Consider the following 57,671-nt stretch of genomic DNA (forward strand, 5'->3'; position numbering starts at 1 on the left):
CACCATCATGGCCGGCATCAACCAGACGATCATGATGGCGCTCGCCATGGTGGTCATCGCCTCTATGATCGGCGTGCAGGGCCTCGGCCAGCCGGTTCTGAAGGCGATTTCCAACCAGTATTTTACGCTCGGCATCTTCAACGGCCTTGCCATCGTCGGCATCGCGATCATCTTCGACCGCGTCAGCCAGGCCTTTGGCGCACGCCTTCAAAAGCACCGGGAGGTGGTCCATGGGTAACAAGAAAATTGGCGGCTTCGGCATCGAAATCAAAAAGCTCTACAAAATCTTCGGCCCCAATGGCGCCGACTGCGTTAAGCTCGTTGAGCAGGGTGTCACGAAGACGGAACTAAACGCAAAACATGGCCATGTCCTTGGCCTGAGAGACATCAACATCTCCATGCCTGCTGGCGGCATTCAGGTGATCATGGGTCTTTCTGGATCGGGAAAGTCCACGCTCATTCGTCACATCAATCGCCTTATCGATCCGACGTCGGGTGAAGTCGTCATCGGTGACGAGGATGTGGTCAAGATGAATGCCATGCAGTTGCGCGAGTTCCGCCGGCATCAGACGGCCATGGTGTTCCAGAAATTTGCGCTCCTTCCGCACCGCACCGTTCTCGAAAACACTCTCTATGGCCTGGAGATACAAGGGGTGCCTCGGAACCGGCAGGTCGACTGCGCCATGCGGTGGATCGAGCGGGTCGGGCTGAAGGGGTTCGAGAGCAAATATCCCAATCAGTTGTCAGGCGGTATGCAACAGCGCGTCGGTCTTGCCCGTGCGCTGGCGAACGATGCGCCAATCCTGCTGATGGACGAGGCGTTTTCCGCGCTGGACCCGCTCATTCGCGTCGACATGCAGACCGTGCTCCTCGATCTGCAGAAGGAGATCAGGAAGACGATCGTCTTCATCACCCATGATCTGGATGAGGCGCTGAGACTGGGGGATCGCATCGCGATCTTGCGGGATGGGGAAGTCGTGCAGCAGGGCACAGGGCAGGACATCGTGATGAACCCTGCCGACGATTATATCGCCAGCTTCGTCCGGGAGGTGAACCGCGCGCGCGTCATCAAAGTCGAGACCGTCGCCACCGCGCCGAAGGGCTCGTCCGGCGAGCTGAAGATTTCGGTGCCGGCCGGCTCGACGCTGGAGGAAGCGGCAAGAGCGATGACATTGGCCGGGACAAGCGAGATTGCCGTCGTCGATGCCGACGGTCAGGCCATAGGTGTGCTGACGCTTCCCGAGGCGGTTCACGCCATGGTCAATGCGCAAGTCGCCTGCTCACCGTCCGACGCCAAGAAAGTTGCGTAGGAAAAAAGGAAATCCAGGAATGGGAGCCTCAGATGTTTGACGCCGTCTTGATTGAAAAGTCCGCCAGCGGGCAGGAAGCCGGTCTTTCCAAGGTCGAGACCGCGCAACTGCCACAAGGCGACGTGCTGGTAGACGTCGCGTGGTCGACCCTTAACTACAAGGATGCCTTAGCGATCACCGGTGCCTCGCCGGTCGTTCGCAGCTTCCCGATGGTGCCGGGGATCGATTTTGCGGGCGTCGTGGCCGAAAGTTCCCATTCCGACTTTAAGCCGGGTGATCGGGTCGTGCTGAACGGCTGGGGCGTTGGAGAGCGGCATTGGGGTGGGCTGGCGGCCAGGGCGCGCGTAAGCGGAGACTGGCTCGTGCCTTTGCCGGAAGGGGTCAGTCTGCGGAACGCCATGGCGATAGGGACGGCCGGCTACACGGCGATGTTGTGCGTCATGGCGCTCGAACGCAACGGTGTGCTGCCGGACAGCGGAGAGGTGGTGGTAACCGGCGCGGCCGGTGGTGTCGGCAGTATTGCAACCATGCTTCTGGCCTCACGCGGCTACAGCGTTGCTGCCGTTACAGGGCGGATGACCGAAGCGGATTATCTCACCGGCCTCGGTGCCACCGCTATCATTGACCGGGCTGAGTTCACACAGGTCGGCCGGCCCTTGGCCAAGGAGCGTTGGGCAGGAGCCATCGACGTGGCAGGCGGAGTGGTGCTGGCCAATGTACTGGCTTCGATGCGCTACCGCGGTGTCGTCGCCGCGTGCGGGTTGGCCAGCGGCATGGAACTACCTACGACTGTCGCGCCGTTCATCCTGCGTGGTGTGACGCTGGTCGGAATCGACAGCGTGATGTGTCCAAAATCCGAGAGGTTGGCTGCCTGGCAACGACTGGCGCAGGAACTCGACACAGCAAAATTGGATGCCATGACGACCGAAGTCCAACTCGCCGACGTTGTCGCGGTGGCACCGCGGTTCCTTAAGGGCGAGGTGCGAGGCCGCATTCTAGTGCCGGTCAACCCGCATCTTAAATGAGTGTCGGGAATGGTGACGCCGGCATGAAGTGGAGTGAATCGCCCCGGCGTTGCCGGCGCCCCAAACTTGTAAGCAGGCGCATGATGGCCAGCCTGACTGTGTCGACGACAGGCTGACTAGATTCGGAAATCGAAGACACTGTAGCGACGGTTCCAGTGTCTGGTGCCGTAATCGCTCGCTCGTTGGCAAGGATCGGTACTTATGCTGCGGTCCGAAAAAGCAAGTTAAGATGGGTGCATGCTCCCGCAACCATCTTTGCTGGCGTCGATTGCAAGTTATGATCGACGCCGGTCCCCGCAACCATCTTCACTTGCTCGGGGAGCAAGTGAAGATTAGATTCTGCCCCTGCAACCAAATCTAAAAAGCCCCCGTCGCTCATATGCGCGGGGGCTTTTTGCATTCCGGGCCGAAAACTCAGATCCCGCCCATGCAAAGGTACTTCATCTCAAGATAGTCCTCCAAGCCGTGACGCGAGCCCTCACGGCCCATCCCATATTGCTTCACACCGCCAAACGGCGCCGCCTCCGAAGACATCCGACCCGTGTCGATCCCCACCATCCCGTATTCCAAAGCCTCCGCAACACGCCACACACGGCTCAGGTTCGACGCGTAGAAATAGGCAGCCAATCCGTAGATCGTGTCGTTCGCCTCTCGAACAACCGCGTCAGAATCATCAAAGCGCTGGGCGAGGGCAGGGCGCCTTCCCTGATCGCCTTGAAGGCGCGTGGCGCGTCAGCCGCGGCGCTCGGTTCCCCGGGCCAGAAGAGTGATCAGATAGGGCCCGCCCAGCAGGGCCGCGAACAACCCGATCGGCAATTGATAGGGAAATACCGCCATGCGCGCCAGCCAGTCGGAGAGCGCCATCAGGGCGGCGCCGATCAGCAGGGCGCCGCATAGCTGTTGCCATGCCTTGGCGAGGCCGATGAGGCGCGCCAGATGCGGCGCGATCAGGCCGATGAAACTGAGGGGGCCGACGAAGAGGGCGGCCAATGCCGTCAGCAGCGCGGCGCAGGCGATCAGGATGAAACGGGCCCGGCCGACCGCCAGCCCGAGCGCTTGCGCGGCGGCGTGGCCGAGCGGGAAGAGGTCAAGCCAGCGTGCGGCAAGGAAGAGCGGCGGTGCGAGGATGCAGAGGCCGGCCAATGCGGTCAGCGCCCCCGGGGTTCCGACCTGGCCGGTCGATCCGCTCAGCCATTGCAGCAGCGTGTAGGACTGCTGGTTGCCGAGCGCGATGATCGCCGTCAGCACGGCGCTGCAAAGCGCATTGGCCGCAATGCCGGCGAACAGCAACCGCTCCGGCCCGAGGCCGCCGCGCGCGCCGAGTGCTAAGATGGAGAGCAGCACGACCAGGGCGCCGAGCGCCGAGCCGCCCATCTGCCAGCCGAGGCCCGCCGTGGCGCTGATGAGCAGCACGGCGGCAAGGCCTGCCCCGGCGCCCATGCCGACGCCGAGGATTTCCGGGCCGGCAAGCGGATTGCTCGTAATGCGTTGTATGACGACGCCGGCGACGCCCAGCATCGCACCCGCGCTCGCCGCCGCGACAAGCCGGGGGATGCGCAGGTCGGCGAGATCGGCCAGCAGCTGCCCGGTGGCCAGCGTCCACCCATCCGGCCCACGCCCAAGCACAGCCGCCATGGCGAAGACGAGGCAGGCGAGCGCGGCCAGTATGGCGAGCAGCAGGATCGGGCGCGCCGCGCGCCGTACCTGTGTGGTTCCGCCTGCAAGGCTCGGCCACTCGAACAGTTTCAGACGGGGCAGCAGCCAGATGAGCAGTGGCCCACCGATGAGCGCGGTCGCCGCCCCGGTCGGCACACGCTCGCCGCCCGATCCCGCCAAGACCTGCACCAGCCCATCGGTGAGCCAGAGCAGGATGGCGCCGTTGAGCGGGGCCAGCACCAGACGCTGCTTCAGGCTGCGTGCGCCCGACAGCGTCGCCAGCGCCGGCGCGGCCAGTCCGATGAACCCGACGATGCCGACCTGCGCGGCCACCGTCGTCGCCATCCACACGGCCACCCCGATCACCAGGAAGCGGCTGGCGTTGACGGCGACGCCAAGGCTCCGCGCCGCCGCATCGTCGAGGCCGAGCAGAGCCAGCGGCCGCAACAGCAGCGCCGCGGCGGCAAGGCCTGCCAGAAAGGCGAAGCCGAGGACCAATGCCGGCCCCCAGCTTTGCTGCGTCAGCGAGCCGCCACCCCAGATGAACAGCGAGAACAGATATTCGCCGTTGGCGAGGATCAGCGCCGCGCTTGCCGCATTGGCGGTCAGCGCCGTCATCATGCCGGCCAGCACCACGGAGACGGGTTCGAGCCCACGCCGCCATGTCAGCGCAAGCACCAGCGTCACGGCCGTCAATCCGCCGGCGAAGGCGACCAGTCCGACCGAGAATGCCATCAGGGCCGGCGCATGGATCGTCGCGACGGCCATGGCGAGCTGCGCGCCTGCCGAGACGCCGAGCGTCGACGGTTCCGCCAGCGGGTTGCGCAGCACGCGCTGCAGCAGAAGGCCGGACAATCCGAGCGTCGCGCCGGCGAGCAGGGCCGTCGCGGCGCGCGGGGCCGTGCCGTAGATCAGGATGATCTGCTGCAAATGCCTTTCGACCCCGCTCCCCTGCGGCCAGCCGGCGATCAGTTGGCGGCAGAACAGGGCCGCGGCGGCAACGGCCGCCAGGCTCCAGAAGAGGACCGGGGAAAGGCGTGTGCTAGCCGGCATCGGCGCGGCTCCCGAAGACACGGTCCAGCGCGCGGGCAAAGCGCAGGGCCGATGGCAATGCCCCGAAATGGTTGATCGGCGCGAGGTCGCCGGCCCGGCCCTCGGCCACCGCCGGCAAGGCGTTCCACAGGGCGTTCTCCGCCAGCGTCCGCCGTGTCTCCGGCGGCGTCGGCCCGATGACGGCTATGGACGCCCCGGGGATGCGCGCCAGCGCCTCCAGCCCGACCGGCGCGGTGGCGCTGTAGCTGGTCGGGTCGGTCCAGGCGTTTTCCAATCCCAGTCGGACAACAACGTCGCCGAACATCGAATCGGCGCCGAAGGCACGGAAATGCCGGGAATCGCCGAGGCTGATCACGAAGACGGGATGCCGCGCCAATTGCCCGAGGCGCTGCCCGATGGCTTCGATCTCGGCGCGTGCGGCGGCCATATAGGCCTGCGCCTGCGCCTCGCGGCCGAGCAACGCGCCGATGGCCGCCATCGATTGCTCCGCCAGCGCATAGGGCGGCTTGCCGCTCTGGTAGACCGGCAGGTTGACGACGGGCGAAATGCGCTCCAGCAGCGGACGCTGGTACTCGTAGAAGTCCGAGATCAGAACCAGGTCCGGCGCAATCATCCGCAGCAATTCGATATTGGGCGCGCCGCGCAGGCCGAGATCGGCAACCTCCCGCGGCGGACTTGGCTCCACCGCGATTTCGCGGAACTGCCTGAGTTCCGTGGCGGCGGCCGGCACGATGCCGAGCGCGAGGCAGGTTTCCAGATGGCCCCAGTCGATGGTTGCGACCGTCCGTCCCGCCGCCCGCGCCACGGACGGGGTCAGCGCGGCGAAGGCCGAGGCGACCAGCAGGTTGCGGCGGGTGAACATGCGCATCATCACGGCACGTAGCTGACCGGCAGGCCGGCGGTCGGAAGGATGCCCATCTCCAGCCCGTAGATGCGTTTCAACACGGCGACATCGAGGATGCCGGCCGGTGCGTCCTCGGCCACCACGCCGCCCTGACGCAGCGCCACGATGCGATCGCAAAAGCGCGCCGCCATGTTGATGTCGTGGATGACGATCACCACGCCGACGCCGCCCTCGCGGCTGAGCTTTCGCACCAGCGTCAGCATCTCGACCTGGTGGGCGATGTCGAGCGCCGAGGTCGGCTCGTCGAGCAGCAGGCAGCGGGCGTCCTGCGCCACCATCATGGCGAGCCAGGCGCGCTGGCGTTCGCCGCCGGAGAGGCTGTCGACCATGCGGCCGGACATGCCGGCAAGGTCGGTCCGTTCGAGCGCGGCCTCGACCCTGGCCGCATCCTCGGCGCCGAAGCGGCCGAGCGCGCCGTGCCAAGGGAAGCGCCCTAGCCCGACCAGTTCGCGCACCGTCATGCCCTCGGCCGGCGGCGTGAACTGCGGCATATAGGCGACCTGTCGTGCAAATTCGCGATCGCTCATTCCCGCAATGGGGGCTCCCAGCAGTTCTGCCGCGCCGCCGGAAGGGCGCAGCTGCCGCGCCATCATCTTCAGGAGCGTGCTCTTGCCCGATCCATTCGGCCCGACCAGCGCCAGCACCTGCCGCGGCGGGACGACAAGGTCGACCGGGTGGACGATGACGCGATCGCCGGCGCGAAAGGTGAGTCCGCTCAGCCGATAGAGCGGGGGCGCCGCAATGCCGGATGCGGAGGCGGGTTTGCCGCCTCCGTGCTGCGATGATGCTTGATCCGTCGTTCCGGTCACCAGGTCACATTCGCCTTGAGTGTCACGGTGCGGCCCGCGCCGTAGCCGCAGGACGAGAGGCCCTGGCAGCTCGACACATAGGCCTTGTCGAACAGGTTGGCCACATTGAGCGCCACGCTCCAATTGTCACGCCGGTAGCGGACGGCGGCGTCGAAAATCGTCGCATCGTCGACCTTGAGCGTGTTGGCGCGATCGGCCCAGCTTTCGCCAATATAGCGCACGCCGGTGCCAACGCTCAGGCCCTCGAGTTGCTCGCTCTGGAAGGCATAGTCGAGCCACAGCGAGGCGGTCAGGTCGGGAATCTGGATCGGCGTGGTGCCGGCCTGCGCGAAATCGTAGCTCGGACCATAGGCGCTGGTGACCTCCGCGTCGAGATAGGTCACGGCGCCGATGACTTTCAGGCCGTTGACGAGATTGGCCTGGGCGGACAGTTCGATACCCTGCACGCGCACTTCGCCGATGGTTTCGGTCAGCGCCGGCGCCGTCGAAACCTGCGTGGGAACATCCTGGCGGGTCATGTCGAAATAGGCCAGCGTGAAGAGGCCGTCGAAGGACGTCGGCGCGTATTTGACGCCGGCTTCCCACTGTTTGGCGGATTCGGGCATCAACAGCGCCCCCTGGCCATTGTCGGTGAGCGCCGGGCTGAAGGATGTCGAATAGCTCGCATAGGGCGTCAGGCCGTTGGCGAACTCGTAGGCCAGCGCCGCCCTGCCGGTGAATTTGCTGTCGTCGCGCTCGAGGCCCGCCGTGTCGAGCGTCGTGGAAACGAAATCGTAGCGGCCGTTCAGTGTCGCCAGCCAGCCGTCGCCGAAGCGGATCTGATCCTGGGCGTAGAGACCGAGCTGGTTGAGGGTGGTCTTGCTTTCCGGGCCGAGCGCGGGAGGCCCGTAAGCGCCGCCATAGACCGGATTGAGAATATCGATGGACGGCGTGGTGCCGGGGAAGAACGCCGCATCCGCCGACGCGTCGAAGAAGGTCGACGCCCCGTGACGATACCAGCGATAGTCCGCGCCGAGCAGCACGGTGTGCTCGAGGGCACCGGTATCGACCTTGCCTTCAAGCTGGTTGTCGACGGTGAAGGTGTTCACCTTCGTATCGTGCGCCCAGCGGTAGCGGCCCAGCGTCGTGCCGGTGAAGACGCCGTTGCCGTAAAGGCCATCCTCCTGCAGGGAAACCGTGCCGTAGCGAAGGTTCTGGCGCACGGTCCAGTCATTGTCGAATGTGTGCGAGAACTCGTAGCCGATCATCGCCTGCGTGCGGTCGTATTGCTCGACGTCCTTGTCGCCGTAGAAGAAATCGCGCGGGATCGTATAGCCGGCGGCGTTGGGAACCACCGTGCCATGATAAGGCAGGAAGCCGCTGCTGGTATGGACCAGATCCGTGCGCGACAGCGAGGCGAGCACCGTGAGGCTGGTCGCCTCGTCCGGCTGCCACTTGAAGCTCGGTGCAATGGCGCCGCGAAGGTCCTTCGCGTGGTCCGTCTCCCAGCCGCCGCCCGACAGCTTGCCGTTCACGCGATAGGACAGCACATCGCTCAGCGTGTCGCCGATATCGGCGGCGACATAGCCGTTGCCGAAGCTGTTGACGCCCGTTTCGACAAGGCGTTGGCGCTCGCCTGGGCGCTTGCTGACATAATTGATGAAGCCGCCCGGATTGCCGCCACCGTAAAGCGCCGATGACGGACCTTTCACCACCTCGATGCGCTCGAGGAAGAACGGGTCCATCAGGAAGGTGCCGAACCCCGTCTGGTAGAAGGGCAGGCCATCGAGGAAGATGCCGGTCTGGTCGGCCTGGAAGCCGCGCACGAAAATCCAGTCGGTATCGGCGTCGGTCCCGTAGGTCGAGGGATTGACGCCCGGCACGTAGCGCAGCGCCTCATCGATCTTCTGCGGGCTCTGCATGTCCATCTGTTCCCGGCCGACGACCGACACGGATTGCGGGATGTCCTTCACCTCGGTCGCTGTCTTGGAGCCGGTGCGCGACGACTTGGCGACGACGCCCTTGACCTTGCCGACGCCGCTATCGTCCTCGCCGCCGCCCGCCTGACCACCCTCGACGACGATCGCCGTCAGCTCGGTTTCGGCGCCCTCTTGGGCGAAGGCCGGCTGGATCATCGCCAGGGCAAGGCCGGACACCGTGCCGGCCAGCAGAAGATGGTGTGCTTTCAAACGCAGCATTGGTCGCTTCCCGTTCCGCAGCGGACCTTGCGCCGCCGTTAATTCTTGACCTCCTATATCAAGTTCAGAATGTCGCCTTGCACGATCCTGCCGACAATTGTCTCATCTTGGCTTCCCGGCGTGGCGGATAGGCTCTGATGCGGATTTGTCACACTTCTTGGTCACCTGTGCGCGCGCGGCGTGCTGCGCCGCCATTGCGAGGGCGTAACGCCGACCACCTTCTTGAAGGAGCGCGTCAGGTGTGCCTGGTCGGCAAAGCCGGTCAGTGCCGAAATGTCGGTCAGGGTCAGATCGTCTCGAAGCAGCAAATCCTTGATCTTGCCGACGCGCGTTTCCATCTGCCAGCGCAGTGGCGGCACGCCGGTCGAGGCCTTGAACGCGTGGCTGAAATAGCTTTCGGAGAGGCCCAGCAGGCTGGCGAGGCTGTGCAGCCTGATCGGCTCGAAGCAGCGCCGCTCGATATAGTCCAGGCTCAAGTCGAGCTGGGTGCGCGAGAGCGTCGGCCTCGCCTTGGGGGTGCGGCTGCCCACCGAAAACAGGATGGCGATGAGCGCGTCGATCAGGCCGGCGCCGTAACGATCGTTCAGCGGCTGCCGGCTCTCGCACTCGTCGGCCAGCATGCCGGCGAGCGCCGCGAGCCGCGCGTCATGAAAATTGAGGCGCGCCTCGGCAAGCTTCTCCTGCGCGATCATGCCGCCGAACTTGCGCATCAGCGCCGTGCCCGGCAAGTGGAGATCGAGGTGACGCAGGCCGGTTACGCCGACGGCGTGGCTTTCAAGCGGCATCTGCGCCGGAATGTAGGACATGGAGAAGGGCCGCTCATGGCGGCCGACGACGTTGATGCTGGGCGCCGTCAACTCCAGCCGGCCACCCTCGTTGATGGCGAGCAGCACGAACAGGCGTGGATAGGGCGCAACATAGATCCCGCCGGCCGAAGGTTGGCATTCGACATCCCACACATCGGCCACAACCCCGTCCCAGGCGCGCCATACAGGTCCACCCTTGACGATGAAACCATGGACATCACTTTGAATGGAGGGCGGCGAAACGGTCTGGTTCATGTGGGACTTGGCGAACGGGGAAAGCTGGTGGCGCTTGAGAAGACCCCGCGGGCTGACGGCCGCGGACATCTCATGCTGACAGTCTAATTATAAAAAGATGACTTAATTAGTCAAGAAATTTGGTGCGGCGGAAACCGATGTGTTGACGCTTGACAGGTCGCTGTGGTCCTGGGGCGCAGTCTATGCAAGGCGAGGGGCTCAGGCGGCGGGGCAGGATCACCCACCGCCGTCCTCAAACGAATGATCGGCGCCAGGGAGCTCAGCCTGCCTCCCCCTGGGCCAGGGGCGTTTTTTGCCGTGAATCCGGGTCGCATGTCCTTTCCGGCGGATCGCCCGGGGCGCTTCCCGCGATGAACGCGCCATAGACCGCATTGCTCGCGAGCATGTCGCCGTGAATGCCGCAATAGGCCGTGCTCGAATCGTGCAGATAGAGAACGCGGGATCTCGGCCCCAGAAGGGAGACATCATGCGTTATGAACACGCTGGAGCTGGTGTCCTGCAGCGCTTCGATCTCCGTCATCACACGCTTGCGATTGGTCTCGTCAAGCGCCGCCGTCGCTTCGTCCAGCAGAAGCAGACGCGGTTTGCGCAGGAGCGCGCGTGCCAGAGAGACGCGTTGTTTTTCACCGCCAGACAACCTGTTGCCGCGCTCTCCCACCGTCGGCTCGCCCTGTGCTTCGTGCCGGCTGATGACCTCGCCAAGTCCGAGGGAGGCGACGACGCGGTCGATTTCCTCTTCTCCCCCGGAATATCCAAAGGCGATGTTCTCCCGGATCGTCCAGTCGAACAGCAGGCAATCCTGCTGCACCACTGCAATATCGCCCCGCATCGAAGTCGCGTTGCTGTCTGAAATCGGCGCATCATCAATCAGGTATTGGCCGCTGCTCGCCGTTGTCAGGCAAGACAGCAATTTGAGAAGCGATGATTTCCCGACACCCGAAGGACCGACGACGAACAAGGGCTCCTTCGGACGAACGGTGAAGCTGAGGCCGGACAGGATCGTATGGCCGGCAACATCGATCGACACGTCGCGGAGTTCGAGGGTGGGCGGGCTGCTGCCGGGGGATGGCGCTGCCTGCGCAAGGGCCGGCGCTTCGATTGCGAGGAGATCGGCAAGCAGATGCGCCTCTCCGAGAGCCGCATGCACGTCCCGATAGACGCGCGCGAATGTTTCAACGGGCTGCAGCAGACGGATGATATAGGTATTCAGCAGGACGAGTTCGCCGATACTCATCACGCCGCTGCCGGCACTCATGCTGCCTTTCCACAGCACGCCCAAAACCACCAGACCGAAGATGAGAGCCTGCAATGCGCCGTAATATGCTCTCTGCCGGAATGTGACTGCCCACGCGCGATCGTTGACCTTCAGCTTTTCGTTCAGTTCCCGAGTGAAGTCATGGCCGAGATTCGACTGCTGGACCAGTTCGGCGTTCGCCACGCCGTCAAGCCCGAAATTCCAGGCGTCGATGCCGCTCTGCATTGCGTCTTCGGTGGAGGTGCGGATGCGCTCGGCGGACACGTTCGCGATGAAACCGTAGAGCAGCAACGCGCCAACGAGGAGCCCGGCGATCCAGATGTCGATCATGAAGGCGATGACGGACGCGGCGATGACGAGTTCTATGATCGTCGGGATGAGAAAGAAGGTCAGGTTCGAGGTGATGTCCCGAACGGCATCCAGCCCCTTTTCGACCGTGCGGCCGATTTCATAGGTCGTGTAGGTCTTCAGTCGGTAATAGGGCAGGGATATAGCATGTTTGAAAACGTGCGTGGTCAGGTGCCGTTGAAGCCTGAGGTTCATCGGCCCAAATGTAAGCCACTGTATCTGCTCAAGAATGCCGACGACCGTAAACCCTATGCCGAATGCGAGGATGTAGGTAACGGCTGTTCCCAGCTCTCCCTGTCCGCTGGTCAGGGCGTCAATACCCAGAGAAAAGAAGACCGGGAAAATCGCTGAACCAACGGCTGTCGCGGCAATGGTCGCAATGACCAGCGCAAGCAGCGCTCGCTGCTGCCTGCTCTGCGTCATTACCATGAAGACGACATGGAATATTTTCGAGAATTCAGACATAACAAGTCTATTCCTTACTTATACATAAATACATCAAGGTATTCCAAATAATAACAAAGAATATCTTGATTTATTGGAACTATAAAATCTAATTGCTCCGTTGACAAATGTTGATTTGATTTTATCAATACATTGCCGCCGTGAAGCGCGGTGCACTTCAACAAAGGAGAGTCTTATGATTCAGAATCTGAACCCGCCGCAGTTTGGTACTCAGATCGAGTTTCTCGACGAGGAAACCGTGCCGGGCGTTTCCTCCGCCGCCGCATGCGGACGTTGCGACAGCTCCAGCCGTTGCGGCGCTTCGGGCAAGTCGTCCAGCTCGTCGCGTTGCGGCGTGACGGCCTGAGGTTGAGCCAGGCCGCCCCGGCGTTCTTCGGAGCGCCGGGGCAGTCGAGTGTTCGACGCAGTAGAGCATGCAGCCTGTGCCGGAAGCCCTCTCACTCTGGATCGGAAGTCATGTATTCAATATCGCCGTTCATCCTTGATGCCGCCGACGCCGACGGTGCGTGCAGGCTGTTCACCCCGACGGGGGCGACCTCGATCACCGATGCCAATCTTGCATCCGCGTTGCGGGAATTCTCGTCCATGCGGCCCCATGCTGGCCGGGCAGAGGTCGCGGAGGTCCTTCAGCGTCACGCCTTGCCGATCGATGCGGCGGGCCGATTCCTCAGCCGGATCAATGTTCTCCGTGAAATGAAGTCCGACGACGGCGTCGTCATCTTCTGCCCATCGGACGATCTTGGAAACGCCCTGGCCGGCTGCGTCAGAAACAACGATGCGATTGCCTGCCACCCGGTCGCGGACATAGCGGAGATCGGCAATCCGACATTCCTTGTTGCGATTCAGGCCGCCTATTCACCCGCAGCCGTCCGCCAGATCTATGCCGCCTGCGCGCGCAATCCGAATTGCATCGTGCTCCATGCCTATTTCGTGTTCCGGCATTTTGTCATCGACGGGTTTTATTCCCCGTCGATGGGGCTGCCCGATCATTTCAGCGGCCTTCACAATCTTGCCGGCCTCGACAGAAATCCCGGCTTCAAGCCGACGAGCTGGGCGGATTTCTTCCTTTCGGATCCCTATGCCGTCGAAACGATCGCGGTTCCGACATTCGCCGCGTCCGAGATCGAGGCGGCCGCAGCGCTGCACCTGCTCTACATGCGGCTGCGGCCCCTCCTGACCCAGGGCGTTGCGCCCCTGTTCCCCGACGACCTCAGCACGGTCATCGAGATGAATCTGGATACCGGTCGCATCGAGCGTCACCGAGGCGCACATTCCACATTCAGCGCCGCTCCGCGGTCCATCTGAGGAGCGCTATCGCGATGACAAACATCGATATTTCAGCCCTCAATCAAATCGGCTATGCGAGCCAGTTCGTCGACCGTGACGTGGAGCATGTCGTTCGCACGTTCCATCATCACTGCTTCAGCTGCGCTGGTTCATCCCTGGATCAACGCGTCAGCACGCCCTATCTTTCGCCAGCCGATCTTCTGCGGACAGAGACCAGGGAGTCGCGGTTCTCCCATATCAGCGACATCATAGCCGGGCGCCCCACGAGCACGCAGACGGCCGTTTCCCGCTGGCCGTCCGCCAAGGAGGGACGACCCGGCATCGTTGAATTTGCGACCGTTGCCGAGATTGTGGGCAAGGCGATCGGGGCGGACCAGCAGGGGCGCAGGCCCTATGCCTCCGGCGGTGCGCTCTATAGCGCCGAGACCGTCGCCGTTACCGGAGAGATGGTGAGCGGTGTTCCTCCCTTCTCGGTCGCGCACTACCTGCCCGGCAGCAACCGGTTTGAAATTCTACCGTCACGCTTCGATCGCGCCCGCTTCGACGGCGTCACCCCGTTCAAGGGGGCTGCCTTCTACCTCGGCTATTTTGTCAACCTGAAGAGGGCGACGTTCAAGTATCGCTCGCGCGGCTACCGGCTGGCCCTGCTGGAGATCGGTTCGATGTATCATCAGGTGGCGGCCGTCGCGCAGCAGCATGGATTGGCTTCGCGGGTCCTTGCGGGCTTTTCCGAATATGCGTTCACCAAGGATTGCGGGCTGGACAGCCGCTTGCTGCTCCCGGTCGTGGTGCAAGCCTTCGGCTTGCCGGGAGGGGAAGATGTCCAATAACTATCGCGGCTATGAGGCCAGGACGCCAAGATTTCGCGTATCAGCCGCCTATCCCGTTTCGATATACGAGCCCGCCGTTTTCTCTGCGGCCGATCCCCATGCCATCAGCGGACATGGTTTCGGCTTCGACGACGATGTTCACGTCAAGGCGATCGGCGAATATCTGGAGCGCTATACGGCCTTTCGAACCATCCGGCCCACGCATGCCGGCCGGTTCGATGAGATGAACCTCTCGTGCGCCGAGCAGGAGGCTTTGCGCGCTGCGCTATGCCAGACCTGCCAGGGCGGCATATCGAGGGCGGACATGGAAGGTCACGGCTTCCGTCTCGTCGACGTGCGTCGGCTCGACTCCGGCGCTCCCTGCCTCTACCCGGCGGTGTTTCTTTCCCTGCACAGTTTCGATGGTCGCCGGGACGCGGACATTCTACCCGTTCGCGACACATCGGGCAGCGCCATACATCCGGATCGGGTCACCGCCTACAGGTCGGCACTGCTCGAGTTTGTCGAACGGCAATGCACGACGGCGATGTGGGTGTCCCGCCGGTGCAACGACATTGCCCCTTTGAATGAGAGCCTTATCCGTCACGGAAAGGCCAGCGTCGTCTGCCGGCAGATGATGCGCAACGGCACGCTCACCCTCTATGACATCTCGTTCCTGAAAGGCGCTTCAGTGTTTTTTGCCGAATACAGATCGCGTCGGGCGGGTGATCTGGTGAACTTTTCATGCGGGTGCGCCGCGGATGTCAGCAAGGACACGGCCCAACTCAAGGCGCTGACGGAGGTCTGGCAAACCTCTCTCCTGCTGCCTCAGATGGAATTCTTCCAGATGAAGGACTACGGGAGCGACAAGCTGAAGGAAGATTTTCGCGCCGCCAACCGGCCGGACTTCGAGCTGGACGTGCATGTCGATCCGCTTCGCATCGGGCTTGATGACGCGGACGAGGCGGCCATCGAGACGCTGCAGGACAGCCTCCTTTCCGTCTCCCGCAACATTTATGTCTATGAAAAATCCGTCACCGTTTCCGGCGCGAAGATGTGGTTCTGCCGAATTGTCTCCCCCGACTTCTTCGTTCACATGAGCCCCGGGGAATCCAACAACAACGAGAACCGCTGGATCGATCTTTTCTGCGGAGCGGCCGCCCGGCGGCTTGAACCCTTGCCGTTCTCATGAAGAAGGAGGCGACCATAGGGTCGCCTCCCTGTGCTTCCTGCCTTTTGTTTTTTCCGCATTGTCCGACGCCGAAGCGATCCCGCTTCGGCTGGAAATGCTCTAGGTTTTCGGCCGGTACTTGCCGCCGTGCCTGGAGATGGTGACGCCGAGACCGACGCTTCTGGCGATTTCGGAACGCGCCTGGGCATAGGCTGGCGCAACCATCGGATAGTCGGGCGCGAGGTTCCATTTCCGCCTGTAGTCGTCGGGGGTCATGTTATATTTTGTTTGCAAATGACGTTTCAGGGATTTGAACCGCTTACCGTCCTCCAGGCAAACCAGATAGTCCTCCTGTATGGAGCTTTCGGTATTCGCAATTGCGACTGATTGCATGGCGGTTCCTTCCACCAGGCTGGCCTTCTGAATGTCGTGCCCATTGTGAAGGACGCACTGAAGTCGCGCGACGAGCTGCGGGAGGTCGCTCGGGGAAATCTCGTTGCGCTCCAGATATGCGACCACGATGGCTGTTAAGGACGCAATTGTCGCGTCCATGGGGGGAGTCGAGGTCTTATGATCCATGTCATACCTACGTGAAAGCTTTCGCGCGGCAGGCACAGGCCCGCACCGCACGCTTCGCTGACAAATACTGTTATTGTTCAATGCCTCGCTGCATTGTGCCGGCATCGAGATAGCGTAGGTATGGAGCTGACTAGATCAGATTGGATCGCAAAACGGTTTCCTCTTGGCAATGCACCCGCAGCCTAGCACAGCATCGTGTTTATGCCAGTCAAAAGATTGACGTGGAGGCTTGGCCGGGACGTTGCACTGGCAATCCCGCGATAGGAACGGATCGGGTTCGCGACAAAGCGTTTTGCCTTGGGAATGCGTCACGGCGCCGCTTTCGTTGAAAGCCGTCGCTTCCCAAAAGCCGAAGACCGCATCCTCACTCCACCTGGAGGTTTTCCTTGAGCAGGACCTCGATGCGGATGCGTTCCTGGGAGGCGAGGGGTTCGCGGTGGTCGGAGCGGGCGCGCATGATGCGCAGCGCGCTGCGCACGGCGTGGCCGGGATCCTGGGCGATGACGGCGTCGATGCGCTCGTCGATCAGCGCCTGCTCGCTGAAGGGGGTGCGTTCGTGCGCGATGACGGTGAGGGGGCGGGTTTCCTGCGCGTTCCAGACCGCGGTCAGCGGCACGCGCGCTTCCGCGCTCAGAACGTAGACGCCGATGGTATCCGGGTTGTGCTGCAGCGTGCGGCGGATGATGAGATCGGCGCGCTTCTCGTCGGCATAGGTTTCCAGCGACGGCAGGCTTTCGAGATGCGGGAACTGGGCGTTGATGATGCTGTCGAAGCCGAGGCGGCGCTGGATGCTGTCGAGCGCCATCATGGTTTCGGCGACGACCATGATCTTGCCCGGCCGCGTCCCGATGAAGCGCCCGGCGATCTTGCCGGCCGTCGCGCCGGCCGCGAAATTGTCGACGCCGACATAATCTGCGCTCTCCACCCGCTCCTGGCCTGACAGGAACTGCACGACCTTCACGTCGCGCTCGACGAGGCGCACGAGCGCGTCGCGCACCTGCGGCGATTCCGGCGCCATGACCGCGACGCCGTCCAGCGCGTCGCTGTCGATGGCCGACAGATACTTGGCGATGTGGTGCGGGTCGGCCATCGGGATCCGGACGGCCTCGACCTCGATGGAATCGGCCCTCAGCGCCTCCTTCGCCTCGCTGACGCGGGCGATGAGTTCGGTAAGATACTGGTCGCCGGAGGTCGGCAGGACGAAGCGGAAGCGATAGGTCTTGTTGCGCGCCAGCGCCACCGCGGCAGGATTGCGCACGAAGCCGATGCGCTCGATTGCTTCGGCCACCTTCTTCGCTGCCTTCGGGCTGACATTCGGCCGCTCGTTGAGGACGCGATCGACGGTCGCGAGGCTGACGCCCGCGGCTTCTGCCAGATCTTTTGCGGTGGGCCGCATTCTCGCTCTCTTTCCCGACGTCGGGCATTGCGCCGGATCGCTTTGCGATTTCTCCAACAAAAGCAGGTGAAAAGCAAGAATTGACGTGCGCACCTCAAAATTCACTTGCATTGAGGTGCGCACCTCAATATGACTTTCATCGTGGCATCCGAGAGGAACGGCTGACCACATGAGGCGGCGCGGAGGAGAAGAGGCCCGCCGGGAAGTTTTTCCGCGTCAGGTGCCCGCAAAGGGCGTTATCAGCCTTCCGATGGGACGGAAGGCGAGGGAGGAGGTCCCCGCCATGACATCTAGCCATATCAGATCACTCGCCGCATTCGGTGCGCTTCTGGCCGCCGGCGTCGCCAATCCGGGTCAGGCCAGCGCCAAGGACTTGACGCTGTGCTGGGCCGCCTGGGATCCGGCCAATGCGCTCGTCGAGCTCAGCAAGGATTTCGAGGCCAAGAGCGGCATCAAGATGAAGTTCGAATTCGTGCCGTGGCCGAATTTCGCCGACCGCATGCTCAATGAGCTCAACTCCGGCGGCAAGCTCTGCGACCTGATGATCGGCGACAGCCAGTGGATCGGCGGCGCGGCCGAGAACGGCCAGTACGTCAAGCTCAACGATTTCTTCGACAAGGAAGGGATCAAGATGAGCGACTTCATTCCGGCGACCGTCGTCGGCTATGCCGAATGGCCGAAGAACTCGCCCAACTACTGGGCGCTGCCCGCCTTCGGCGACGTCGTCGGCTGGAGCTATCGCAAGGACTGGTTCGCCCGCCCGGAGCTGCAGGCGGAATTCAAGGAGAAGTACGGCCGTGACCTCGCCGTGCCGAAGACCTTCGGCGAACTGAAGGACATCGCGCAGTTCTTCCAGAAGCGCGAGATCGACGGCAAGACGGTCTATGGCGCGGCGATCTACACGGAGCGCGGCTCCGAGGGCATCACCATGGGCGTCATGGACGTGCTCTACAGCTTCGGCTTCAAATACGAGAATCCGGACAAGCCCTACGAACTGGAAGGCTATGTCAATTCGGCGGACGCGGTGAAGGGCCTGGAGTTCTACAAGGAACTCTACGATTGCTGCACGCCGCCCGGCCATTCCGACGCCTACATGTCCGAGGACATCGACGCCTACAAGTCGGGTCAGGTCGCGCTGCACATGAACTTCGCCTTCACCTGGCCGGGCATCAATGCCGACGCCAATGTCGGCGGCGAGAAATCCGGTTACTTCGCCAACCCGGCAGGTCCCGATGGCGCGGCCTATGCGCAGCTCGGCGGCCAGGGCATTTCGGTCGTCTCCTCCTCGGAGAAGCAGGAGGATGCGCTCGCCTACATCAAGTGGTTCGCCCAGCCGGAAATCCAGCAGAAATGGTGGCAGATGGGCGGCTACTCGGCGCTGCTGAAGGTCGTCGAGGATCCGGGCTTTGCGACCAGCCAGCCCTATGCGCAGACCTTCCTCGATTCCATGGCCATCGTGCAGGATTTCTGGGCCGAGCCGAGCTACGCCTCGTTGCTGCAGGCGGCGCAGAAACGCTTCCATGACTATGTCGTCGCCGGCCAGGGTTCGGCGCAGGATGCGCTCGACGGTCTCGTCAAGGACTGGACGCAGGTCTTCGACGACGAAGGCAAGTACTGACGCCATCGGCCGTGCCCGCGCCTCCCAGCGGGCCACGGCGCGGCCGGAGCCGGGGATATGCCCCGGCTCTGCCGCCGCCCACGCTGTCTAGAGCGTTTTCACGTCTCGTTGAATCGCGAACCGCTCTAACTCTTTGTTTCGATGCATTTCCGGAAAATCGCCGTTCGCTTTCCCGGAAATGCGCAAGGGGAACACCAATGCTGAAATCATCCGTGGAGCGGGTCGCCGAGGCGACGCCGCACGCCATCGCAAGACGCATGCATGGCCTGTCCGATCGTGCGCTGGCCTGGCTCTTCGTCGCCCCGTCGATCGTGCTGCTTCTGGCGGTCAACATCTTCCCGCTCATCTGGACGATCCGGCTGAGCTTCACCAATTTCCGGGTCAACAGGCCCAATGCCGAAGTCGCCTTCGTCGGCCTCAAGAATTACCTGAATGTCCTGTCGGACCGGGATATCTGGCTGACCATGCAGGCGACGGCCCATTTCCTGATCTGGACCATCGTGCTTCAGGTCCTTATCGGCTTCACGCTCGCCTATCTCATCAACAAGAAGTTCCGCGGCAACGATCTGTGGACCACGATCATCGTCCTGCCGATGATGCTGAGCCCGGCGGTGGTGGGCAATTTCTGGACCTTCCTCTACCAGCCGCAGATCGGCCTCTTCAACTACGCGGTCGGTTTCCTGACCGGCGCGGACCCTTCCAGCTTCTCGATGATCGGCGACGTCTCGCTCGCCCCCTGGGCCATCATCATCGTCGATACCTGGATGTGGACGCCCTTCGTCATGCTGATCTGCCTTGCGGGCCTGCGCTCCATTCCGCCCAGCATCTACGAGGCGGCCGAATGCGACCGCGCCAGCAAATGGCGGCAGTTCTGGACGATCACCATCCCGCTCGTCCTGCCCTTCCTGATGCTCGCCGTGCTTTTCCGCGGCATCGAGAACTTCAAGATGTTCGACCTCGTCGTGCAACTGACCGGCGGCGGGCCGGGCTCGATCACCGAGCTCACCTCGATCAACCTCAAGCGCGAGGCCTTCGAGAAGTGGCGCACGGGCTATGCCTCCGCCTATGCGGTCATCCTCTTCGTCACGGTCTTCGGCCTCGCCTCGATCTATGTCAAAGCCCTGAACAAGGTGAAACAACGATGAGCAGCTATTCCGTCACCGAGCCGTCGCTACGGCAGAAATGGGTCGCGGGCTCCCTGGTCGTGCTCTACGCGCTGATCACCATCCTGCCGCTCGTCTGGATCATCGCGACGAGCTTCAAGAGCCCGTCCGACGCCATCGCCTATCCGCCGAAGACCTTCTTCACGCCGACGGTGGAAGGCTATGTCAACGTCTTCACCACGCGCACGCGCCTATCCGCCGAGCAGCTTCAGGCGCTGGGCGAGCCCACCACCTGGTACGACAAGCTCGTGCGCAAGGACGGGCTCGTCATTTCCGGCCCCTCGCGTTTTGCCGAGCGCTTCACCAATTCGGTGATCATCGGCTTCGGCTCGACGGTGCTGTGCATCGTGCTCGGCACGGCCGCGGCCTACGCCTTTTCGCGCTTCAAGGTGCCATTGAAGGACGACCTTCTCTTCTTCATCCTGTCGACGCGCATGATGCCGCCGATCGCCGTCGCCATTCCGATCTTCCTGATGTTCCGCTCGCTCGGGCTCAGCGATACCCATGCCGGCATGATCCTGCTCTACACGGCGGTGAACCTGTCGCTCTCCGTCTGGCTGCTCAAGGGGTTCATCGACGAGATCCCGGTCGAATACGAGGAGGCGGCGCTCATCGACGGCTACACGCGCTTCCAGGCCTTCTACAAGGTCGTGCTGCCGCAGGCCGCGACGGGCATCGCCTCCACCGCGATCTTCTGCCTGATCTTCGCCTGGAACGAATATGCCTTCGCCGTGCTGCTGACATCAGGCAATGCCCAGACGGCGCCGCCCTTCATCCCCACCATCATCGGCGTCAGCGGCCAGGACTGGCCGGCCGTCGCGGCGGGCGCAACCCTCTTCCTTGTCCCGGTCATGGTGTTCACCATCCTTCTGCGCAAACATCTCCTGCGCGGCATCACCTTCGGAGCCGTCCGCAAATGACAAGATTTTTCAACGGTCTCATGCATTTCAGGCGCGGCGCCTGGGAAATGCTGGCCTCGGTGCTGATCGCCGCCGGCGTCGTCATGCTCATGCAGCCTTTCGCCCTCGTTCTCTATTCCTGGTCCTTCGTCATAACCCTGCTGGGCACGGTGATGTTCATCGTCGTCAGCCATTTCCCGGAGTAGGCCGATGGCTCAGATCAGAATTGAAAACGTGCGCAAGGAGTTCGGCGCCTTCACCGCCGTCCGCTCCTCCAGCTTCACCATCGAGGACGGCGAGTTCTTCATGCTGCTCGGCCCCTCCGGCTGCGGCAAGACGACGACGCTGCGCATGATGGCCGGCCTCGAACTGCCGACCTCGGGCGAGATCTTCATCGATGGCGAGGAGGTCGGCATGAAGCCGGCCAGCCAGCGCGACATCGCCTTCGTCTTCCAGATGTTCGCGCTCTATCCGCATATGAACGTGCGCAAGAACATCTCCTATCCGCTGGTCAGCCAGGGCATGAAGCGCGAGGAGGTGGCGACCCGCGTCGCCGAGGTCGCCCGTATCCTGAAGATCGAGCATATCCTCGACAAGCCGGTCGGCGGTCTTTCGGGCGGCGACCGCCAGCGCGTGGCGCTCGGCCGGGCCATCGTGCGCCGGCCCAAGGCCTTCTTCATGGACGAGCCGCTCGGCGCGCTCGACGCGGAGTTCCGCGAGCACATGGCGGAAGAACTGCGCGCGCTGCACGACCGCATGGGCGCCACCACCGTCTATGTCACGCACGACCAGCTCGAGGCCATGCAGATGGGCGACAAGATCGTCGTCATGAACCACGGCGTCGTCGAGCAGTTCGGCCGCCCGCAGCAGATCTACGATTGGCCAGCGACGAAATTCGTCGCCCAGTTCATCGGCTCGCCCTCCATGAACTTCCTCGATTTCGAAGGCATGATCGGCATCGGCGGCGACAGCGTCGATCTTGGCGGCGTGCGGATGAAGGTGCCGGCTGCGCGCGAGGGGCGTGCCGGCCGGCTGACGCTCGGCGTGCGGCCGGAACATGTGCGGTTCCGCGACGATGCCGCCTATCGCGGGCGGGTCAGCGCCGTCGAATATCTCGGCACGACGCAGATCGTGACGCTGTCGACCGGCCACGGCGACCTGAAGGCGCGCATATCCTCAAGTCACAAGGTGCGCGAGGAGGAGCTGGTCGGGCTCGATTTCGATGCGCGCACCCTTTCGCTTTTCGATGCGGAAAACGGCAAGGCGCTCGTCTCCGAGGCCAATGCGGGAGTGCTGGGTCATGGCTGAGGTCATTCTGGAAAATGTGACGAAGCGCTTCGGCGGCACCGCCGCGCTCGACAATGTCTCGCTTGAAGTGCCGGACGGCTCCTTCGTCGTGCTGCTCGGCCCGACGGGCGCGGGAAAGACGACGACCCTGCGCATGGTCTCCGGCCTCGATGCCCCCGACAGCGGCGCGGTCTTCATCGGCGGCCGCGCCATGAAGGGGCTGTCGCCGGCCGAGCGCAATGTCGCGATGGTCTTCCAGCAATATTCGCTCTATCCACACCTCACGGTTCGCCAGAACCTGGAATTTCCCCTAAGGTCGCCGCTCCTCAGGACGCCGCAGGCGGCGATCGACAGGAAGGTGAAGGAGGTTGCCGAGGTCTTGCAGATCGCCCACAAGCTGGACAACAAGGCGACTGCGCTTTCCGGCGGCGAAATGCAGCGCGTCTCCATCGGCCGTGCGCTTGTGCGCAACCCGGATGTCTTCCTGATGGACGAGCCGCTGAGCTCGCTCGATGCGAAGCTCCGGGCGGACCTGCGCATCGAACTGAAGCGCATCCAGGCGAAATCCGGCGCGACGCTCATCTATGTCACCCATGACCAGATCGAGGCGATGACCATGGCGACCCATGTCGGCGTGCTGAACGAGGGACGGCTGGTGCAGTTCGGTTCCCCGCGCGCGGTCTATGAAACGCCCGTCAGCGTCTATGCCGCGACGCGCCTCGGCCAGCCGCGCATCAACGTGCTGCCGGCCGATCTCTTCGCCGGCGCGCCGGCCGGTGCCAAGAGCATCGGCCTGCGCCCGGAGCATATCGTGCAGGGCGAGGGGGAGGAGGCCCTCGTCAAGCGGGTCGAACATCTCGGCGACCAGACGCGCCTGCATCTCACCTTCAAGCGGCACGACCTCATCACCGTCACCGACGCCCACACGCCGCTCACGGGCGGCGAGACCATCCGGATCCAACCGTCGCAGCCGCTCTATTTCGACGCGGCGGGCATGCGTTTAGCTTAAGGAGATTTCCATGGCGCAATTCATCAACAAGCGCGAAGACGTCGTCACCGAGGCGATCGACGGCGTGCTGGCTCTGTCGGGCGGCGCGCTCACCCGCCTCGACGGCTATCCGCATATCCGCGTCGTCAAGCGCAGCGACTGGGACAAGTCCAGGGTGGCGGTCGTCTCGGGCGGCGGCTCGGGCCACGAGCCCGCCCATGTCGGCTTCGTCGGCAAGGGCATGCTGACGGCGGCCGTCTGCGGCGACGTCTTCGCCTCGCCGAGCGTCGATGCCGTGCTTGCCGGCATCCTCGCCGTGACGGGACCGGCAGGATGTCTGCTCGTCGTCAAGAACTACACCGGCGATCGGCTGAATTTCGGCCTCGCCGCCGAGCGCGCCCGCGCCTATGGCCTCAATGTCTCGATGGTCATCGTCGGTGACGACATCGCGCTTCCCGACCTGCCGCAGGCCCGCGGCGTCGCCGGCACGCTTTTCGTGCACAAGATCGCCGGGGCGCTCGCCGAACAGGGCGCCGATCTCGACACCGTGACGGAAGCGGCAAGGCGCGTTATCGCCGGAACGCGTTCCATCGGCATGTCGCTCGATACCTGCCGCGTGCCGGGCTCACCGAAAGAGGACCGCATTCCCGAAGGCAAGGCTGAACTCGGCCTCGGCATTCATGGCGAGGCGGGTGTCGAGCAGATCGATTTTGCCGGCGCGCGCGCCTCGGTCGCCACCATGGTCGAGCGGCTTGCCGCCGTCATGGGCGAGGGGCCGCATGTGGCGCTGATCAACAATCTCGGCGGCACCTCGGTGCTCGAAATGTCGGTTCTGGCGCATGATCTCCTTGGCTCGGCCGTCGGCGCGAAGATCACCCATGCCATCGGCCCGGCCGCGCTGATGACCTCGCTCGACATGCAGGGTTTTTCGATCTCCGTCTTCCCGGCCGATGCCGCGGAACTGGAGCTCCTCAAGGCCCCCGTGCCGATCCCCGCCTGGCCGGGCGTTTCGCAGGTGCAGCCGATTGCCGTTGCCGCCCTGCCGGACGGCCTGACGCCGATCATGCCGATGCCGTCCAGCCATGCCGCGACACGCGCCTTCCTCATCGATTGCTGCAATGTGCTGGTCGCCGCCGAACAGGACCTCAACGCGCTCGACGCCAAGTCCGGCGACGGTGATACCGGCTCGACGCTGGCGGGTGCGGCCCGCGCGCTGATCAATGCCATCGACCGCCTGCCGCTGTCGGACCATACGCAGCTGCTGCGCGCCATCGGCCAGGAGCTCAGCCAGACGATGGGCGGCTCTTCCGGCGTGCTGCTCGCCATCTTCTTCGCCGCCGCCGGCGACGGCGCCTCGAGCGGCCTGCCGATGCGCGAGGCGCTGCGTGCCGGCCTTGCCCGCATGCAGGAAATCGGCGGCGCCCGGATCGGCGACCGCACGATGGTCGATGCGCTTGCGCCCGCGCTCGATGCGCTCGGTCAGGGCATCGCCGCCGCGGCCGCCGCCGCGCGGGAGGGCGCGAACGTCACGGCGACCCTCACCCGTGCGAAAGCCGGCCGTGCCGCCTATATCAACGCCAAGCAGCTGGAAGGCCATATCGACCCCGGCGCGGAGGCTGTGGCGCGGCTCTTCGAGCATCTGGCGCGCTGACGGCGGCGCAGCGGAACAAACGCTCCGTTTCCTTCTTTTGGGGAGGTCGCGCCGTGCGCGCGCTTTCCCAAAAGGAGACCATCAATGGCCAAAGAAAAGACGCTGGACGATCTTTTTCACGACACGCTGAAAGACATCTATTTTGCCGAGCGCAAGATCCTCAAGGCGCTTCCGAAGATGAAGCGGGCGGCGCAGGCGGAGGACCTGAAGGCAGCCTTCGAGAAACACCGCGAGGAAACCGAAGGTCATGTCGAGCGCCTCACGCAGGTGTTCGAACTGATCGGCAAGGCCCCTCGCGGCAAGACCTGCGAGGCGATCGAAGGCATCATCGCCGAGGGTGAGGAAATCATCGAGGAATTCAAGGACACGCCGGCGCTCGATGCGGGCCTGATTTCCTCGGCGCAGGCCGTCGAGCATTACGAGATCACCCGCTACGGCACGCTGAAGCGCTGGGCCAGCGAGCTCGGCCTGACCGACGCCGTCGCGCTGCTCGACCAGACCCTGCAGGAAGAGACCAAGACGGACGGCGCCTTGACAAAGCTTGCCGATGCCTCCGCAAATGCGCGGGCGAAAGCGCGCAAGGCCGCCTGATCTTGTCGACGGCATGATCTCCCGGCTCGCCTGACGGGTGAGGGCAGGGTATTTGACGATCCGGGCAAAACGCTGCCCGGATCGTTTGACAGGGATGCCCGGCATGGATGTCCAGCATGGATGAAAGTTTCTTCGCGCGCGATGCCGTGGCGGTCGCTGTCGATCTCCTGGGCGCGCGCCTGCTTGTCGACGGGGTCGGCGGGCGCATCGTCGAAACCGAGGCCTATCGGCCCGACGATGCGGCATCCCACAGTTTTCGCGGTGAGACCGCCGCCAATGCGGCCATGTTCGGTGCGCCGGGCACGGTCTATGTCTACCGCTCCTATGGTCTGCACTGGTGCCTCAATTTTGTCTGCGCACCCGGCAGCGCCGTGCTTCTTCGTGCACTTGAACCGACGCAGGGTCTCGAAACGATGATGGAGCGGCGGGGCGTCACGGTGGTGCGCAAATTGTGCGCCGGGCCGGGCAATCTCTGCAAGGCGCTTGCCGTTACGGGCGGCATGAACGGCGCTCTTCTTTCCAGGGCGCCGTTTTCGCTGGAGCCTCCGCCGGAAGCGCCCGTCGCGGTCAGCGGCGTGCGCATCGGCATCAGCAAGGCGGTCGATCACCCCTGGCGTTTCGCGGTCAAGGGCTCTTCCTTCCTGAGCAAGCCGATCTGAGACCTATGGCTCGATGATATCGAGCTCCGCGGTGAAGGTCGTGCCATCGCTGCCGTCGAACGCATGCGTGCCGTTCAGCTGGCCGACGACGCCCCGGATCAACCGGCTCCCCATGCCCTGCTGCACGGTCTGCGGGTCGAAGCCGATACCGTTGTCCTTGATGGTAAGGCGTGCGCGGCGCCCGCCCGCGCTCTTGAGCGCAATGGAGATCCGGCCCTCGCGCCCGTCAGGGAAGGCATATTTCATGATATTCGTCAGGATTTCGCTCGTCAGCAGCGCGAGGGGCGTCGCATTGTCCGTGGAGACGGCGAGTTCATCGATGTCGTAATCCACGACAACGGGCGCGCCATAGGCCGTCACCAGCTTCTCCACCACCGATTTGATGAGGTCGCGGGCGCACAGCCGGGAAAACTCGTCGTGCCGATAGATCTGCTCGTGCACGGCGACCATGGAGGAAATCCGGTCGGCCAGCGACTGCTGGATTTCCGCCGGAAGGCGCTGCAACTGGATGATGCTCTGCACGGCCTGGAGGTTGTTCTTGACGCGGTGGTGGACCTCGCGAAGCAGAAGCTGGTTGTCGGCGAGCGCGTTTCTCAACAATTGCGATTGCGCCGCATCGCGGTGCAGCAGATGCCGGATCCATTGGCCGGCGGCGAGGAGGCCGACACCGGCAAGGACGAGGACGGAGACCGCGACCGTGACGTCGCGCCAGAACCGCTGGATGCCAACGGCGTAGTCGGCCGAAGCCAGGGCGACGAGGCCGGTGCCGTCGACGGTGCGATAGGCGACGATGCGGTGCGCGCCGTCGACCGGGGAAATGGCCTCGTAGGTGCCGGCGGCGGCCTTGGGCAGATAGTCGGTGAAGAGCACATATTTGCTCATGTCCACCGGCCCGTCGGCAAGCGGATAGCGGGCGACGAGCTGCCCGTCGGCGCGGATGAAGCTGACGGTGGAGTTGGGTCCGAGATCCACCGCCTCCCAGACATCGGCCAGCACCTCCACGTCGAAGGAGACCACCGCGGCCCCGGCGAATTTGCCGTCCCGCTCCAGCCGGCGGCTGAAGGCGAAGATCTGGTGGCCGTTGAGCCGGCTGATCAGCAGGCTGGAAATGTGCTGCCTGGCGCCCTTTGCAAGCTCGGCGAAATAGGGCCGGTCGACGATGCTGATCGGTTTGACCATCGGGTCGGTGGAGTAGAGGGTCAGGCCGTTCTCGTCGACCACATAGGCCTTCACCTGGCCAGGCAGATCGGCGACCGCCTCGTTGATGTTGCGCACGCTGGCCGAAGCCGGCGGAACGATATCGGCACCCAGTGTCACATCGATGCGTTGCAGCGCCTGGCGCGCGAGCGAATCGAGCAGGGAAACATTGGTCGCAACGATCTTCGACGCCGCGATCGCCCGCTCTTCGGTGCGGCGAAGCGCATCCTGGTAGCTGGTGGAAAGCCACAGGCCAAGCAACAGAAGCAGCGAGACGAACATCGCAACGATGATCATCGCAGCCGCCTTCGCCAGCGTGAAGTTGAGGTTCAACCCTCGCAACACAACACATCCCCCAATGCGGTGCCAACTCTTAACCGCCGGCCGGTGCATGTCCAGCCATTCATTGTGCGCCATACCCTCGGTCAGTTTCCGTACGGTTGGCGCAACTGCCGACCATGGCCGGCCATGGCCCGCCCGATGGTGTCCTCCAGTTGCCGTTCGCCGAAGGGTTTCGACAGGCGCAGGAGGTCGGCGCGGGCTTCCGGCGGCAATTCCGAATAGCCGGTGGCGAGGATGATGGGGATATGCGGCCAGCGCTCGCGGACGATATCGGCGAGCTGCGAGCCGGTCATCTGGGGCATGGCCTGGTCGGTCACGATGAGATCGACCTCATGCGCCTCCAGGAAGGCCAGCGCCTTCGCACCCGATCCCGCCTCGTAGACGGTATGCCCCATGTCTTCCAGCATCATGACGGTGTTCATCAGAACGAGCGCATCGTCGTCGACGGCGACGACGGACAACGTCTCCACCTTCTCGGGCGTTTGCGGGGGAGCCTGCTCCGGCTTGGCCGTTTGCTGCGTATCGACGACAGGAAGCCAGAGTTCGGCCGTCGTGCCGGCGCCGGGGGCGGAATGCAGCACCAGCTTGCCGTTCGATTGCGCCATCAGGCCCTGCACCATGGAGAGCCCGAGCCCGGTGCCCTTGCCGATGCCCTTGGTGGTGAAGAAGGGCGAAGGGGCGTTCTTCAGCGTGTCCGGGTCCATGCCGTGGCCCTCGTCCTGCAGGTAGAGACAGAGATAGGCCTTGTTCTGCAAGTCGGGATGGGCCTTGACGGCATCGGTCTCCAGCCGCGCGCCGATCACGAGACGGCCACCCTCCGGCATGGCATCCCGCGCATTGATCGCAAGGTTGAGAAGCGCATTGACCATCTGGTTCGGGTCCGTCCTGACGGGCGGCAGGTCGAGTGGGAACCGGGTTTCGACGGCGACGGTCGGTCCGATGGACCGCTGCAGCATGTCCGTCATGCCGTGGATGAGGGTCGAGAGGTCGACGGGTTCGAAATCGAGGTCCTGCCGGCGGGAGAAGGCCAGCAGGCGCTGGGTGAGGGAGGCGCCGCGCTGGGTCGCCTGCAGGGCGTTGTCGAGCAGCGACTGTGCCTCGTGCGTAAGGGAGACACGTCGCTTCAGAAGATCGAGGCTTGCCTGCACCGCCATCAGGAGATTGTTGAAGTCGTGGGCGACGCCGCCGGTCAACTGCCCGAGCGCTTCCATCTTCTGCGCCTGGAACAGTTCTTCCCGGGCCAGCTCCAGCGCGGCCTGCGCGTCGCGTTTTTCCGTGATGTCGCGGGTGATCTTGGCAAAGCCGATCAGGGCGCCGTCCTCGCCGCGGATGGCGTCGATGATGGCATTGGCCCAGAAACGCGTGCCGTCCTTGCGCAGTCGCCAGCCTTCCGATTCGTAGCGGCCTTCCCGGCGAGCGGTTTCCAGCGCGTTGTCCGGCAGACCGGCGAGCCGGTCCTGCTCGGGAAAGAAGCGGGAGAAATGCTGGCCGATGATCTCGTTCGGCTTGTAGCCCTTGATGCGCTCGGCGCCGGCATTCCAGCTCGAAACGTTGCCGTCCGCGTCCATCATGTAGATGGCGTAGTCCGTGACGCCCTGGACGAGAAGGCGGAACTGTTGCTCGGCCTTGCGAAGCTGTTCTTCCGCGTGTTTCCGTTCTGTGAGGTCCCGGGTGATCTTGGCAAAGCCGATGAGGCGACCGTGGGGATCGCGGATGGGATCGATGACGACATGCGCCCAGAATTGTGCGCCGTCCTTGCGCACCCGCCAGCCTTCGCCCTCGAAACGGCCTTCCTCTGCCGCGTGGCTCAGGGCGCGTTGCGGAAGGCCGCGATCCCGGTCATCGGGACGATAGAAGCGGGAAAAATGCGAGCCGAGGACTTCCTCCGCCTGGTAGCCCTTGAAGCGGCTCGCCCCGGCATTCCAGCTGACGATATGCCCCTCGCGGTCCAGCATGTAGATCGCATAGTCGGTGATCGCATCCACCAGCAGCTTGTAGCGATCCTCGCCGTCAAGCGCCGATGCCTCATGTTCCGTCATGCCCGTCCCCCAATGCTAACCGCTGGAAACGCGCAAACCTGCAAAAGGTTCCATCGCAGGATGCATTTTTTTTAAGGCCGGGGACAAAGCGGGCGCGGCATCGCAATCGCGCGCCAGCGCCCTACATGAATGGCTTCCGAAAAGCGCGGCGAGGAGCCGAGCGATGATCAGACAAAACCGGCTTTTGGCGGCGCTGAATCAGGAGGACCGGGAGGTCCTGTTGCCGCGCATGGTGGAAATGGACCTGCCGCAGGGACTGGAACTGTCCATGCCCGGCATGCGGGTCGACCACTGCTATTTTCCCACCGCCGGCATCATTTCCACCGTCGTCGTCTCGCCGAAGGGCAACCAGGCGGAAATCGGCGTGATCGGGCGCGAGGGCATGTCGCCGTCCTCGGCCATTCTCGGGGCGGATCGCAATCCCTATCGCACGGTCATCCAGGTCAGCGGGCGGGGCTGGCGCATCCCGCGCGACGTGCTTCTCGAAACTCTCGAAGAGCGCCCGGCTCTCAGAGGACTCTTCCTGCACTGGGTGCAGGTCTTTTCCTGTCAGGTTGCTTTCAGCGCGCTTTCCAACGCCGTGCATATCGTCGAAGAGCGGCTCGCCCGCTGGATCCTGATGTGCCACGACCGGCTGGAGAACGACCGGCTGGACCTCACCCACGAGTTTCTGGCGATCATGCTGGCCGTGCGCCGCGCGAGCGTGACCAACGCCCTTCACGTGCTCGAAGGGCATGGTTTCATCTATTCCCACCGGGGAACCATCATCGTGCGCGACCGGGCCGCGCTCGAAGCCTTCGCGGCCGACGCCTATGGCGGCAGCGAGCGGGAATATGCCCGGCTTTTCCCCGCCGCGGCGTGAAGCTGCAGACATCCTTCCGGTCCCCCTCTGTCCGTTACCGTACGGACGCCCGGTGCCGGGTTGTCTCCCTGATTTTATGATCATAGATGGACGGCCATTGATTGTAGGAAAGACCGAAGCCTCTGGCGGATTTGCGGTCGTCGAACCGCTTGGGATTGTTGAATGGCAGACGTTTTGCAGAGCAGGTTTCGGAACAACCTGCTTCGGCGTTTGCCGGAGAGAAGCCTTGCCCGGCTCGCGCCGCAACTGGAGCGGATCGTCCTGCCCCGGTCCTACCAGCTTTCCTCGCCCCACCAGCCGATGGACCATGCCTATTTCTTCGAGAGCGGCATCGCCTCCGTCGTCGTGCGCTCGCCGGAGGGCCAGCACACCGAGATCGGCATCATCGGCCGCGACGGCATGTGCCCCACCGCGGCGATCCTCGACACGGATGTCGATCCCTTCTCGGTCTTCATGCAGATGCAGGGCGAGGCCTGTCGCATCGCCATCCCCGCGCTGAAAGCGGTACTGGAGGACGATCGCGAGGCGCAGGGGCTGTTTTCCCGCTATACCCAGGCGCTCGCCGTCCAGCATGCCTATACGGCGCTCTCCAATGCCGTGCATCATATCGACGAGCGGCTCGCCCGCTGGATCCTGATGTGCCACGACCGGGCCGACGGAGCGGATATCAGCCTGACGCACGAATTCCTGTCGATCATGCTGGCCGTCCGACGCCCGAGCGTCACGACGGCGCTCCACGTGCTGGAGGGCAAGAAGCTGATCTATTCCGAGCGCGGCGTCATCATCGTGCGCGACCGGGCAGGTCTCGAAGCCTTCGCGCGGGACGCCTATGGCGAGTGCGAGAAGGAATATGAACGGCTCATCGGGCCGCTTGCCGACGAGAGCATGTCAGGTTCAGATTGAACCGGACATGCTCTGAATTCTTTTGTTTTCGTTTGTCTTTTCGGGAAAACCGCTTGTCCCTGACAAACTCTAGTCGAGCACGTCGCTGAAGGGAAGGCGGGCGACCGTCCGCCCCCCGACGTCCTCGATCTCGAAAAGGCGTGCCTCGTCCATTCGCCCCTTTCGCAGATCGTCCGCGAGGATTTCGCGCGCCGATAGCCGCGCTTCGGCGAGCGCCGCCTGCAGCGTATCGAAATCGCTTCCCTCCAGATCCTCGATCCGGCCGTGGCGGTTGCGGATATGAAAGAAATAATGGGTCATCTGGGCCTCGTTTTTTCGGTGGCTTGCGCTACGGACCCGCGAAGTGCCGAAGTGTTCCATTCTTTCCTGTTCTTTGCGTACGCTAGCGTACGGCAACTTCCCCGACCGGTCCTCGTTCTTCCCGAAAGGGAGATGCGAATGGACAGATTGCCCGAGACCGCTGCCATGCCGGTACACGGCGCCATAGAGGCGCAGCTTCCCGCGCTGAACCGCTTTGCGCGCCGGCTGACCCGCTCGGCCAGCGACCGCGACGACCTCATCCAGGAAACGGTCATGCGGGCGCTCCGCTCCGCCCACCAGTTCCGCCCGGAAACCCGGCTGCGCTCCTGGCTCTTCACTATCATGCGCAACACGTTCAACACGGAATACCGCCGCCGCTGCCGCGAAACCGTGGGGCTGGGCGAGGATTTCGTCGAGCGCGCCGCCGTTCAGGCCCCGCAGGAATGGGCTGTGCGCCGCGGCGAACTGCGCTCCGCGCTCGGCCGCATTCCGGCGCGCTCGCGCCGCACGCTGCTGCTCGTGGCCATGGGCGTGAGCTATGTCGATACGGCCCGGCTCTGCCACTGCGAAATCGGCACCGTGAAGAGCCGCGTCAACCGCGCGCGCAAGATGCTGGAGGACGAGATCGGTCGCCCCGGCGCGTTTTGACAGGAACATCAGGCGCGCCATCGGGTTTTGAGGTTCAAAACCATCAACATTCAGGCGTGGCCATGTTGAAGAACGCACCCGCACCCGCCTTTCAGGATCATGCCGACGGCCCTCTCGACGCGATGCGCCAGGCGGCAGAGGAATGCCGCCGCTGCGATCTCTACCGCGACGCCACGCAGGTCGTCTTCGGGGAAGGGGCGCGGCACGCGCGGGTTCTCCTCATCGGCGAACAGCCGGGCGACCGTGAAGACCAGCTCGGCCACCCCTTCGTCGGGCCGGCCGGGCGTTTTCTCGACGGCTGCCTGGAGGAGGCCGGCATCGACCGGGCGGACTGTTACCTCACCAATGCGGTCAAGCACTTCAAGTTCAAGCGGCTCGGCAAGCGGCGCATCCATGAAAAACCCAATACCGGCGAGGTGCGGCGGTGCGCCTGGTGGCTCGGGGGCGAGATCGCGCTGGTGAAACCCCGGCTGCTCGTCACGCTCGGCGCCACCGCTGCCTTCGCGGTGCTGGGAAAACGCTATGCCGTCACGGTCGACCGGGGCCGCATCGTCGACACCGAGATTGGCGTGCCGGCACTCATTACCGTGCATCCTTCCGCCCTTCTGCGCAGCCGCGGCCGGCCGGATGCCGAGCAGGAAAGGCAACGTTTCGTTGCCGAACTGGGCAAGATGAAGCCATTCCTCAAGGCGTGAGGCCGCGCGACCCCGGCGCGTCGTCCACCGTTTCCGCGCTGTCCTCGACCTCCGCCTCCGGGCGGTCGCGGCCCGCCGCCACGTCCTGACGCCAGCGCCCGTCTTCCTCTTGATAGGAGATGAAACGGTCCTCACCGGATTGTTCGTGCCGCTCGGCGGCCAGCCGTGCCGCCGCCAGCGCCGCGGCGTGGTTCGGGAAGGTTTCGGAAAAGACGTCGTCCAGACGATAGGCCCATCCGTCTTCATGCGGCACGACATGGTAGGTGATCGGCATCTCTGTCTCCCTGGCGACGGCGCCCATGATGAAAGGAGGCGAACCGATACGGGCGCGAATGGTTCCGCGCAGGCGGGAACAAATGCCGCCCCGGATCGGTTGGCCTGCCGGAACGTTCGATCCCCAAGTCAATCCAGGGAGAAGTCAATGACCGAGCAGAAGAAGACCTCCCGCGAAGAGGATTTTCGCGATTACGAGGAGCGGGACATCCGCGACGGCTGGCCCTATCCGGACGATGACGGTGCCCGTCGGGCAGGGGAGAACCGTCCCTATGGCGCATCCGACGCCAGTCTCGACCAGACGGACAATGAGGGCATCGAAATCGCTGCCGATCCCGTCGCCCGTGACGTCGATGGTGCGCCTCTGCCCTTTGCCGACGACAACGAGGAAACGATCGCCGACGATGACCTCGAAGCGCGCATCGTGCAATTGCTGGAAGACGACGCGCGGATCGATCTCGCCATGCTGGATCTGACGGTCCGCGACGGTATCGTGGATCTCGACGGCGCCGTCGACAGCGACGAGGATCGCCGTCATCTCATCGGTCTGCTGCGCCGGGTGAAGGGCGTTCGCGATGTGCGTGCCGAAGGTCTGCTGGCGCGGGGCGTCGACAGTCATATCCCGCGCGACGTGGATGAATAGGGCGCCTATCTTCGTACGGTTTCGTACCGTGTTCCCGCTTTGAAACGCCGCCATACCAGCCTAGAATCGCCCTCTGATACCGGAGGATGCGGGCGTGGGCAGCTATACTTCCAAGGGGACATTCGAGCCCCAGGAACTGGGCGACTTGAAGCACGTCTTCGATGAGTTGACGTCGCAATCCTGGTTCGATCCTTCGGAGGAGGCACGGGAGAGCTTTGCGCGCTATCTCTTCGAGACCTTCCCCGCCGTCACCTTCGATCCCGTCAGGCATCGCTCGATCATCGAGGCCTCCGCCCGCATGTTCTACACGAGGGACGGCGCCTAGAGTTTGTCAGGGAAAGTGGGAACCGGTTTCTCGAAAAGACAAACGAAAACAAAAGAATTTAGAGCATGTCTGGTTCAATCTGAACCAGACATGCTCTAGGCGTCACGGAACCAAAGCGGCTCCCGCGAATTTCCGGGCAGGATAAGGACCTGACCAGACAAGGCGGCAGACCGTGCGAGACGAAACCGTTCCATTGCCCGTAGCAGACAACCTCACGCAGACCCCCATCATTCGGCCGGGCCGCAATGCCTGGCGCACCGCAATCGCCGATCGCCTGAGCGTTCTCGTCGACGGGCAAGCCTACTTCCGGGCGCTGGAAGGCGTTCTGGAGCAGGCACGCCGCGAAATCTGGATCGTCGGCTGGGACTTCAACCCCGATATTCCGATCCGCCCCGATGCGGCGCAATCGCCGACCCTCGGCGCCTATCTTTTGAAGCTGGTGGAAGAGCGGCCTGACCTGACGATCCGCGTGCTCGTCTGGGGCATGGGGCCGATCTATTCCGGCAAGTCGCTCAAGATGTTTCGCAAGCGTCGCTGGTCCTCCCACCCGCGCATTGTGTTGGCTTTCGACAACCGCCATCCCCTGCGCGGCTCGCACCATCAGAAGTTTGTCGTGGTGGACGACCGCGTCGCCTTTGTCGGCGGTATCGACCTCACCGCCAAGCGCTGGGACACGACGGATCATGCCGTCGACGACCCCCGCCGCAGGCTTCCCTCCGACGAGCGCTACGAGCCGGTGCACGATATGCAGGTGGCGCTGGAGGGGGATGCCGCGCGGCATGCCGGCGATATTGCCCGCCGCCGCTGGCAGTTCGCCACCGATGAGGCGGTGCCGGCATCGGGCATTTCGGCGGATGTTCGTCTCGACGGCCGGGCGACGGACATGACCCATGTGGAGGTCGCCTTCGCGCGCACGGAGCCGGCAATCCGCGGCCGCCCCGCCGCGACGGAGGCCATGGACCTCACCGTCGCCGCCCTCCGCGCGGCCCGTCGCCACATCTATATCGAGAGCCAGTATTTCGCCTCGAAGCGGGTCTGCGACGTGCTCTGCGAAAAGCTCGCCGAGCCCGATGGGCCGGAGGTCGTCATCGTCTCGACGCTGAGTTCGCACGGCACCATCGAGCGCCTCGTGCTCGGCGCCAACCGCGACCGGCTCATCCGTCGCCTCGGTCAGTGCGACCGCCATGGCCGCATGCGCGCCTTCTATCCCGTCGTGCCCAAACCCGACGGCACGGAGCAGGAGATCATCATCCATTCGAAGCTGGTGATCGTCGACGACACTTTCCTGCGCATCGGCTCCTCCAATCTCAACCAGCGCAGCGAAGGGCTGGATACCGAACTCGACCTCGCCATCGAGGCTCACACTGACGCGGAGCGAAGCAGCATTCTGGCGCTGCGAAACCGACTGCTCGCCGAACATCTGAACACGGAACCGGAAATCCTCGGCGCCGCCTTGCAGGCGGACGGAACCTTGGGCAGGACGATCGACGCCTTCAACACCCGGGATCGCGGGTTGCGTCCTTTCCGGGATGCGCGCGGCCGGGGCGCGGTGGCGCCGGTCATGGGCACGGGGATCGTCGATCCCGTCGCGCCCTGGTGGCCGCTTTCCGCATGGGCGAAGGCCTGCCGATCGCTCCTGCGCCGTCAGCGCGCGCTCTTGCGCAGATCCGTTGCGTCCTTCGGGTCGAGCAAGGCTTCGCTGGCAAGCAGCAAGACGAGCCCCAGTGGCAGCGGAATGAAGAAATAGACGACGCGGAAGGCGATCAGCGCGCCGATGGAGGCCGCGCCGCCGAGCAGGAAGCCGATCGTCGCTTCCAGCACGCCGAGCCCACCGGGCACATGGCTGACAAGCGCCGTCAAGTTGCCGACGACATAGGCTGCCGTGGTCTCCATATAGCCGGCCTCGCCGCTGAGGAGCTGGTGCAGGCAGGCTGCGACGAAGGCGAAATTGACCGTCCCGACGGCGATCTGGGCGGCGGCCAGCCGCGGTGCGGGCAGCGCGAAACGCCAGTTCCGTACCTTCACATCTCCGCGCAGGAAGGCTGAAAGCAGCAGATAGAGCGCCGAAAGCGCAAGGCAGGCGATGCCAAGCGCGGCGGACGCCATCGTGCCGAGCCCCGCGACCTTGCCCGCTGTGCCGGGCAGGAGAAGAAGGCAAAGGCCGGCGAGCGTGATCAGCCCGAGGCCGACCGTCACCCCGCAGAAGACGATCAGCTTGGCGATCTCCTCGGTGCCCAGCCCCCAGCGCGTATAGAACCGGTAGCGCACCGCCCCGCTGCTGAGTGCCGCGACGCCGACATTGTGGCCGATGGCAAGGCTGGTGAACGAGGCGAGCGCCGCCCGCGGATAGGAAAGCGGCCTGCCGACATAATGCAACGCCAGGAAGTCGAAGAGCGTCAGGCAGAGATAGGAACAGGCGGCGAAGGCGAGCGCGAGGGCGAAATTCGCCTTGGGAATGGCGGCGACGGAATTGCGGATGTCCTCGAAGGAATATTGGTTCAGCGTCCGGTAGATCAGCCATCCCGCGACCAGAACCGCGAGGGCGACAAGGGCGTGGAGGATATGGGTTCGTTTCATGCGTCGTGCCTTTCGAATTTGCCGGGCGAGATCTGCCGGGGCGGAACGAAAACAGGGCTTTTCGTGTTCCCACCGCGTCCGAAGGAACGAGGAAGGCATCGACAGACGGCAATGGGCAGGCGGCTGAGGATCATGACCTACAATGTGCATAGCTGTTTCGGCACGGACCGGAAGCTCGACCCCGGCCGCATCGCAGAGGTGATCGCCGAATGCGAGGCCGATATCGTCGCCTTGCAGGAGGTGGATGTGGCCCGGGCGCGCAGCGGCGGCATCGACCAGGCGCAGTCCATCGCCAACCATCTGCGCATGGTTTCGCATTTCCATCCGGCGCTGCATCTGGAGGAGGAGCGCTATGGCGACGCGCTGTTGACGGCCTTGCCGACGCGCCTCGTCAAGGCCGATGCGCTGCCCTCGCGCGGCGAGCCGCGCGGCGCGCTCTGGGTGGAGGTGCCGGTGGACGGTGTGGCGCTGCAGGTTTTCGTCACGCATCTCGGCCTGCTCGGCGCCGAGCGCGTACGCCAGACCGAAGCCCTGATCGGTCCCGGCTGGCTCGGCGCGCCGATGCCGGACAATGCCCGCATCGTGCTTGCGGGAGACCTCAATGCCGTCTCGCGCTCTGCGTCCTATCGAATGCTCGTGCGCCGCCTGAGGGATGTCCAGACGACCGCAGGACGCCGCCCCCAGGGAACGTTCCCCTCCCGGCTGCCGCTGCTGCGCATCGACCATATCTTCGTCGGCGAGGGGATTTCCGTTCGCAGAACCGCCGTGCACGACACGCCGCTCGCCCGCAGGGCTTCGGACCACTTGCCACTCTATGCCGACCTGGACATCGAATAGGGCGCAGGCGCCTGGTCCTGGACATCGCCGCGTCATCCGCGGCGATGTCGATTGTTGCAATGCCGGTCAGCGTGCGGGCGGGGCGTACATCAGGCCGCCGTCGTTCCAGAGACGATTGAGACCGCGGTCGATTTTCAGCGGGCTGTCCTTGCCGAGGTGGCGCTCGAAAAGCTCGCCGTAATTGCCGACGGCGGAGATCGCCTGATAGGCCCATTTCGCGTCCAAGCCCATCGCCTTGCCGGCTTCGCTTTCTATGCCGAGGAAGCGCTTCTGGGCGACGGTGCCGCTTTCGAGAAGCGAGGCCGCGTTTTCCTTGGATATGCCCATCTCCTCCGCCTCGATCAGCGCGAAGAGCGTCCAGCGCACGACCTTGAACCACTGGTCGTCGCCCTGGCGCACGGCCGGGCCGAGCGGCTCCTTCGAGATGACCTCCGGCAAGACGATGAAGCGGTCCGGATCATTGAGCGTCAGGCGCTGGGCATAGAGCGCCGAGGCGTCGGTGGAATAGACGTCGCAACGGCCGGTATTGAAGGCCTGCACCGTCTGGTCCGGCTTCTCGAAGGCGATGACCTGATACTCGATCTTGTTGGCGTTGAAGTAGTCGGCCATGTTCTGCTCGGTCGTCGTGCCGGTTTCCGTGCAGACGGAGGCGCCGGAGATGTCCTTGACGCTGGAGACGCCGAGCTCCTTGTTGATCATGAAAGCCTGGCCGTCATAGTAGATCGTGCCGACGAAGCTCATGCCGAGATCGGTGTCGCGCGACAGCGTCCACGTCGTCTGGCGCGACAGCAGGTCCACTTCGCCCGACTGCAGCGCGGTGAAACGGTCCTTCGTGGAGAGCGGCACATAGGCCACCTTGTCCGGGTTGCCGAGCGCCGCGGCCGCGACCGCGCGGCAGAAATCGACGTCGAAGCCGCTCCAGGCGCCGTTCTTGTCCGGCGCGGAAAAGCCGAGGACGCCCTGGCTGACGCCGCAGCGCAGCTCGCCGCGCTGCTTGACGATATCGAGCGTGCCGGCATGGGCGGCGGTGCCGGCGGCAAGTGCGGCGGCGAGGGTCAAGAGTTTCAGTTTCATGGGTTCTCCTCCTTGATTGTTTTCAGGTTGTTCTGGGGTATTCCGGGCATGCGTCGTCCCGGCCGGGAGAGCGGCTCTCCCGGCTGAAAGCGGTTGGAAGCGTATGGTCGTCAGCCTTGGCCGTGTGTCCGGGCGACGTCGGCGAAGGTTTCCTCGAGCACGGCGATGAGATGGTCGGCGTCGCGTTTCGAGAAGATCATGGGCGGGCGCATCTTGAGCACGTTGTCATGCGGTCCTTCCGTGCCCATCAGCACGCCGCGGCGGCGCGCGCCGTTGGAGACGGCGCGGGCGAATTCGGTCGCGGGCGCCCGGCTCTTGCGGTCCGTCACCAGTTCGATGCCGAGGAACAGGCCGAGCCCGCGCACGTCGCCGATGACCGCGTGCCGCGTCTGCATGTCGCGGAAGGCGTCCATCAGGTAGGTGCCGATCGTCAGCGCGTTGCCGCGCAGATCCTGGCTTTCGATGACGTCGAGCACGGCAAGGCCGACGGCGCAGGACACGGGGTTGCCGCCGAAGGTGTTGAAATATTCCATGCCGTTGTCGAAGCTGTCGGTGATCTCGCGTGTCGTCACCACGGCCGCCATCGGATGCCCATCGCCGATCGGCTTGCCCATGGTCACGATGTCGGGAACGACGCCCTGCGTCTCGAAGGCCCACCAGTGGCTGCCGACGCGGCCGAAACCGACCTGCACCTCGTCCGCGATGCAGACGCCGCCCGCGTCGCGGACCAGCCGATAGACCTCCTTGAGATAGCCTTCCGGCAGGAAGACCTGGCCCGCGACGCTGGGGATGGATTCGGCAATGAAGAAGCCGGGCCCTTCGCCCTTCGCCTGCAGGACGGCAATCTGTTCGGCGACGCTTTCGGCAAAGCGCCGGCCATGCTCTTCGAGGGGCCAGTCGGCCGGCGCATGGTAGCTGTCCGGCACCGCCGCCACATGGACATGCGGCTTCGGTCCCTTGCCGCCTTTGCGGCGGAACTTGTAGGGGCTGATGTCGATCAGCTCCTGCGTCGTGCCGTGATAGGACCAGTCCAGCGTGATGGCGTTCTCGCGGCCGGTATGGGCGCGCATCATGCGCAGCGCCAGGCTGTTGGCCTCAGAGCCGCTGTTGACGAAGCCGGCGACTGTCAGTTCATTCGGCAGCGTCGCCGTCAGGCGCTCGGCATAGGCGACGATATTGTCGTGCAGGTAGCGGGTGTTGGTGTTGAGCGTCGTGGCCTGCCTCACCATCGCCTCGACCACGGCCGGATGGGCATGGCCGATGTGGCAGACATTGTTGAAGCAGTCGAGATAGGCCCGCCCGCCATCGTCGATCAGCCAGACGCCGTCGCCGCGCACGAACTTGATCGGCTTGTCATAGGAGATCGAGAGGTTCGGCAGGAGCAGTTCGCGCCGCAAGGCGACGATCTCCTCATGCGAGCGCCCCTGCCGTTCGTAGAATTCCTGCGCGATGCCACCGAAGGTTCGCGCGTCGGGGAAGAGTTCGGCCCAGACGTCGAGATAACGCGGCTCGCCGACGCCGAGGATTTCGGTCGCCGAAAGATTCGCGTCGGTGGAAAGCTGCAGGTGGAGATGCGGCGCCCAGCCGCCGTTTTCCGCCGGTGCGCCCATCTCGCCGACCAGTGCGCCCGCATCCAGCCGGTCGCCGGCCGCAAGGCGCCCCAAAGCTTCATGGGCAAGATGGCCCCACAGCGAGATGAAGGGCGGGCAGCCCTCGGGCTCGTGGCGAAGCGCGATCAGGCAGCCATAGCCGAGCGGATCCGGCTCGATCTCGACGCTGACGACCGTGGCGGCGAGCGGCGTGAAGACCTTGGTGCCCGCGGCCATGAAGATGTCGAGGCCGAGATGTCGGGTGCGGCGCGTCTTCTCGATGAAGCGCGAGACGAACATTTCGCCGGCATAGACGGTGCGCTCTTCGCCCCAGGGGCCGATGCCGAGTTCGATGCCGTTCTCGCGGCAATGGGCTTCCCAGATCGCCTGCGCCTCGTCCGGTTCTTCCGCGGCGGATTTGACCGTCATCGGATGGGCAGGGTCACCGTAGGGAACGAGGGCGGCCGGATAGGTCGCTGCCGGACGTTCGAGCAGCGGGGCGAGCGATCTGCGGTTCGCGGCGATCCAGCCCGTGACGGCGTGCGCGCCGGGAACGGCCTCGAAACCGCAGGCTTTCCTGAGGATCGCCGTTGCAAAACGCGGGTTCATCCGGTCGAGCTTGCGCAGCAGCGCCCAGGCCGGCCGTTCGCTGATCGCGAGATAGGGATTGTCCTCGGTATGCGCGCGGCGCGAGGCCGACATGGTGACGGAGGTGACGAGCCGGATGGCGATGAGATCGTAGAGGACGTCGACTTCTTCCGCGAGCAGCGGATATTCAGCATGGAAGCCGCGGGCGATGGCGGCCGCCGCGCCAATGGGGTCGGCATGGTCGAGACCGGCATAGGCGGCGGCGATGGCGACTTCCGCGATCAGCGGCGAATAGAGCGCGTCGCCGAAATCGATGAGGCCGGAGATGCGGTCATGGTCGGCCGCATCGACCAGTACGTTCCAGTCGTTGGCGTCGTTGTGGATGACGGCGGACCGCAATGTCGCAAGGCGCTGTTCGAGCGCCGTGAAGCGCGCGAGGAACCGCTCCAGCAGCGCGCGGTCTTCGGCCGCCGCGACATGGCGGAGCCGCTCGGCCGAACGGCCGGCCTTGCGGATGTCCCAGTCGAGATCGCGCAGCGCGCCGGGATGCATGAAGCCCTTCAGCGCTCCGTCGAACCGGCCCAGCATGCGGCCGAGAGATTCGAGCGCGGCGTCGCTGCGATCCGTCTCGGCGAGCGGCTGGCCATCGACCCAGCTCACCAGCCGGATGCGATGGCTGACGCCGTCGGGGCTCGTCACGCGGGCAAGGCTCTCGCCCGTCACCGTCGGGCGGATATGCGGCACCGGCAGGTCACCCGCATGGGTGCCGATATGCGCCAGCAGAGCCGTCTGGAAGTCGCTTTCCACCTCCGGTTCGGCAGCATTGACGATCTTCAGGATGAAGGAGCCGGCCGGCGATTCCACCTTGAAATTCTGATCCCGCTCGCTGGCGAGCGGCGAGAGCGCGCCCGTCAGTCCATAGTGCTCGGACAGCAGCGCGGCGGCGGTCTCTGTGGAAAAATCCGGTGTCGTCTTCAGCATGTCGTTCATGGCGTCCTCATTTTCATGGAAAGAGTTGCATGGACGCCACGCCGGCGCATCCGGCATTATGCCGGTTGTGCCTGCACTCTGTTTATAATAACCGTCATCTTGTCGGCCGGCTCTGGAGGGGAACAATGCAGGATACGGACGCCATCGACCGCACGATCCTCAGCATCCTCTCGCGGGAGGCCCGCATTCCCATGAAGTCGCTCGCCGGCCGCATCGGTCTGTCGCGCAGCGCCACCACGGAACGGGTCGGCCGGCTGGAAAAGGCCGGCATCATCCGCGGCTACCGGGCCGATATCGGCCAGCTCGACGACGGTCAGATCCAGGCTTTCCTGCTCGTCACGCTGAAACGCACGCCCTCGCTCGGCGTGCTCGACCGCCTCGCCGGCTTCTCCGCCGTGCGCAAGGTTTCCTCGGTCAGCGGCCAGCTGGATCTCGTGGTGGAAGTGGAGGTCGGCTCGATCAATGCGCTCAACGAACTGCGCAACGAAGTCTCGACTATGGACAATGTCGAGGACCTCACCACCTCCATCGTGCTGCGCCGGGATATCGAACGGAGCTGAAAAGGGGAGAAGCGCCGCCGCTCGCGGGAATCTTCACTCTATAATAGAAGGTGATCCAGGGTCGCAGGCGCGCCATCGCGGAAGACCTTTCCGTCTGGTAACGATTTTTAATCCAATTGTCTGAAAATGATCTGAACCACCGAGAGGCTGACAGAGATTGAATATTGATCAACCTCCTTGGCTGCTGTACTCATGCCACGCAAATCCGCGGGCCGACGCAGCCGGCATGATTGAAAGTTGAATGTGGATGCAGTCGTTTAGCCGTTTTTTCCTCGCCACCGCCTCGATGGCCGCGTTGTTGCTGGTTTCGTCCTGCACCGTCCTGCCGAGCTCCGGGCCGAGCGCTGACGCCATCCAGTCCGGCTCCAAGGCGTCGGAAACGCCCTATGTGCTGGTCAATGTGACCCAGGCCGTTGCCGACATGCTGGCGCAGGAGCAGGCCCGTCCGCTTTCCATCGCGTTCGGTTCCGCGAAAAAGACGAGTTCCTCGCAGATCGGCGTCGGCGACGTCGTGTCCGTCGTCATCTGGGAAGCGGCCAAGGACGGCCTGTTCTCGGGCGGTGAGAAGGGACCGGGCGCCGCACAGATTCCGCCGCAGCCCGTTTCGGAAAACGGCACCATCGTCGTTCCCTATGCCGGCACGATCCGCGTCGCAGGGCGCACGCCGCAGGAAGTCAAGGGCGATATCGAAGCGGCGCTGAAGGGCATGGCGGTCGAGCCGCAGGTCCTCGTCAACGTCGTCGCGAACAATTCCAACACGGTCACGGTGACGGGCGAAGTCGCCCGCAGCGGTCTCATTCCGCTGCTGCCGGGTGGCAATCGCCTGATGGACATCATCGCGACCGCCGGCGGTCCGCGCATGGAATCGCACCAGCTTGCGGTGCAGATCACCCGCGGATCGAAGTCTGAAACCATCCCGATGGAGCAGCTCGTCTCGGATCCGCGCGAAAACATCTACGTGCAGCCGAACGACGTCGTCACGCTGATCCGTCAGCCGCGCAACTTCACGGTCTTCGGCGCATCGATGGCCAATGCGTCGCTGCAGTTCGACGAATCGCAGCTCTACCTCAATCAGGCGCTGGCCAAGGTGGGCGGTCTCAACGACGATCGCGCCAATGCCCGCGGCATCTTCATCTATCGCCGCGAACCGGCCGACACGGTCCGCAGGCTCGCCCCCAATGCGCGGGCGATGTATCCCGATGGAACGGTCAACGTCATCTATCAGATCGACCTGAAGGATCCCGCCGGCTTCTTCGTCCTGAAGAGCTTCCGGGTCGCCAACCGCGACCTGATCTACATCGCGAACTCCTCGCTGGCCGAAGTCCGCAAGTTCTCGACGCTCATCAGCACGACGGCGTCGCCGGTCATCCAGGGCGCGGCCTTCGCCTCGAGCCTGCACGACTTGAGCAACTGATACCGAATCGCGCGAGCGGGGCCATCTCCCTGCTCGCCCCTCCGGACAAGGCCCGGAGCAATCCATCGCGAAGCGATATAATCTCCCTGGCGGGGCTTGCCTGCCGGGGCATAAATTGCCAGAACCGATTGGTAGGGTTCCGCCGGCTGTTCCCGTCCGCGCCTTGCGGGGACAATCGCAAAGCGCGTGAGCAGCAAGCATGAACTGGTTTGGTAACCCCTGGCTGTTGACGGCCGCCTGTTTCACCTGGGCCTTCACCGTCGTCTACGCGACCGACCGTTTCGCGCTCCCGCGCGCAGTGGCAGCGCGGCATCGCATGGACCGGACCCCCTTTCGCATCGCTTTCGAAACGCTGGCCCGTCTTCCGATCATCGGGCTGGTCTTCGCCGGCTTTTTCGCGATTTCCTGGCGCCCGATCTATGCCGCGCAGGGCACGCTGAGCTTCTTCGTCATCTTCACCGCCATCTCGCGCGCCAAGTTCATCTTCATCCGCGAGCCGCTGGTCTTTTCGGATATCGCGCTCGTCGCAGACGTCTTCAAGCACAAGGAAATCTTCTACGCGACGAAGCTGAACGTGCTGTTCTGGATCATCGCCTGTGGCTATGTGTTCGGCGCATCCGCGCTGTTCTTCATCTTCGAGCCGAGCATCCTGCCGGCGGACAACCGCTTCCTCTGGGTGCTCGCCGGCCTTTGCGTCGCGTTCGGGCCGCATTTCCTGCTGTTCGTCAAGCCGATCAACGTGCGCCTGCGCCGCGTAAGCGAAAGCGTTCTGCAGACGCTCGACGTCTTCGCCAATACCGTACGTTTCGGGACCTTCGCGTCGGTCGTCTATCACTTCCTGATCTGGATCGGCGTGCGCCGCGACCAGATCGTCGCGGAACTCATGGCGACCCTGCAGCATGCCTTCCACGAGATCGTCCACGCGGATGACGCGGCGGCAAGCGAAAGCGCGCCCCTCGTCGTCATCTGGCAGTCGGAATCCTTCTACGATCTCCGCCATTTCGACATGCCTGATCTCGATCTGCCCCATCTCGACGCCATCAGGGCGCGTGCCGTTCAGTCGGGACGCATGACGAGCGTGTTCGAAGGCGGTTACACGCTGCGCACGGAATTCGCCGTCCTGAGCGGCCTTCAGCCGGAAGACGCCCATGTCGATGCCAGCTATCCCTATCTGCGCGCCGCGCACTATTCCGACATCGCCTGGCCCATGCGGCTGAAGCGGGCCGGCTGGCTCACGCATTTCGTCCATCCCTATGAGCGCACCTTCTTCTTCCGCGACAGGGCCATGCCGCTGCTCGGCTTCGACAACATGACGATGCTGGATGGTTTTGCGCATGACCCCCAGACCGACGGCCCCTATGTCTCCGACCGGCGGCTGACCAGCATGGTCGTCGATATCATCGAGGATATCGGCAGGGACCAGTCGGCCTTCGTCTTCGTCGCCTCGATGGGCAATCACGGGCCCTGGCTGCCGGGACGGTGCGGGGACCTGACCGATCCGGTCGCCATCTATACCGAACTGCTGCGCAAGACCGACGAGGCGCTTGGTCATCTCATTGCCTATCTCGACCGTCTCGACCGGCCGGTCTGGCTCGCCTTCTACGGCGATCATGCGCCGCTGTTGAAGACCTTGGCCGACCCGTTTCCCGATCCGCGGACGGACTATGCCCTCGTTCCGCTGGCGCGCGCGGCGGAGGGGCGTTCGGCGCCGCCCGTCGAGGTCGAGGAAGCCCCCTGGAATCTTCTCGGCAAGCTCTTCACCGAGGCCGACCTGCAGCGACGGCGCCCATCATGACGGCAGAAGCGGAAATTCCGGCGCGCGCGCCCGCAAAACGCACCTTCCTCTTTCTGCAGGGCCCGTCCTCGCCGCTCTTTTCCAAATGCGCGGCCGGGCTGGAGGCGCGTGGGCACACCTGCCTGCACATCAACCTCAATATCGGCGACTGGATTTTCTGGCGCCGGCCGGGCGGCACCAATTATCGCGGCCGGCCGGAGCGCTGGCCGGATTTCGTGCGCGACTTCATGGTCCGTCACGGCGTCACCGATCTCCTGCTGCTCGGCGAGGAACGGCCCTACCACAAGGCGGCGGTGAAAGCCGCCAAGGCGCTGTCCATCGACGTCTATGTGATCGAGATGGGCTATCTGCGGCCCGACTGGGTGACGTTCGAGCGGGACGGCATGTCGTCCAACTCGCATTTTCCCCGCGATGCGCAGCAGATCCTTGCCGAGGCGGCGGGGCTTCCGGAACCGGACTGGACGATCCGCTACCGGCAGAAATTCTCGGTCGAGGCCGGCTACGACCTTCTCTATAATCTGCCGAACGTCTTCCTGTGGTTCCTGTACCCGCATTACCGCCGGCACGCCCTGTTCCACCCGCTTGCCGAATATGCCGGATGGGTCGTGCGGCTGATGCGCAAGAAGAGCGCCGAACAGGCGGCGCAGGCGACATGCGCGCAGCTGCTTGCCAGTGGGAAACCGTTCTTCGTATACCCGCTGCAGTTGCAGACGGACTATCAGCTGCGCGCCCATTCCCCCTTTGCAAATCAGCAGGAAGCCATCTCCACGGTCGTGACGTCCTTCGCCGCGAACGCGCCGGCCGACTGCCAGCTCCTGATCAAGCTGCATCCGCTAGACAACGGCCTGATCGATTGGCGCGCCTATATTGCCGGACAAGCCGAGCGTTATGGGATCGTGGCGCGCGTTCACGTCGTCGATGGCGGCAATCTCGACCGGCTGATCGATGGGGCGAGGGGCCTCGTCACCGTCAACTCGACGGCCGTGATCGGCGCTTTCAAGCGGCAAAAGGCCGTGAAGGTGCTGGGTTCCGCCGTTTTCGATGCGCCCGGTCTTTGTTATCCCGGCACGCTCGATGCCTTCTGGGCCGACCCGGTTCCGGCGGAAAAGCCGCTGGCGGAAGCCTTTTTCCGCCTGATCGCCGGCAAATATCAGGTGCGCGGCAACTTTTATTCACAGGAAGGATCGTCGGCAGCGGCCGAAGCGATCGTGCGCCGCCTTCTCGATGCGGAGGGTGAAAGATCGGTGATTGCCGCTTGAAACCGAATAAGAGGCCGCTACAGTTCGTAATCGTGAAGGACTGTTGACCTCAACTTCTCTTACTCACATTTGCGGAGTGTGAACATCATATTGCTTCGTTTATGTCAGACTGCGGTCTTGCATTGGCGGCCCGCGGTCCTGTATTGCCTCTATTATATTAGGTGGCGAACAACTCTGGGTGTTTCCGCATGGGCTTTTGGGAAAGACGGGTTCCCTCAAGCTTTCAGACCAAGCAATAGTAGATAATGTTGGGTGACCATGACGGTTGAAATTATCGGATACGCCGCTGTTGCTCCGGGGGCCGGCTCTGCGTCGCAGTTGTTCGATTTGCTGCGTCGCGGCCAGTGTGCCGTAACCGAGGTTCCGGCCAACCGCTGGGATCGCTCGCGTTTCTGGCACCCGAGCCCGAGCGTCTCCGGCAAGACCTATACGTTCGCCGCCGGCGTCATCGACGATATCGATACCTTCGACCCGCGTATCTTCGGCCTGTCGCGGCGCGAAGCGATGGCGATGGACCCGCAGCAGCGCCTTCTGCTGGCCGTGACCTGGCGCGCGCTGGAAGATTCCAACATCACCCTGTCGTCGCTGCAGGAAGAGGCCATCGGCGTCTATATCGGCGCGTCGAGCCTCGACAGCGCCAACCTCTCCACCGAGGACCCCGCCGCGGGCGGCCCGTATTTCATGACGGGCAACACGCTTTCCATCGTCGCCAACCGCCTCTCGCACATTTTCGGCCTCAGCGGGCCGAGCCTGACGATCGATACGGCCTGCTCCTCCTCCCTCGTCGCGCTCGATCAGGCCGTTCGCGCGCTCAATCGCGGCGAGATCGACACGGCCATTGTCGGCGGCGTCAACCTGCTCAACCATCCTTTGCCCTTCGTCGGCTTCGCGCAGGCGCGCATGCTGTCGCCCGAGGGCCGTTGCCGCGCCTATGACAATGATGCATCCGGCTATGTGCGCGCCGAGGGCGCGGCCGTCGTCGTCCTGCGTCGCAGCGACAAGGCCGCCGCCGCGGGCGACCGCAGCCGGGGCCGCATTCTTGCCACCGGCGTCAATTCGGCCGGCCGCACGAACGGCATCTCGCTGCCTTCGCAGGAAGCGCAGGCGCGCCTGCTGCAGGAAATCTATGCCGATCCGGCGATCGACCCGAACCATCTCGCCTTCATCGAAGGGCATGGCACCGGCACCAAGGTCGGCGACCCTGCGGAAGTCTGGGCCATCGGCCAGGTCATCGGCGGGCAGCGCCATGCACCCATCCCGCTCGGCTCGATCAAGACGAATATCGGCCACACGGAACCGGCCTCGGGCCTCTTCGGCGTGCTCAAGGCCGTCATGGCGCTGGAACACGATTATCTCCCGGCCTCGCTGTTCTTCGACACGCCGAACGACGCCATCGATTTCGCCGGCCTCAATGTCAGCGTGACGGCGACGCCGCTGCCGCTGTTGCGCAGCCAGCGCCCGCGCCTTGCCGGCATCAACTCCTTCGGCTTCGGCGGCACGAATGCGCATGTCGTCGTCTCCGACCCGCTGCCGCGTCCGGCGGCTGCCGCCCCCGCGGCCGAAGGCGGCTACTTCATGGTGTCGGCGCATACGGAATCGGCCCTGAACGGTCTTCTGGAAGATTACCGCGACCGGCTCGCCGCGACGGCGGACCAGCCGTCGGCCCCGGCGCTCATCGCTGCCGCTTCCGCCGGCCGCACCCCGCTTCGCCATCGTTTCGTCGCGCAGGGCAAAAAGCCCCGCGATATCATCGCCGCCATCGACGACCAGCTTGCCGGCCGCGCCGTTTCGGTTGCCGCCGTCGGAGAGACGCCGGTCGGTGAACCGCGTGTCGCTTTCCTGTTTGCCGGCAATGGCGCGCAGTGGGCGGGCATGGGCGTCGATGCGCTGCGGGCAAATGCCGATTTCCGCCGTCACTTCACGGCGATCAGCGCGCTGTTCGAGGACCAGATCGGCGAGAAGCTGACGACGCTGCTGACGGCCGAGGACCTTGCCGACCGCCTTTCCGATACCCGTGTCGCCCAGCCCCTGCTGTTCTCGATCCAGGTCGCGCTGGCCCAATGCCTCATCGGCGCCGGCATCCGTCCGGCCGCCGTGCTCGGCCATTCCATCGGTGAAGTCGCCGCCGCCCATATCGCCGGCGCCCTGTCGCTGGTCGATGCCGTTGCCGTCGTCGCTGTGCGCTCCCGCTGCCAGCATGTCACGCAGGGCAAGGGCACCATGGCCGCCGCGCTCTGTGGCGAAGAGGCCGCGCGCGACTTCATCCGCCGCAACAATCTCGACGGCCTCACCGTCGCGGCCGTCAATGCGGGCAATTCCGTCACCATCTCGGGCCCGAAGGAAGAGATCGCGTCGCTGCGTTCGCTCGGCCGCCGCCAGAAGCTGGCGGTCCAGCTGCTGGACATCGACTATCCCTTCCATCATCCGCTCGTCGACGAGGCGAAGGACGAGTTCCTGAAAACGCTGCCGAAGATCGCGCCGCGCGCCACGGAATACGATTTCATCTCGACGGTCACGGGCGAGCGTCTGGATGGAACCGCGCTGGACGGCGCCTACTGGTGGCGCAATGTGCGCGAGCCGGTCTATTTCATGCAGGGCATGGCCCGCGCGCTGGCGCAGGGCTGCAACCTGCTGGTCGAGATTTCGCCGAAGCCCATCCTCACCAACTATCTGAAGGATGCGGTCAAGACGAGCGGCGCGGCCGCCCAGCTCATGCAGACCCTCGACAAGGCCGAGGGCGAAGGCACAGCCGATCCGGTCGCCAACTGTATCATTCGGGCGCTCGCGCATGGTGCGGCGCTGCCGCGCGCGCAACGCAACGCGGCAATCGACCTGCCGGGCGTGCCCTTCGAGCCGGAATCGATGATCGGCACGCCGACGAGCGACGGCTACGACCTGTTCGGCCGTCACATGACCCGTGCCTATTCGCTCGCCGGCTGGCGCGCGGATCCGAACGGCAATGCATGGAAGAACCATATCGACGCCCGCCTGTTCCCGGATCTTGCCGAACACGTCGTCGATGGCCGCGCGATCATGCCCGGCGCGGGCTTCATCGAGATCGCGCTTCAGGTCGCCCAGCAGGCGCTCGGCACCGATGCCGTGCAGCTGACGAATATCGAACTGCTGCGCCCGCTCGAGCTTGGCTCCACCATCGTCGAACTGTCGACGGTGATCTCGCGCGAGACCGGCACGATCGAAATCCGCTCCCGCGAGCGGCTGAGCGCCGACGACTGGACGCTGCATGTCGTCTGCCGCTGCCAGAAGGTCATGCCCGCAACGCGCGCACCGGTTCTCGCAGCGCTGGGCGCGAGTGCGGAGAACGTCTCGCCGGAGCGCATCTACGCCATCGCCTCGTCCTTCGGCCTGGACTATGGCCCGGCCTTCCGTCTGGCAAAGACGGTGCGCACCGATCAGCAGCGCCGCATCGACGTCGCTCTCGCGCCCGGCGCCGAACCCGCCCATGCCATGCTCGCCTGGGGCGTCAATCCCATGCTGCTCGATGCGGCCTTCCATGGCCTCGTCGGCCTGTTCGACCGTTTCTCGGGCGATGCCGAAGGCGCGCCCTATATCCCGGTCCATTTCGGCGTCGTCACGCTGCTTGCCGCCGGCCTCCAGCCGCGCCGCGCCCGCATCGAGGTCGAGCGCGTCAGCGCCCACTCGATCAAGGCGCGCTTCGTGCTCGAAACCGAGGACGGCCGCCCGGTGCTGCTGCTCGAGGACTGCCGTTTCCGCCGCACCTGGCTCCAGCAGCATCACACGCCTGCCTCGCTGACCTTCCATTACGAAGCGGTGCCGGTGGCCGCTGCCATTGTCGGTCAGCCGGCTCTCTCTGCCCCGGCCTTCGCGCTGGCGGCGCCCGATGCGGCCACGCCTGACGATGCCTCGCTTCTCCTGCAGGCCGCCGTGCTGCGCGCCTGCCACGATATCGTCCTGCCGCTCGTCGATGCGTCCGGGCGGATCGCGCCGGTATCCCTGCCGGGCGACCGGTCCTTCCAGGACTTCCTGACCAATGCGCTCTTCGTGCTCGGCGAAGCGGGCCTCGCCGCGCAGAGCGATGGCGTCTGGACAATCGAGGCCGTGTCGGACCTGCCGGAAACCGGCGAAACCCTCGCCGAGTTCACGGCCGAGCGGCCCGATCGCGGCGCGGAAGCCGTTCTGCTTGCCGAAATTCGCGCGGGCGTGCTGCGTCATCTCGAGTATCTGCACACCGGCGGAACCGAGGCGCTGGAACTGGGCGGCAAGACCATGCGCCAGGCCATCCGCCTGCATTCGCCACAGGCCCGCGAGCGCAATGCGCTTGTCTTCGCCGCGGCCGAAAAGGCGGTGGTGGACGGCGCGAAGGATGCGCCCGTCATCGTTCAGGTCGGCGCGGCCGCACCCGGCTTCAGCCGGCGCCTTGCCGATCTTGCCGCCCGTGCCGGCGGCAAGCTGGTCATCGTGGAACCGTCCGACGATCTGCGTCGCGCCGCCGAGGTGACCTTCGGCACCAGCGGCCGCGTCACGGTGCTGGGCACAGCGGAAGCGCTGCGCGGTGCCGACGTGATCGTCAGCACCTGCGATCGCCTGCACGCCATGCTGGAAGCGGACGAGGCCCTTTCGGGTGCGCTTGCCGCGGGGCTTGCCAGCGGCGCACGGCTGCTGGCCGCCGAAACGCCGGCCTCGTTGCTGTACGATGTCTTCTTCGGCCTCACCGCCGGCTGGTTCTCGGCCAGCCTGTCGCAGGGCTTCCCGGTCGGGCGTCTGGCGAGCGAAAGCGACTGGAGCCGGCGTCTTGCATCGCTGGCGGCCGATCGCCATGCGCTTCAGAGCGTCCAGCGGCCCTATGGCTCCCTGCTGCTGATCGAGGTTTCGCCGCTCGCCGAAGGTGGTGCTGCCCTCCCGCAGGAGGCAACGCCTTTCCTGCCGCTCGGCACGGCCGCCGGGGCGCTCACCGGCCTTGCGGCAATCGACCTCCATCTGCCGGCCGCAGACCTCACCGCCGCCATCCAGGCTATCGGCGAGCCGGGCAATGCCGCCGACCTGTTGCTCTACGTCGCCCCTGCCGGGGGCGCGGACGACGAAGCGGTGCTGGCGCGTGACGCCCATGGGTTGGCGAAGGTCGCCGAAACCCTGCAGGCAAGCACGGCCAAGCGCCGGCCGAAACTGGTCCTGCTTCTTGCCGGCGGCGCGCCGGACGGCGCCCGTGAGGGCGACCTTGCGTCGTCGCCGCTCGCAACGGGCCTGTGGACCTTCGCCCGCGTGCTCGCCAACGAATTCAGCGAGGTCGACATCCATCTCGTGGATGCCGCCTCCGCGGATTGGCACAAGGCAATCGATCTTGCCAGCGCCGGCCATGACGAGCGTGAATGGCGCATCGCCGGTGGCGCACGGCATGCCGAGGCCTTCCGGGCCGTCGGCGGGCCGGTTGCGGCAAGCGATGTGTCGCGCCTCGACTTCCCGGCCGCGACCGTGCGTCAGCGCACGCCCTCGCGCGTCGACAGCCTCTATTGGGAAAGCATGGAGCGGCCGGTGCCGGCGGCGGGCGAAGTGCTCGTAGAAGTCGCCGCAGCTGGCCTCAACTTCCGCGACGTCATGTGGGCCATGGGCCTCCTGCCGGAAGAAGCGCTGGAAGACGGCTTTGCCGGCGCGACGATCGGCATGGAATTCTCCGGCCGTGTCACCGCGGTCGGTGATGGCGTGGACGACCTTGCCGTCGGAGACCGCGTCATGGGCATCGGCCCGGCCGCCTTCTCCACCCACACGGCCATCAGGCGCGCCGGCCTTGCCAGGCTGCCCGACGAACTGGACCTCGTCGCCGCCGCCACGGTTCCCGTCACCTTCCTGACGGCCTGGTACGCGCTGGTCGAACTCGGTCGCGCGCGCGCCGGCGAAACGCTGCTCATCCATGGCGCCGCCGGCGGCGTCGGCCTTGCCGCGATCCAGATCGCCAAGGTGCTCGGCCTCACCATCATCGGCACGGCGGGCAGCGACGAGAAGCGCAGTTACCTGCGCTCGCTCGGCGTCGACATGGTCTTCGATTCCCGCTCGCTCTCCTTCGTCACCGACGTCAAGGCGGCAACGGGCGGCGAGGGCGTCGATCTCGTGCTCAATTCGCTGTTCTCCGACGCGATGGAGCGCAGCATCGAACTGGTCAAGCCCTTCGGCCGCTTCCTCGAACTCGGCAAGCGCGACTACTATGCCGACCGCAAGATCGGCCTGCGTCCGTTCCGCCGCAATGTCAGCTATTTCGGCATCGACGCCGACCAGTTGCCGCTGAAGGCGCCGGCGCTGACCAAGGCGATCTTCGCCGATCTCGGCGCGCTGTTCGCCAAGGGCGATCTTCGCGCCTTGCCCTACCGCACCTTCGAGCATGACGAGATCGCCGATGCGTTCCGCCTCATGCAGAATGCCGGCCATATCGGCAAGATCGTGCTCCTGCCGCCGCAGGCGGGCGAGGATGCCGTGGCCGCGGCCATCGGCGCCCCCATCGCCTTCGATGCGGAGGGCATCCATGTCGTCGTCGGCGGCATCGGTGGCTTCGGCCTTTCGGCGGCCGATTGGCTGGCCGCCCGTGGCGCCCGGCGCCTCGCGCTGGTGACGCGCCGTGGCACGTCCGATGCGGAAACCGACGCGGCCATCGCCGCCTGGAAGACGCGCGGCATCGCCGCGAGCCTGCACGCCTGCGACGTGACGGACGCCAAGGCCGTGGACGCGCTGCTTGCGGACCTGCGCAAGGAAGCGCCGGTCAAGGGCCTCGTCCATGCCGCCATGGTGCTCGACGACGCGCTGCTGCCGAACCTCACGGAAGAGCGCTTCCGCCGGGTCATCGACGTCAAGGCGCGGGGCGCCGCGATCCTCGACAAGGCGACCCGCAAGGATGCGCTGGATTATTTCCTGATGTTCTCCTCGGCGACGACGCTGATCGGCAATCCCGGCCAGGGCAACTATGTCGCCGCCAACGGCTATCTCGAAGGTCTGGCGCGCGCGCGCCGGGCGGAAGGCCTGCCGGGTCTTGCCGTCGCCTTCGGCGCCATCTCGGACAGGGGCTACCTTGCCCGCAACGACGATGTCGGCGATCTGCTGGCCCGCCGTATCGGCAACACCGCGATGAAGGCGGCCACCGCCCTTGCCATGGTCGAAGCGCATATGCGCGGCGATCCGGGCACGCTGGAAGCGGCCGTCGTCGTCTGCTCGCCCATCGACTGGGCGGCGGCGCGCAACCTGAAGATCGTCGGCACGCCGCTCTTCGAGGTTCTCTTGAAGCAGGCCGGCCCTGCCGGCAGCGGCAGCGGCGGCGATACGGTGGACCTCACCGCGCTTGTCGCGGAAAAGAGCGAGGCCGAGGCGCTGGAAGCCCTCTATGCGATCGTTGCCCAGGAAATGGCGACGATCCTGCGTGTGCCCGAAAGCTCGCTCGGCCGCGACAAGGTGCTGAAGGACGTCGGTCTCGACAGCCTCATGGCCGTCGAACTGGCCCTCGGCTTCAAGGAAAAGACGGGCTTCGACATCCCGATCACCAGCGTGGGCGACACGACGACCATCGAGAACGTCGTCCGCAACCTCTATGAAAAGGTTGCGCGCGCCGAAGAGGCGGAGCACGATGGCAACGAGATGGATCATATCGAGGCGCTGGCCGAGCAGCATACGGGCTCGTCGGCCCCGGCTGTTTCGAGAGGAAGATAACACGCATGGACGAATCGTCCGCAAGCCGCATGGCGCGGGAGCGTAAGGCTGCGCTCCTGCAGAAGATGCGCGGCGTTTCCACGATGGACGCACGCCCGGCCGCCGCAGCCATTCCGGTGGAACGCCCCGTGCCGCGTTTCGAGGACCTGCCCGAATACCGCCAGATCCGCCTTCAGGAACTGGCCGGCGAACTGACGCAGATCGACAATCCCTTCTACCGGATGCACGATGTCGGCGCCGGTGCGGAAACGGAGATCGACGGCCGCCGTCTCGCCAACTTCGCGTCCTACGACTATGCCGGCGCCAACCAGCATCCTTCGGTGCATGCGCGCGTGCGCGAAGCGATCGACCGTTACGGCATTTCAGCCTCGGCAAGCCGCCTCGTCGCCGGCGAGCGGCCGATCCACCGCGAACTGGAAGAGCGCCTTGCGGCCTGTTACGGCGTGGAGGACGCGGTCGTCTTCGTCAGCGGCTACCTGACGAACGTGACGGTCATCGGCACGCTGCTCGGCCCGGAAGACCTCGTCATCCACGACGAATTCATCCACAACAGCGCGCTGGCCGGCATCAAGCTCTCGGGCGCGGCCCGGCGCTTCTTCCGCCACAACGACACGGCTCATCTCGAAGAGCTGCTGAACGATTTCACCGGCAAGTTCCGGCGCATCCTCGTCATCGTCGAGGGCATCTATTCGATGGATGGCGACGTCGCCGACCTGCCGCGCCTCGTGGAACTGCGCACCCGCTACGGCTTCTGGCTGATGGTGGACGAGGCCCATGCGCTCGGCGTTCTCGGCCCGACCGGCCGCGGCACGCACGAGCATTTCGGCATCGATCCGACGCAGGTCGACATCTGGATGGGCACGCTGTCGAAGACGACGTCGAGCTGCGGCGGTTATGTCGCCGGCAGCGCGGCGCTGGCGATGGTGCTGAAGGGCTCGGCCGGCGGTTTCATCTATTCCGTCGGCCTGCCGCCGGCCCTGGCGGCGGGCGCCGTCGCAAGCCTCGAGCTTCTCGCCGACGAGCCGGAGCGCGTCGCAAGGCTGCGGCGCAACGGCCATCTCTTCCTCGATCTCGCGCGCGAAGCCGGCCTCGATACCGGCCTCAGCGAGGGCCATTCCGTCGTGCCGGTTCTCGTCGGGGATTCGCTGCGCGCCGTGCGCCTGTCGAACGACCTGCTGGCGGCCGGCGTCAACGTGCTGCCGATCATCCATCCGGCCGTGCCGGAAGGGCAGGCGCGCCTGCGCTTCTTCATCACCAGCGAACACACGGAAGAGCAGATCCGCGAGACGGTGCGCCATACCGCCGACCTGCTCGGTGAACTCGTGCGCGCCAATTTTGGCCTCGGCTCGCTGGACCGCGCCCAGATCGCCCGCCTGATGACAGGTCTCTAAACGTGCGGCACGTGCTCGTGACCGGCGGGTCGAGCGGCATAGGCCTTGCCGTCGCCGATCTGCTCGTCGCGCGCGGCGACCGGGTCTCGCTCGTCGCGCGGGACGAGGCGCGGCTTGCCGAAGCGGCTCTTCGCCTTGCAAACGGTGACCCGGCGCGCGCCGGGCGCATCTTTACGGCAGCGGCCGATGTCGGCGATGGCGAGGAGATCACCCGCGCCGTCGCGTCCGCGTCCGCGCATTTCGGTCCGGTCGACGGCCTGGTCGCCTCCGCCGGCATCGTCGAGCCGGCCCGCTTCCTGGAGCAGGATGCCGCGACCTTCGACCGCCAGATCGCCATCAACCTGACGGGCGTCGCCAACAGCGCGCGGGCGGTGTTGCCGGCCATGCGCGAGAGGGGCAGGGGGCAGGTGCTGATCGTCTCCTCCGGCGCGGGGCTCATCGGCATTCCCGGCTACAGCGCCTATTGCGCCTCGAAGTTCGCCCTGCGCGGCCTTGCGGCGTCGCTGCGGGCGGAAATGGCGCCGGCCGGGATCGCCGTTTCCATCTGCTTCCCGCCGGATACGCTGACCCCGCAGTTCGAACGCGAACTGCCGCTGCGCCCGCCGGAGGCGCAGGCGATGATGGGGCGCGTGCGGCCGCAGGAGGCGAAGATCGTCGCGCGGACCATTCTCGCCGGCATGGACCGCGGCCGCCGCGAAATCCATTTCGGCCTGACGCTTCGCCTGCTCGGCTATTTCGGTCCCTTCGCCGCCACCTATCTCGACCTGCGCAATGGCCGGCCGCGCAAAGGCTAGAACACCCCAGCGAATGCACGGTGCCATGCGCTGGCAATAGCGTGAAGACGAGAAGCGGGGTGCTCTGAAATTTGCCCCTATGCCTGCGGTTCGCTGCCCGAAAGCCGCCGCGTCCAGTCCTCCACCCGGTTGCTCTCGATCCGCCTGACGGCATGATTGCGCCAGCCCTCGGCCAGCCGGTCGAGCGCGGCGATGCCGGCAAGTTCGGTGCGGTTGAGCGGATCGATGTAGAAGGTGCGCCAGATGCGCGCGAGCGTCCAGTCCGGCGCGCGGCGCTCCTGAAGGGTGAGGCTGTCATCCGGCGCGACGATGCCGGATTCGAGCACGCGGTAGTACCAGCCCGTCCGTCCGGTGGTTTGCACGAGGCGCGCCATGTCCGTCCGTCCGAACCGCTCGTTCAGTTTCCAGCACGGCTGGCGGCCCTGGCTGACCTCGACGAGGGCGGTGCCGAGGCGAAAGACGTCGCCGACCGCCACGGTCTCCTCGGTAAGCCCCGATGTCGAAAGGTTCTCCCCGAACGCGCCGGGACCGTCCAGCAGCGGGTGCGATCCGAGGTCGCTTACCCAGGGGTCATAATGATCGAAGGGATAGTGGTGCACGGCCTTTTCCGGCCCGCCATGCCGCACCGGGTCGCCCTGCCTGTCGCCGGCAAGGCCGGTCCGTGACAGGGCGAGCGGCGTGTGGACGGCGGATTTCGCGATGCCGCTTGGCGCCGCACGGGCGCCCAGCGGCGCCACTCCGCCGATGCTGAGG

46 protein-coding genes and 2 pseudogenes (1 of these 48 running past the window's edge) are annotated in these 57,671 nt (G+C 64.8%); 31 read left to right on the plus strand and 17 right to left on the minus strand.

Annotated features, from left to right (window positions below):
- The 3 genes and pseudogenes from V8U06_RS19650 to V8U06_RS19660 form a co-directional block, all read left to right on the plus strand.
- Nucleotides 1-238 (plus strand): annotated as a pseudogene (locus tag V8U06_RS19650) (proline/glycine betaine ABC transporter permease); the annotation flags it as partial.
- Nucleotides 231-1,310, plus strand: a complete 1,080-nt coding sequence (locus V8U06_RS19655) for a quaternary amine ABC transporter ATP-binding protein (RefSeq protein ID WP_427142129.1) — start codon at nt 231-233, stop codon at nt 1,308-1,310. The pseudogene V8U06_RS19650 and the gene V8U06_RS19655, both read left to right, overlap by 8 nt.
- A 32-nt stretch (nt 1,311-1,342) precedes the next feature.
- Nucleotides 1,343-2,335 (plus strand): MDR family oxidoreductase, encoded by a 993-nt coding sequence (locus tag V8U06_RS19660; protein WP_427142130.1) that lies wholly within the window; start codon nt 1,343-1,345, stop codon nt 2,333-2,335.
- Nucleotides 2,336-2,749: 414 nt separating this feature from the next.
- Here V8U06_RS19660 and V8U06_RS19665 read toward each other — a convergent pair.
- The 7 genes and pseudogenes from V8U06_RS19665 to V8U06_RS19695 form a co-directional block, all read right to left on the minus strand.
- Nucleotides 2,750-3,016, minus strand: a pseudogene (locus V8U06_RS19665) (aldehyde dehydrogenase family protein); the annotation flags it as partial.
- Between the two features lie 51 nt (nt 3,017-3,067).
- Nucleotides 3,068-5,044, minus strand: coding sequence for a Fe(3+)-hydroxamate ABC transporter permease FhuB (gene fhuB / locus V8U06_RS19670; RefSeq protein WP_427142131.1), 1,977 nt, complete (start codon nt 5,042-5,044; stop codon nt 3,068-3,070).
- Nucleotides 5,034-5,906: an ABC transporter substrate-binding protein gene (locus V8U06_RS19675; protein ID WP_427142132.1), complete on the minus strand. Its 873-nt coding sequence runs from the start codon at nt 5,904-5,906 to the stop codon at nt 5,034-5,036. Before V8U06_RS19675 ends, fhuB begins: the two co-directional genes overlap by 11 nt.
- Nucleotides 5,907-5,914: 8 nt before the next feature.
- Nucleotides 5,915-6,691, minus strand: coding sequence for an ABC transporter ATP-binding protein (locus tag V8U06_RS19680; protein ID WP_427142204.1), 777 nt, complete (start codon nt 6,689-6,691; stop codon nt 5,915-5,917).
- Nucleotides 6,692-6,753: 62 nt separating this feature from the next.
- The gene (locus tag V8U06_RS19685) at nt 6,754-8,934 is read right to left on the minus strand and encodes a TonB-dependent siderophore receptor (protein ID WP_427142133.1); all 2,181 of its coding nucleotides are present in this window, start codon (nt 8,932-8,934) and stop codon (nt 6,754-6,756) included.
- A 161-nt stretch (nt 8,935-9,095) separates the two neighbouring features.
- Nucleotides 9,096-10,064: a helix-turn-helix domain-containing protein gene (locus tag V8U06_RS19690; protein ID WP_427142134.1), complete on the minus strand. Its 969-nt coding sequence runs from the start codon at nt 10,062-10,064 to the stop codon at nt 9,096-9,098.
- A 190-nt stretch (nt 10,065-10,254) separates the two neighbouring features.
- Nucleotides 10,255-12,063, minus strand: coding sequence for an ATP-binding cassette domain-containing protein (locus tag V8U06_RS19695; protein WP_427142135.1), 1,809 nt, complete (start codon nt 12,061-12,063; stop codon nt 10,255-10,257).
- A gap of 175 nt (nt 12,064-12,238) precedes the next feature.
- On the opposite strand from V8U06_RS19695, the gene V8U06_RS19700 reads away from it, so the two are divergent.
- From V8U06_RS19700 to V8U06_RS19715, 4 genes are read left to right on the plus strand one after another with little or no spacing between them, the layout of a single operon-like run.
- Nucleotides 12,239-12,409, plus strand: coding sequence for a phazolicin family TOMM bacteriocin (locus V8U06_RS19700; RefSeq protein ID WP_226920325.1), 171 nt, complete (start codon nt 12,239-12,241; stop codon nt 12,407-12,409).
- 2 nt (nt 12,410-12,411) lie between these two features.
- Nucleotides 12,412-13,368: an McbB family protein gene (locus V8U06_RS19705; RefSeq protein ID WP_427142136.1), complete on the plus strand. Its 957-nt coding sequence runs from the start codon at nt 12,412-12,414 to the stop codon at nt 13,366-13,368.
- A 14-nt stretch (nt 13,369-13,382) separates the two neighbouring features.
- Entirely contained in the window at nt 13,383-14,180 is a 798-nt protein-coding gene (locus tag V8U06_RS19710) for a SagB/ThcOx family dehydrogenase (RefSeq protein ID WP_427142137.1), read from the plus strand.
- Entirely contained in the window at nt 14,170-15,351 is a 1,182-nt protein-coding gene (locus tag V8U06_RS19715; RefSeq protein WP_427142138.1) for a YcaO-like family protein, read from the plus strand. The genes V8U06_RS19710 and V8U06_RS19715 overlap by 11 nt, the downstream gene beginning before the upstream one ends.
- Nucleotides 15,352-15,450: 99 nt before the next feature.
- On the opposite strand, the gene V8U06_RS19720 is transcribed toward V8U06_RS19715, so the two are convergent.
- Both V8U06_RS19720 and V8U06_RS19725 read right to left on the minus strand, forming a co-directional pair.
- Nucleotides 15,451-15,909 carry a MucR family transcriptional regulator gene (locus tag V8U06_RS19720; protein WP_427142139.1) on the minus strand — a complete coding sequence of 153 codons (459 nt, stop codon included), beginning with the start codon at nt 15,907-15,909 and terminating at the stop codon, nt 15,451-15,453.
- Nucleotides 15,910-16,273: 364 nt separating this feature from the next.
- Complete coding sequence (locus tag V8U06_RS19725) at nt 16,274-17,305, minus strand: LacI family DNA-binding transcriptional regulator (protein ID WP_427142140.1); 1,032 nt, start codon at nt 17,303-17,305, stop codon at nt 16,274-16,276.
- A 283-nt stretch (nt 17,306-17,588) separates the two neighbouring features.
- Between V8U06_RS19725 and V8U06_RS19730 the strand changes: the two genes are divergently transcribed.
- The 9 genes from V8U06_RS19730 to V8U06_RS19770 all read left to right on the plus strand — a co-directional run bounded on the left by V8U06_RS19730 (nt 17,589) and on the right by V8U06_RS19770 (nt 26,161).
- Nucleotides 17,589-18,923, plus strand: a complete 1,335-nt coding sequence (locus V8U06_RS19730) for an ABC transporter substrate-binding protein (RefSeq protein WP_226920320.1) — start codon at nt 17,589-17,591, stop codon at nt 18,921-18,923.
- Between the two features lie 197 nt (nt 18,924-19,120).
- Nucleotides 19,121-20,068: a carbohydrate ABC transporter permease gene (locus V8U06_RS19735; protein WP_427142141.1), complete on the plus strand. Its 948-nt coding sequence runs from the start codon at nt 19,121-19,123 to the stop codon at nt 20,066-20,068.
- Nucleotides 20,065-21,006, plus strand: a complete 942-nt coding sequence (locus V8U06_RS19740) for a carbohydrate ABC transporter permease (protein ID WP_226920318.1) — start codon at nt 20,065-20,067, stop codon at nt 21,004-21,006. The genes V8U06_RS19735 and V8U06_RS19740 overlap by 4 nt, the downstream gene beginning before the upstream one ends.
- On the plus strand, nt 21,003-21,191 hold the full coding sequence (locus V8U06_RS19745) for a hypothetical protein (protein ID WP_226920317.1): 189 nt from the start codon (nt 21,003-21,005) through the stop codon (nt 21,189-21,191). The genes V8U06_RS19740 and V8U06_RS19745 overlap by 4 nt, the downstream gene beginning before the upstream one ends.
- Before the next feature lie 4 nt (nt 21,192-21,195).
- Nucleotides 21,196-22,293 carry an ABC transporter ATP-binding protein gene (locus V8U06_RS19750; protein ID WP_427142142.1) on the plus strand — a complete coding sequence of 366 codons (1,098 nt, stop codon included), beginning with the start codon at nt 21,196-21,198 and terminating at the stop codon, nt 22,291-22,293.
- Nucleotides 22,286-23,281 carry an ABC transporter ATP-binding protein gene (locus tag V8U06_RS19755; RefSeq protein WP_427142143.1) on the plus strand — a complete coding sequence of 332 codons (996 nt, stop codon included), beginning with the start codon at nt 22,286-22,288 and terminating at the stop codon, nt 23,279-23,281. Before V8U06_RS19750 ends, V8U06_RS19755 begins: the two co-directional genes overlap by 8 nt.
- A gap of 10 nt (nt 23,282-23,291) precedes the next feature.
- Nucleotides 23,292-24,911, plus strand: a complete 1,620-nt coding sequence (locus V8U06_RS19760) for a dihydroxyacetone kinase subunit DhaK (protein ID WP_427142144.1) — start codon at nt 23,292-23,294, stop codon at nt 24,909-24,911.
- A gap of 84 nt (nt 24,912-24,995) precedes the next feature.
- A complete protein-coding gene (locus tag V8U06_RS19765; protein ID WP_427142145.1) occupies nt 24,996-25,502 on the plus strand; it encodes a ferritin-like domain-containing protein in 507 nt (168 codons plus the stop codon).
- A 116-nt stretch (nt 25,503-25,618) separates the two neighbouring features.
- Nucleotides 25,619-26,161 (plus strand): DNA-3-methyladenine glycosylase, encoded by a 543-nt coding sequence (locus tag V8U06_RS19770; protein ID WP_427142146.1) that lies wholly within the window; start codon nt 25,619-25,621, stop codon nt 26,159-26,161.
- 3 nt (nt 26,162-26,164) lie between these two features.
- On the opposite strand, the gene V8U06_RS19775 is transcribed toward V8U06_RS19770, so the two are convergent.
- Both V8U06_RS19775 and V8U06_RS19780 read right to left on the minus strand, forming a co-directional pair.
- The gene (locus V8U06_RS19775; RefSeq protein ID WP_427142147.1) at nt 26,165-27,700 is read right to left on the minus strand and encodes a sensor histidine kinase; all 1,536 of its coding nucleotides are present in this window, start codon (nt 27,698-27,700) and stop codon (nt 26,165-26,167) included.
- Nucleotides 27,701-27,783: 83 nt separating this feature from the next.
- On the minus strand, nt 27,784-29,739 hold the full coding sequence (locus V8U06_RS19780) for a PAS domain S-box protein (protein WP_427142148.1): 1,956 nt from the start codon (nt 29,737-29,739) through the stop codon (nt 27,784-27,786).
- Nucleotides 29,740-29,902: 163 nt separating this feature from the next.
- Between V8U06_RS19780 and V8U06_RS19785 the strand changes: the two genes are divergently transcribed.
- Both V8U06_RS19785 and V8U06_RS19790 read left to right on the plus strand, forming a co-directional pair.
- On the plus strand, nt 29,903-30,601 hold the full coding sequence (locus V8U06_RS19785) for a Crp/Fnr family transcriptional regulator (RefSeq protein ID WP_427142149.1): 699 nt from the start codon (nt 29,903-29,905) through the stop codon (nt 30,599-30,601).
- A 162-nt stretch (nt 30,602-30,763) separates the two neighbouring features.
- Complete coding sequence (locus V8U06_RS19790) at nt 30,764-31,504, plus strand: Crp/Fnr family transcriptional regulator (protein WP_427142150.1); 741 nt, start codon at nt 30,764-30,766, stop codon at nt 31,502-31,504.
- 69 nt (nt 31,505-31,573) lie between these two features.
- Here V8U06_RS19790 and V8U06_RS19795 read toward each other — a convergent pair whose 3' ends face one another.
- On the minus strand, nt 31,574-31,804 hold the full coding sequence (locus V8U06_RS19795) for a DUF6894 family protein (protein ID WP_427142151.1): 231 nt from the start codon (nt 31,802-31,804) through the stop codon (nt 31,574-31,576).
- A gap of 138 nt (nt 31,805-31,942) precedes the next feature.
- Between V8U06_RS19795 and V8U06_RS19800 the strand changes: the two genes are divergently transcribed.
- Nucleotides 31,943-32,452 carry a sigma-70 family RNA polymerase sigma factor gene (locus V8U06_RS19800; protein ID WP_427142152.1) on the plus strand — a complete coding sequence of 170 codons (510 nt, stop codon included), beginning with the start codon at nt 31,943-31,945 and terminating at the stop codon, nt 32,450-32,452.
- Between the two features lie 62 nt (nt 32,453-32,514).
- The gene (locus V8U06_RS19805; RefSeq protein ID WP_427142153.1) at nt 32,515-33,147 is read left to right on the plus strand and encodes a UdgX family uracil-DNA binding protein; all 633 of its coding nucleotides are present in this window, start codon (nt 32,515-32,517) and stop codon (nt 33,145-33,147) included.
- Here the strand turns inward: V8U06_RS19805 and V8U06_RS19810 are convergent.
- Nucleotides 33,137-33,421 carry a DUF2188 domain-containing protein gene (locus V8U06_RS19810; RefSeq protein WP_427142154.1) on the minus strand — a complete coding sequence of 95 codons (285 nt, stop codon included), beginning with the start codon at nt 33,419-33,421 and terminating at the stop codon, nt 33,137-33,139. The genes V8U06_RS19805 and V8U06_RS19810 overlap by 11 nt on opposite strands.
- 147 nt (nt 33,422-33,568) lie before the next feature.
- Here V8U06_RS19810 and V8U06_RS19815 point away from each other — a divergent pair, with 147 nt between their 5' ends.
- From V8U06_RS19815 to V8U06_RS19825, 3 genes are all read left to right on the plus strand, one after another.
- Nucleotides 33,569-34,063, plus strand: coding sequence for a BON domain-containing protein (locus V8U06_RS19815; RefSeq protein ID WP_427142155.1), 495 nt, complete (start codon nt 33,569-33,571; stop codon nt 34,061-34,063).
- A 94-nt stretch (nt 34,064-34,157) separates the two neighbouring features.
- Nucleotides 34,158-34,388: a hypothetical protein gene (locus V8U06_RS19820; protein WP_427142156.1), complete on the plus strand. Its 231-nt coding sequence runs from the start codon at nt 34,158-34,160 to the stop codon at nt 34,386-34,388.
- Nucleotides 34,389-34,560: 172 nt separating this feature from the next.
- Nucleotides 34,561-36,135 (plus strand): phospholipase D-like domain-containing protein, encoded by a 1,575-nt coding sequence (locus V8U06_RS19825; protein ID WP_427142157.1) that lies wholly within the window; start codon nt 34,561-34,563, stop codon nt 36,133-36,135.
- Here V8U06_RS19825 and V8U06_RS19830 read toward each other — a convergent pair.
- The gene (locus V8U06_RS19830; protein ID WP_427142158.1) at nt 36,033-36,965 is read right to left on the minus strand and encodes a lysylphosphatidylglycerol synthase domain-containing protein; all 933 of its coding nucleotides are present in this window, start codon (nt 36,963-36,965) and stop codon (nt 36,033-36,035) included. The genes V8U06_RS19825 and V8U06_RS19830 overlap by 103 nt on opposite strands.
- Nucleotides 36,966-37,076: 111 nt before the next feature.
- On the opposite strand from V8U06_RS19830, the gene V8U06_RS19835 reads away from it, so the two are divergent.
- The gene (locus tag V8U06_RS19835; protein WP_427142159.1) at nt 37,077-37,802 is read left to right on the plus strand and encodes an endonuclease/exonuclease/phosphatase family protein; all 726 of its coding nucleotides are present in this window, start codon (nt 37,077-37,079) and stop codon (nt 37,800-37,802) included.
- A gap of 66 nt (nt 37,803-37,868) precedes the next feature.
- Here the strand turns inward: V8U06_RS19835 and V8U06_RS19840 are convergent, their stop codons facing one another.
- Nucleotides 37,869-38,876 (minus strand): amino acid ABC transporter substrate-binding protein, encoded by a 1,008-nt coding sequence (locus V8U06_RS19840; protein ID WP_427142160.1) that lies wholly within the window; start codon nt 38,874-38,876, stop codon nt 37,869-37,871.
- A gap of 110 nt (nt 38,877-38,986) precedes the next feature.
- Nucleotides 38,987-42,043, minus strand: a complete 3,057-nt coding sequence (locus tag V8U06_RS19845) for an aminotransferase class III-fold pyridoxal phosphate-dependent enzyme (RefSeq protein ID WP_427142161.1) — start codon at nt 42,041-42,043, stop codon at nt 38,987-38,989.
- A gap of 125 nt (nt 42,044-42,168) precedes the next feature.
- On the opposite strand from V8U06_RS19845, the gene V8U06_RS19850 reads away from it, so the two are divergent.
- The 7 genes from V8U06_RS19850 (at nt 42,169) to V8U06_RS19880 (ending at nt 56,918) form a co-directional block, all read left to right on the plus strand.
- Nucleotides 42,169-42,603 (plus strand): Lrp/AsnC family transcriptional regulator, encoded by a 435-nt coding sequence (locus V8U06_RS19850; protein WP_226920299.1) that lies wholly within the window; start codon nt 42,169-42,171, stop codon nt 42,601-42,603.
- 247 nt (nt 42,604-42,850) lie between these two features.
- Nucleotides 42,851-44,017, plus strand: a complete 1,167-nt coding sequence (locus V8U06_RS19855; RefSeq protein ID WP_226920298.1) for a polysaccharide biosynthesis/export family protein — start codon at nt 42,851-42,853, stop codon at nt 44,015-44,017.
- A 199-nt stretch (nt 44,018-44,216) separates the two neighbouring features.
- On the plus strand, nt 44,217-45,812 hold the full coding sequence (locus V8U06_RS19860; RefSeq protein ID WP_427142162.1) for an LTA synthase family protein: 1,596 nt from the start codon (nt 44,217-44,219) through the stop codon (nt 45,810-45,812).
- Nucleotides 45,809-47,071 carry a capsule biosynthesis protein gene (locus V8U06_RS19865; RefSeq protein ID WP_427142163.1) on the plus strand — a complete coding sequence of 421 codons (1,263 nt, stop codon included), beginning with the start codon at nt 45,809-45,811 and terminating at the stop codon, nt 47,069-47,071. Before V8U06_RS19860 ends, V8U06_RS19865 begins: the two co-directional genes overlap by 4 nt.
- Nucleotides 47,072-47,329: 258 nt before the next feature.
- Complete coding sequence (locus tag V8U06_RS19870; protein ID WP_427142164.1) at nt 47,330-54,733, plus strand: SDR family NAD(P)-dependent oxidoreductase; 7,404 nt, start codon at nt 47,330-47,332, stop codon at nt 54,731-54,733.
- Nucleotides 54,734-54,816: 83 nt separating this feature from the next.
- A complete protein-coding gene (locus V8U06_RS19875; RefSeq protein ID WP_427142205.1) occupies nt 54,817-56,124 on the plus strand; it encodes an aminotransferase class I/II-fold pyridoxal phosphate-dependent enzyme in 1,308 nt (435 codons plus the stop codon).
- 2 nt (nt 56,125-56,126) lie between these two features.
- On the plus strand, nt 56,127-56,918 hold the full coding sequence (locus tag V8U06_RS19880) for an SDR family oxidoreductase (protein WP_427142165.1): 792 nt from the start codon (nt 56,127-56,129) through the stop codon (nt 56,916-56,918).
- A gap of 77 nt (nt 56,919-56,995) precedes the next feature.
- Here the strand turns inward: V8U06_RS19880 and V8U06_RS19885 are convergent, their stop codons facing one another.
- On the minus strand, nt 56,996-57,671 hold the 3' portion of the coding sequence (locus V8U06_RS19885) for an MOSC domain-containing protein (RefSeq protein WP_427142166.1). 23 nt of this gene lie beyond the right edge of the window; 676 of the gene's 699 nt are visible here — the last part of the coding sequence; the start codon falls outside the window, past its right edge — the gene reads right to left on this strand; its stop codon occupies nt 56,996-56,998.

Source organism: Shinella sp. G-2, from assembly GCF_050172695.1.
GTDB lineage: Bacteria > Pseudomonadota > Alphaproteobacteria > Rhizobiales > Rhizobiaceae > Shinella.

Excerpts from the sequence above, each read along its gene's own strand:
- V8U06_RS19875 (WP_427142205.1), top strand. The coding sequence starts at position 54,817 with ATGGACGCACGCCCGGCCGCCGCAGCCATTCCGGTGGAACGCCCCGTG.
- V8U06_RS19685 (WP_427142133.1), bottom strand. The coding sequence starts at position 8,934 with ATGCTGCGTTTGAAAGCACACCATCTTCTGCTGGCCGGCACGGTGTCC.
- V8U06_RS19730 (WP_226920320.1), top strand. The coding sequence starts at position 17,589 with ATGACATCTAGCCATATCAGATCACTCGCCGCATTCGGTGCGCTTCTG.
- V8U06_RS19830 (WP_427142158.1), bottom strand. The coding sequence starts at position 36,965 with ATGAAACGAACCCATATCCTCCACGCCCTTGTCGCCCTCGCGGTTCTG.
- V8U06_RS19810 (WP_427142154.1), bottom strand. The coding sequence starts at position 33,421 with ATGCCGATCACCTACCATGTCGTGCCGCATGAAGACGGATGGGCCTAT.
- V8U06_RS19740 (WP_226920318.1), top strand. The coding sequence starts at position 20,065 with ATGAGCAGCTATTCCGTCACCGAGCCGTCGCTACGGCAGAAATGGGTC.
- V8U06_RS19710 (WP_427142137.1), top strand. The coding sequence starts at position 13,383 with ATGACAAACATCGATATTTCAGCCCTCAATCAAATCGGCTATGCGAGC.
- V8U06_RS19755 (WP_427142143.1), top strand. The coding sequence starts at position 22,286 with ATGGCTGAGGTCATTCTGGAAAATGTGACGAAGCGCTTCGGCGGCACC.
- V8U06_RS19795 (WP_427142151.1), bottom strand. The coding sequence starts at position 31,804 with ATGACCCATTATTTCTTTCATATCCGCAACCGCCACGGCCGGATCGAG.
- V8U06_RS19695 (WP_427142135.1), bottom strand. The coding sequence starts at position 12,063 with ATGTCTGAATTCTCGAAAATATTCCATGTCGTCTTCATGGTAATGACG.
- V8U06_RS19835 (WP_427142159.1), top strand. The coding sequence starts at position 37,077 with ATGGGCAGGCGGCTGAGGATCATGACCTACAATGTGCATAGCTGTTTC.
- V8U06_RS19800 (WP_427142152.1), top strand. The coding sequence starts at position 31,943 with ATGGACAGATTGCCCGAGACCGCTGCCATGCCGGTACACGGCGCCATA.
- V8U06_RS19780 (WP_427142148.1), bottom strand. The coding sequence starts at position 29,739 with ATGACGGAACATGAGGCATCGGCGCTTGACGGCGAGGATCGCTACAAG.
- V8U06_RS19725 (WP_427142140.1), bottom strand. The coding sequence starts at position 17,305 with ATGCGGCCCACCGCAAAAGATCTGGCAGAAGCCGCGGGCGTCAGCCTC.
- V8U06_RS19855 (WP_226920298.1), top strand. The coding sequence starts at position 42,851 with ATGCAGTCGTTTAGCCGTTTTTTCCTCGCCACCGCCTCGATGGCCGCG.
- V8U06_RS19660 (WP_427142130.1), top strand. The coding sequence starts at position 1,343 with ATGTTTGACGCCGTCTTGATTGAAAAGTCCGCCAGCGGGCAGGAAGCC.
- V8U06_RS19735 (WP_427142141.1), top strand. The coding sequence starts at position 19,121 with ATGCTGAAATCATCCGTGGAGCGGGTCGCCGAGGCGACGCCGCACGCC.
- V8U06_RS19690 (WP_427142134.1), bottom strand. The coding sequence starts at position 10,064 with ATGTCCGCGGCCGTCAGCCCGCGGGGTCTTCTCAAGCGCCACCAGCTT.
- V8U06_RS19815 (WP_427142155.1), top strand. The coding sequence starts at position 33,569 with ATGACCGAGCAGAAGAAGACCTCCCGCGAAGAGGATTTTCGCGATTAC.
- V8U06_RS19870 (WP_427142164.1), top strand. The coding sequence starts at position 47,330 with ATGACGGTTGAAATTATCGGATACGCCGCTGTTGCTCCGGGGGCCGGC.
- fhuB (WP_427142131.1), bottom strand. The coding sequence starts at position 5,044 with ATGCCGGCTAGCACACGCCTTTCCCCGGTCCTCTTCTGGAGCCTGGCG.
- V8U06_RS19745 (WP_226920317.1), top strand. The coding sequence starts at position 21,003 with ATGACAAGATTTTTCAACGGTCTCATGCATTTCAGGCGCGGCGCCTGG.
- V8U06_RS19785 (WP_427142149.1), top strand. The coding sequence starts at position 29,903 with ATGATCAGACAAAACCGGCTTTTGGCGGCGCTGAATCAGGAGGACCGG.
- V8U06_RS19840 (WP_427142160.1), bottom strand. The coding sequence starts at position 38,876 with ATGAAACTGAAACTCTTGACCCTCGCCGCCGCACTTGCCGCCGGCACC.
- V8U06_RS19655 (WP_427142129.1), top strand. The coding sequence starts at position 231 with ATGGGTAACAAGAAAATTGGCGGCTTCGGCATCGAAATCAAAAAGCTC.
- V8U06_RS19860 (WP_427142162.1), top strand. The coding sequence starts at position 44,217 with ATGAACTGGTTTGGTAACCCCTGGCTGTTGACGGCCGCCTGTTTCACC.
- V8U06_RS19805 (WP_427142153.1), top strand. The coding sequence starts at position 32,515 with ATGTTGAAGAACGCACCCGCACCCGCCTTTCAGGATCATGCCGACGGC.
- V8U06_RS19675 (WP_427142132.1), bottom strand. The coding sequence starts at position 5,906 with ATGTTCACCCGCCGCAACCTGCTGGTCGCCTCGGCCTTCGCCGCGCTG.
- V8U06_RS19765 (WP_427142145.1), top strand. The coding sequence starts at position 24,996 with ATGGCCAAAGAAAAGACGCTGGACGATCTTTTTCACGACACGCTGAAA.
- V8U06_RS19845 (WP_427142161.1), bottom strand. The coding sequence starts at position 42,043 with ATGAACGACATGCTGAAGACGACACCGGATTTTTCCACAGAGACCGCC.
- V8U06_RS19850 (WP_226920299.1), top strand. The coding sequence starts at position 42,169 with ATGCAGGATACGGACGCCATCGACCGCACGATCCTCAGCATCCTCTCG.
- V8U06_RS19760 (WP_427142144.1), top strand. The coding sequence starts at position 23,292 with ATGGCGCAATTCATCAACAAGCGCGAAGACGTCGTCACCGAGGCGATC.
- V8U06_RS19715 (WP_427142138.1), top strand. The coding sequence starts at position 14,170 with ATGTCCAATAACTATCGCGGCTATGAGGCCAGGACGCCAAGATTTCGC.
- V8U06_RS19770 (WP_427142146.1), top strand. The coding sequence starts at position 25,619 with ATGGATGAAAGTTTCTTCGCGCGCGATGCCGTGGCGGTCGCTGTCGAT.
- V8U06_RS19750 (WP_427142142.1), top strand. The coding sequence starts at position 21,196 with ATGGCTCAGATCAGAATTGAAAACGTGCGCAAGGAGTTCGGCGCCTTC.
- V8U06_RS19720 (WP_427142139.1), bottom strand. The coding sequence starts at position 15,909 with ATGGATCATAAGACCTCGACTCCCCCCATGGACGCGACAATTGCGTCC.
- V8U06_RS19700 (WP_226920325.1), top strand. The coding sequence starts at position 12,239 with ATGATTCAGAATCTGAACCCGCCGCAGTTTGGTACTCAGATCGAGTTT.
- V8U06_RS19790 (WP_427142150.1), top strand. The coding sequence starts at position 30,764 with ATGGCAGACGTTTTGCAGAGCAGGTTTCGGAACAACCTGCTTCGGCGT.
- V8U06_RS19865 (WP_427142163.1), top strand. The coding sequence starts at position 45,809 with ATGACGGCAGAAGCGGAAATTCCGGCGCGCGCGCCCGCAAAACGCACC.